The organism is Serratia quinivorans, from assembly GCF_946227985.1.
Classification (GTDB): Bacteria; Pseudomonadota; Gammaproteobacteria; order Enterobacterales; family Enterobacteriaceae; genus Serratia; species Serratia quinivorans_A.
Map to the genome: position 1 here is coordinate 1 of NZ_CAMKGL010000013.1, position 57,671 is coordinate 57,671.

General features: G+C 56.7%; 51 protein-coding genes (1 of these 51 running past the window's edge). 16 read left to right on the plus strand and 35 right to left on the minus strand.

What is annotated here, in order from left to right; genetic code table 11:
* The coding region (locus tag OCH02_RS22410; protein WP_315899241.1) for a transketolase at nucleotides 1–1,163 on the minus strand (1,163 nt) is incomplete at its 3' end.
* A 238-nt stretch (nucleotides 1,164–1,401) separates the two neighbouring features.
* Here OCH02_RS22410 and OCH02_RS22415 point away from each other — a divergent pair.
* Both OCH02_RS22415 and OCH02_RS22420 read left to right on the plus strand, forming a co-directional pair.
* A complete protein-coding gene (locus OCH02_RS22415; protein WP_174354645.1) occupies nucleotides 1,402–2,154 on the plus strand; it encodes a M48 family metallopeptidase in 753 nt (250 codons plus the stop codon).
* Between the two features lie 290 nt (nucleotides 2,155–2,444).
* Complete coding sequence (locus OCH02_RS22420; protein WP_261433045.1) at nucleotides 2,445–2,789, plus strand: hypothetical protein; 345 nt, start codon at nucleotides 2,445–2,447, stop codon at nucleotides 2,787–2,789.
* A gap of 302 nt (nucleotides 2,790–3,091) precedes the next feature.
* Here the strand turns inward: OCH02_RS22420 and OCH02_RS22425 are convergent, their stop codons facing one another.
* The 14 genes from OCH02_RS22425 to OCH02_RS22490 all read right to left on the minus strand — a co-directional run bounded on the left by OCH02_RS22425 (nucleotide 3,092) and on the right by OCH02_RS22490 (nucleotide 16,344).
* On the minus strand, nucleotides 3,092–4,732 hold the full coding sequence (locus OCH02_RS22425) for a thiamine pyrophosphate-binding protein (protein ID WP_261433046.1): 1,641 nt from the start codon (nucleotides 4,730–4,732) through the stop codon (nucleotides 3,092–3,094).
* 50 nt (nucleotides 4,733–4,782) lie between these two features.
* On the minus strand, nucleotides 4,783–6,252 hold the full coding sequence (locus OCH02_RS22430) for an aldehyde dehydrogenase (RefSeq protein WP_261433048.1): 1,470 nt from the start codon (nucleotides 6,250–6,252) through the stop codon (nucleotides 4,783–4,785).
* Between the two features lie 15 nt (nucleotides 6,253–6,267).
* The gene (locus OCH02_RS22435) at nucleotides 6,268–7,062 is read right to left on the minus strand and encodes an aspartate dehydrogenase (protein WP_261433049.1); all 795 of its coding nucleotides are present in this window, start codon (nucleotides 7,060–7,062) and stop codon (nucleotides 6,268–6,270) included.
* Between the two features lie 17 nt (nucleotides 7,063–7,079).
* Complete coding sequence (locus tag OCH02_RS22440; RefSeq protein WP_261433050.1) at nucleotides 7,080–7,874, minus strand: SDR family oxidoreductase; 795 nt, start codon at nucleotides 7,872–7,874, stop codon at nucleotides 7,080–7,082.
* Entirely contained in the window at nucleotides 7,871–8,689 is an 819-nt protein-coding gene (locus OCH02_RS22445) for an alpha/beta fold hydrolase (protein ID WP_261433051.1), read from the minus strand. The genes OCH02_RS22440 and OCH02_RS22445 overlap by 4 nt, the downstream gene beginning before the upstream one ends.
* Nucleotides 8,689–9,213 carry a cupin domain-containing protein gene (locus tag OCH02_RS22450; protein ID WP_085119009.1) on the minus strand — a complete coding sequence of 175 codons (525 nt, stop codon included), beginning with the start codon at nucleotides 9,211–9,213 and terminating at the stop codon, nucleotides 8,689–8,691. Before OCH02_RS22450 ends, OCH02_RS22445 begins: the two co-directional genes overlap by 1 nt.
* 30 nt (nucleotides 9,214–9,243) lie before the next feature.
* Entirely contained in the window at nucleotides 9,244–10,506 is a 1,263-nt protein-coding gene (locus OCH02_RS22455; protein WP_261433052.1) for an MFS transporter, read from the minus strand.
* Nucleotides 10,507–10,646: 140 nt separating this feature from the next.
* On the minus strand, nucleotides 10,647–11,858 hold the full coding sequence (locus tag OCH02_RS22460; RefSeq protein ID WP_261433053.1) for an NAD(P)/FAD-dependent oxidoreductase: 1,212 nt from the start codon (nucleotides 11,856–11,858) through the stop codon (nucleotides 10,647–10,649).
* On the minus strand, nucleotides 11,855–12,796 hold the full coding sequence (locus OCH02_RS22465) for a VOC family protein (protein ID WP_261433054.1): 942 nt from the start codon (nucleotides 12,794–12,796) through the stop codon (nucleotides 11,855–11,857). Before OCH02_RS22465 ends, OCH02_RS22460 begins: the two co-directional genes overlap by 4 nt.
* A gap of 160 nt (nucleotides 12,797–12,956) precedes the next feature.
* Nucleotides 12,957–13,751 carry an IclR family transcriptional regulator gene (locus OCH02_RS22470; RefSeq protein WP_261433056.1) on the minus strand — a complete coding sequence of 265 codons (795 nt, stop codon included), beginning with the start codon at nucleotides 13,749–13,751 and terminating at the stop codon, nucleotides 12,957–12,959.
* A gap of 148 nt (nucleotides 13,752–13,899) precedes the next feature.
* Nucleotides 13,900–14,655: an SDR family oxidoreductase gene (locus OCH02_RS22475; RefSeq protein ID WP_261433061.1), complete on the minus strand. Its 756-nt coding sequence runs from the start codon at nucleotides 14,653–14,655 to the stop codon at nucleotides 13,900–13,902.
* Complete coding sequence (locus OCH02_RS22480) at nucleotides 14,652–15,695, minus strand: aromatic ring-hydroxylating oxygenase subunit alpha (protein WP_012146669.1); 1,044 nt, start codon at nucleotides 15,693–15,695, stop codon at nucleotides 14,652–14,654. The genes OCH02_RS22475 and OCH02_RS22480 overlap by 4 nt, the downstream gene beginning before the upstream one ends.
* 20 nt (nucleotides 15,696–15,715) lie before the next feature.
* Nucleotides 15,716–16,024: a recombinase-like helix-turn-helix domain-containing protein gene (locus OCH02_RS22485; protein ID WP_012146670.1), complete on the minus strand. Its 309-nt coding sequence runs from the start codon at nucleotides 16,022–16,024 to the stop codon at nucleotides 15,716–15,718.
* Nucleotides 16,025–16,026: 2 nt separating this feature from the next.
* Nucleotides 16,027–16,344 carry a non-heme iron oxygenase ferredoxin subunit gene (locus tag OCH02_RS22490; RefSeq protein WP_012146671.1) on the minus strand — a complete coding sequence of 106 codons (318 nt, stop codon included), beginning with the start codon at nucleotides 16,342–16,344 and terminating at the stop codon, nucleotides 16,027–16,029.
* Between the two features lie 394 nt (nucleotides 16,345–16,738).
* Between OCH02_RS22490 and OCH02_RS22495 the strand changes: the two genes are divergently transcribed.
* Nucleotides 16,739–17,986, plus strand: coding sequence for an MFS transporter (locus OCH02_RS22495; protein WP_261433062.1), 1,248 nt, complete (start codon nucleotides 16,739–16,741; stop codon nucleotides 17,984–17,986).
* A gap of 50 nt (nucleotides 17,987–18,036) precedes the next feature.
* Here the strand turns inward: OCH02_RS22495 and rluF are convergent, their stop codons facing one another.
* The 5 genes from rluF to speA form a co-directional block, all read right to left on the minus strand.
* Nucleotides 18,037–18,897: a 23S rRNA pseudouridine(2604) synthase RluF gene (gene rluF / locus OCH02_RS22500; protein ID WP_261433063.1), complete on the minus strand. Its 861-nt coding sequence runs from the start codon at nucleotides 18,895–18,897 to the stop codon at nucleotides 18,037–18,039.
* A gap of 252 nt (nucleotides 18,898–19,149) precedes the next feature.
* Nucleotides 19,150–20,070 carry an agmatinase gene (gene speB / locus OCH02_RS22505; RefSeq protein WP_261433064.1) on the minus strand — a complete coding sequence of 307 codons (921 nt, stop codon included), beginning with the start codon at nucleotides 20,068–20,070 and terminating at the stop codon, nucleotides 19,150–19,152.
* A gap of 979 nt (nucleotides 20,071–21,049) precedes the next feature.
* On the minus strand, nucleotides 21,050–21,649 hold the full coding sequence (gene msrA, locus OCH02_RS22510; protein WP_315899242.1) for a peptide-methionine (S)-S-oxide reductase MsrA: 600 nt from the start codon (nucleotides 21,647–21,649) through the stop codon (nucleotides 21,050–21,052).
* Between the two features lie 218 nt (nucleotides 21,650–21,867).
* Complete coding sequence (gene msrB / locus OCH02_RS22515) at nucleotides 21,868–22,365, minus strand: peptide-methionine (R)-S-oxide reductase MsrB (RefSeq protein WP_261433140.1); 498 nt, start codon at nucleotides 22,363–22,365, stop codon at nucleotides 21,868–21,870.
* Between the two features lie 188 nt (nucleotides 22,366–22,553).
* Nucleotides 22,554–24,530, minus strand: a complete 1,977-nt coding sequence (gene speA / locus OCH02_RS22520; protein ID WP_261433068.1) for a biosynthetic arginine decarboxylase — start codon at nucleotides 24,528–24,530, stop codon at nucleotides 22,554–22,556.
* Nucleotides 24,531–25,551: 1,021 nt separating this feature from the next.
* Here speA and metK point away from each other — a divergent pair.
* Nucleotides 25,552–26,706, plus strand: a complete 1,155-nt coding sequence (gene metK, locus OCH02_RS22525; RefSeq protein ID WP_085119028.1) for a methionine adenosyltransferase — start codon at nucleotides 25,552–25,554, stop codon at nucleotides 26,704–26,706.
* Nucleotides 26,707–27,001: 295 nt separating this feature from the next.
* Here metK and OCH02_RS22530 read toward each other — a convergent pair whose 3' ends face one another.
* The 8 genes from OCH02_RS22530 to hrpB form a co-directional block, all read right to left on the minus strand.
* A complete protein-coding gene (locus OCH02_RS22530) occupies nucleotides 27,002–27,154 on the minus strand; it encodes a Hok/Gef family protein (protein WP_129936160.1) in 153 nt (50 codons plus the stop codon).
* A gap of 315 nt (nucleotides 27,155–27,469) precedes the next feature.
* The gene (fhuB, locus tag OCH02_RS22535) at nucleotides 27,470–29,458 is read right to left on the minus strand and encodes a Fe(3+)-hydroxamate ABC transporter permease FhuB (protein WP_261433070.1); all 1,989 of its coding nucleotides are present in this window, start codon (nucleotides 29,456–29,458) and stop codon (nucleotides 27,470–27,472) included.
* Nucleotides 29,455–30,363 carry a Fe(3+)-hydroxamate ABC transporter substrate-binding protein FhuD gene (gene fhuD, locus OCH02_RS22540; RefSeq protein WP_261433072.1) on the minus strand — a complete coding sequence of 303 codons (909 nt, stop codon included), beginning with the start codon at nucleotides 30,361–30,363 and terminating at the stop codon, nucleotides 29,455–29,457. The genes fhuB and fhuD overlap by 4 nt, the downstream gene beginning before the upstream one ends.
* The gene (gene fhuC, locus OCH02_RS22545) at nucleotides 30,363–31,160 is read right to left on the minus strand and encodes a Fe3+-hydroxamate ABC transporter ATP-binding protein FhuC (protein WP_261433073.1); all 798 of its coding nucleotides are present in this window, start codon (nucleotides 31,158–31,160) and stop codon (nucleotides 30,363–30,365) included. Before fhuC ends, fhuD begins: the two co-directional genes overlap by 1 nt.
* A 47-nt stretch (nucleotides 31,161–31,207) precedes the next feature.
* Nucleotides 31,208–33,397, minus strand: a complete 2,190-nt coding sequence (fhuA, locus tag OCH02_RS22550) for a ferrichrome porin FhuA (RefSeq protein WP_261433074.1) — start codon at nucleotides 33,395–33,397, stop codon at nucleotides 31,208–31,210.
* Between the two features lie 167 nt (nucleotides 33,398–33,564).
* Nucleotides 33,565–34,983 carry a DUF1996 domain-containing protein gene (locus tag OCH02_RS22555; RefSeq protein ID WP_261433075.1) on the minus strand — a complete coding sequence of 473 codons (1,419 nt, stop codon included), beginning with the start codon at nucleotides 34,981–34,983 and terminating at the stop codon, nucleotides 33,565–33,567.
* Nucleotides 34,984–35,221: 238 nt separating this feature from the next.
* A complete protein-coding gene (gene mrcB / locus OCH02_RS22560) occupies nucleotides 35,222–37,729 on the minus strand; it encodes a bifunctional glycosyl transferase/transpeptidase (RefSeq protein ID WP_261433076.1) in 2,508 nt (835 codons plus the stop codon).
* Nucleotides 37,730–37,828: 99 nt separating this feature from the next.
* Nucleotides 37,829–40,267 carry an ATP-dependent helicase HrpB gene (gene hrpB / locus OCH02_RS22565; protein WP_261433077.1) on the minus strand — a complete coding sequence of 813 codons (2,439 nt, stop codon included), beginning with the start codon at nucleotides 40,265–40,267 and terminating at the stop codon, nucleotides 37,829–37,831.
* 79 nt (nucleotides 40,268–40,346) lie between these two features.
* On the opposite strand from hrpB, the gene thpR reads away from it, so the two are divergent.
* The 6 genes from thpR to folK all read left to right on the plus strand — a co-directional run bounded on the left by thpR (nucleotide 40,347) and on the right by folK (nucleotide 45,452).
* On the plus strand, nucleotides 40,347–40,889 hold the full coding sequence (gene thpR / locus OCH02_RS22570) for an RNA 2',3'-cyclic phosphodiesterase (RefSeq protein WP_261433079.1): 543 nt from the start codon (nucleotides 40,347–40,349) through the stop codon (nucleotides 40,887–40,889).
* Complete coding sequence (sfsA, locus tag OCH02_RS22575) at nucleotides 40,886–41,593, plus strand: DNA/RNA nuclease SfsA (RefSeq protein WP_261433081.1); 708 nt, start codon at nucleotides 40,886–40,888, stop codon at nucleotides 41,591–41,593. Before thpR ends, sfsA begins: the two co-directional genes overlap by 4 nt.
* Before the next feature lie 183 nt (nucleotides 41,594–41,776).
* Nucleotides 41,777–42,232, plus strand: a complete 456-nt coding sequence (gene dksA / locus OCH02_RS22580; RefSeq protein WP_012146687.1) for an RNA polymerase-binding protein DksA — start codon at nucleotides 41,777–41,779, stop codon at nucleotides 42,230–42,232.
* Nucleotides 42,233–42,428: 196 nt separating this feature from the next.
* On the plus strand, nucleotides 42,429–43,340 hold the full coding sequence (gene gluQRS, locus OCH02_RS22585; protein WP_261433082.1) for a tRNA glutamyl-Q(34) synthetase GluQRS: 912 nt from the start codon (nucleotides 42,429–42,431) through the stop codon (nucleotides 43,338–43,340).
* A 61-nt stretch (nucleotides 43,341–43,401) separates the two neighbouring features.
* Nucleotides 43,402–44,952, plus strand: a complete 1,551-nt coding sequence (gene pcnB / locus OCH02_RS22590; RefSeq protein ID WP_174354656.1) for a polynucleotide adenylyltransferase PcnB — start codon at nucleotides 43,402–43,404, stop codon at nucleotides 44,950–44,952.
* Nucleotides 44,952–45,452, plus strand: a complete 501-nt coding sequence (gene folK / locus OCH02_RS22595) for a 2-amino-4-hydroxy-6-hydroxymethyldihydropteridine diphosphokinase (RefSeq protein WP_261433083.1) — start codon at nucleotides 44,952–44,954, stop codon at nucleotides 45,450–45,452. The genes pcnB and folK overlap by 1 nt, the downstream gene beginning before the upstream one ends.
* A 25-nt stretch (nucleotides 45,453–45,477) precedes the next feature.
* On the opposite strand, the gene qseC is transcribed toward folK, so the two are convergent.
* Nucleotides 45,478–46,836, minus strand: a complete 1,359-nt coding sequence (qseC, locus tag OCH02_RS22600; protein ID WP_261433084.1) for a quorum sensing histidine kinase QseC — start codon at nucleotides 46,834–46,836, stop codon at nucleotides 45,478–45,480.
* A complete protein-coding gene (gene qseB, locus OCH02_RS22605; protein ID WP_012146692.1) occupies nucleotides 46,833–47,495 on the minus strand; it encodes a quorum sensing response regulator transcription factor QseB in 663 nt (220 codons plus the stop codon). Before qseB ends, qseC begins: the two co-directional genes overlap by 4 nt.
* A 169-nt stretch (nucleotides 47,496–47,664) precedes the next feature.
* On the opposite strand from qseB, the gene panB reads away from it, so the two are divergent.
* From panB to panD, 3 genes are all read left to right on the plus strand, one after another.
* The gene (panB, locus tag OCH02_RS22610) at nucleotides 47,665–48,459 is read left to right on the plus strand and encodes a 3-methyl-2-oxobutanoate hydroxymethyltransferase (RefSeq protein WP_261092546.1); all 795 of its coding nucleotides are present in this window, start codon (nucleotides 47,665–47,667) and stop codon (nucleotides 48,457–48,459) included.
* Between the two features lie 24 nt (nucleotides 48,460–48,483).
* Nucleotides 48,484–49,338: a pantoate--beta-alanine ligase gene (panC, locus tag OCH02_RS22615; RefSeq protein ID WP_261433085.1), complete on the plus strand. Its 855-nt coding sequence runs from the start codon at nucleotides 48,484–48,486 to the stop codon at nucleotides 49,336–49,338.
* Nucleotides 49,339–49,479: 141 nt separating this feature from the next.
* Nucleotides 49,480–49,860, plus strand: a complete 381-nt coding sequence (gene panD / locus OCH02_RS22620) for an aspartate 1-decarboxylase (protein ID WP_012146695.1) — start codon at nucleotides 49,480–49,482, stop codon at nucleotides 49,858–49,860.
* Between the two features lie 39 nt (nucleotides 49,861–49,899).
* On the opposite strand, the gene OCH02_RS22625 is transcribed toward panD, so the two are convergent.
* From OCH02_RS22625 to OCH02_RS22635, 3 genes are all read right to left on the minus strand, one after another.
* Complete coding sequence (locus OCH02_RS22625) at nucleotides 49,900–51,180, minus strand: polysaccharide deacetylase family protein (RefSeq protein ID WP_261433086.1); 1,281 nt, start codon at nucleotides 51,178–51,180, stop codon at nucleotides 49,900–49,902.
* Nucleotides 51,181–51,471: 291 nt separating this feature from the next.
* On the minus strand, nucleotides 51,472–52,242 hold the full coding sequence (locus OCH02_RS22630) for an ABC transporter permease (RefSeq protein WP_012146697.1): 771 nt from the start codon (nucleotides 52,240–52,242) through the stop codon (nucleotides 51,472–51,474).
* Complete coding sequence (locus OCH02_RS22635) at nucleotides 52,239–53,162, minus strand: ABC transporter ATP-binding protein (RefSeq protein ID WP_044553396.1); 924 nt, start codon at nucleotides 53,160–53,162, stop codon at nucleotides 52,239–52,241. The genes OCH02_RS22630 and OCH02_RS22635 overlap by 4 nt, the downstream gene beginning before the upstream one ends.
* 236 nt (nucleotides 53,163–53,398) lie before the next feature.
* Between OCH02_RS22635 and can the strand changes: the two genes are divergently transcribed.
* Entirely contained in the window at nucleotides 53,399–54,055 is a 657-nt protein-coding gene (gene can, locus OCH02_RS22640) for a carbonate dehydratase (RefSeq protein WP_061807929.1), read from the plus strand.
* Nucleotides 54,056–54,092: 37 nt separating this feature from the next.
* Here the strand turns inward: can and hpt are convergent, their stop codons facing one another.
* Together hpt and cueO are read right to left on the minus strand one after the other, a co-directional pair.
* Nucleotides 54,093–54,629 carry a hypoxanthine phosphoribosyltransferase gene (gene hpt / locus OCH02_RS22645; protein WP_261433087.1) on the minus strand — a complete coding sequence of 179 codons (537 nt, stop codon included), beginning with the start codon at nucleotides 54,627–54,629 and terminating at the stop codon, nucleotides 54,093–54,095.
* A 99-nt stretch (nucleotides 54,630–54,728) separates the two neighbouring features.
* Entirely contained in the window at nucleotides 54,729–56,324 is a 1,596-nt protein-coding gene (cueO, locus tag OCH02_RS22650) for a multicopper oxidase CueO (RefSeq protein ID WP_261433088.1), read from the minus strand.
* 221 nt (nucleotides 56,325–56,545) lie between these two features.
* Here cueO and OCH02_RS22655 point away from each other — a divergent pair, with 221 nt between their 5' ends.
* Nucleotides 56,546–56,893 (plus strand): YacC family pilotin-like protein, encoded by a 348-nt coding sequence (locus OCH02_RS22655; RefSeq protein WP_037410781.1) that lies wholly within the window; start codon nucleotides 56,546–56,548, stop codon nucleotides 56,891–56,893.
* 110 nt (nucleotides 56,894–57,003) lie between these two features.
* Nucleotides 57,004–57,671, plus strand: the 5' portion of a protein-coding gene (speE, locus tag OCH02_RS22660) for a polyamine aminopropyltransferase (RefSeq protein WP_261433089.1). The gene runs 196 nt beyond the window's last position; 668 of the gene's 864 nt are visible here — the first part of the coding sequence; it begins with the start codon at nucleotides 57,004–57,006; its stop codon lies off the right edge, out of view.

Genomic DNA, 57,671 nt, shown 5'->3' on the forward strand with positions numbered 1-57,671 from the left:
GTCAGGTTGCTCGGTGCCAGGTCAGCGGAGCCGCCGAGGAATTCCGGCAGCACCTTGCCGAAGGTTTCCAGCGCGTTCTGCGAGGCCTTGCGGCTGGCGATGTTGGCCGGGTTGGCCTGCAGTTTTTCCACGAAGGCTTTGGCTTCGGCTTTCCAGTTGGCCGGCAGCTCACCGTTCACACGGCGTTTGAACTCGGCAGCCAGTTCCGGGAAGGCCTTGGCGTAGGCGGCGAACTTGTCGTTCCAGGCCGCTTCTTTGGCCTTGCCGGCTTCCTTGGCGTCCCACTGGGCATAGATGTCCTGCGGGATGTCGAAAGCGGCGTATTTCCAGCCCAGGGCTTCGCGGGTGGCGGCCACTTCGGCGGCGCCCAGCGCGGCACCGTGCACGTCGTGGGTGCCGGCCTTGTTCGGGGAACCAAAACCAATCACGGTTTTGCACATCAGCAGGGACGGCTTGTCGGTGACCTTGCGGGCTTCTTCAATGGCGGCCTTGATGGCGTCCGGGTTGTGGCCGTCAACGTGACGCACCACGTGCCAGCCGTAGGCTTCAAAGCGCTCGGCGGTGTTGTCGGTGAACCAGCCTTCCACGTGACCGTCGATGGAGATGCCGTTGTCATCGTAGAACGCGGTCAGTTTGCCGAGCTTGAGGGTACCGGCCAGCGAACAGACTTCGTGGGAGATGCCTTCCATCATGCAGCCGTCGCCCATAAAGGCGTAGGTGTGGTGGTCGACGATGTCATGGCCAGGGCGGTTGAACTGCGCGCCCAGGGTGCGTTCGGCAATGGCGAAACCGACGGCGTTGGCGATGCCCTGCCCCAGTGGGCCGGTGGTGGTTTCCACGCCCGGGGTGTAGCCGTATTCCGGGTGGCCCGGGGTTTTGGAGTGCAGCTGGCGGAAGTTTTCCAGCTCGCTCATCGGCAGGTCGTAGCCGGTGAGGTGCAACAGGCTGTAAATCAGCATGGAGCCATGGCCGTTGGAGAGGACGAAGCGGTCACGGTCAGCCCAGTGCGGGTTGGTCGGGTTGTGGTTCAGGTAGTCACGCCACAGAACTTCGGCGATGTCCGCCATGCCCATAGGTGCACCCGGGTGGCCGGAATTTGCTTTTTGTACGGCGTCCATGCTGAGTGCGCGGATGGCGTTGGCAAGCTCTTTACGAGAGGACATGTTTTACTCCAGGTCGGATTAAAAAATCAGTCAAGTTTTCTATTTTCTCAGACTCAGCATTAAAACGGCAATCCCTAATGCCAAATGAGAGCGAGTTCACAACTTATTAGCACAATTGGTCGGTTTTTCGGAATAACACTATTTTCCTGATTGCCAGCGTACACTAGTCTCAGGCGGCAAGATTACCCTAAATTAAAATGGCACTCCCCCCTTGTTACTATCACAGGAAGATGGCGTTATGAAAATCCGTACCTCTTTGATTGCATTAAGCATTGCCACTTTGGTAAGCGGCTGTCAAAACCTGAATACCGATACCCTGATGCAGTCAGGCGCACAGGCGTTCCAGGCGGCGACGTTGAGCAATGACGACGTAAGAACCCTGAGTGATAAATCCTGCGCAGAGATGGACAGCAAGGCACAAATCGCGCCGGCGGACAGCACCTATGCCAAACGTTTGAACAAAATCGCCGCGGCGCTGGGCGATAACATCAACGGCACACCGGCCAACTACAAGGTTTACGTCACCAAGGACGTGAATGCCTGGGCGATGGCCAACGGCTGTATCCGCGTTTACAGCGGCCTGATGGACATGATGACCGACAATGAAGTGGAAGGCGTGCTGGGTCATGAAATGGGCCACGTGGCGCTGGGCCATACGCGTAAAGCCATGCAGGTGGCTTACGGTACCGTGGCGTTGCGTACCGCAGCGGCATCGACCGGTGGCATCATAGGTTCGCTGTCGCAGTCACAGCTGGCGGACATGGGCGAAAAACTGGTGAATGCCCAGTTCTCGCAGAAACAGGAAAGCGAAGCGGATGACTACTCGTTCGATCTGATGAAACAACGCGGTATCGATCCGAACGGTCTGGTCACCAGCTTTGAAAAACTGGCGAAAATGGAAGCCGGCCGTCAGAGCAGCATGTTCGACGATCACCCAGCCTCCGAAGCGCGTGCGCAGCACATTCGCGACCGCATCGCGGCAGGCAAATAACCTTCATTATCCTACAAAGCAACGGCACCCTAAAGTGGGCTATCCACTAATTAAGGTGCCATTTTCAGAAAATAAAAAAAGCATTCCTATTAACTTCATTATTAAAAAAAACACTCAACTCCACTTATTGAATCATATAAATAAAACAACTTACAACAACACATAATAACCATTTATTTTTTGTGATCTTTAGCGAAAATTCACCCATGTGGTATTGAACGTTGCCTGGAAACAATATAATACTAAGTTTCCTTATGGACATAAAACAACACTATGGAATGGAATTATTTATGAAAACTATTGACTCATCTTTACTCGAACAAATCTCTGGTGGTCGTGGAAATAATGGCGGTGACCGTAGCGATAATGGCGGAGGAAGCCGAAATAATGGCCGTAACGGAGGCGGAGCCCCAAAAACATGTGCAAATGATGTTGGCGTTGGCATCATCACTGGCGCGCTAACAGGCATGGCTGGTGGGCCATGGACGATGATTGGCCTTGCCGTTGCGGGGGGTGCGACGGCAAGCCTCAGTTGCCCTGATAAAAGCCCATATAAAAATAACAACAATAATAACAGAGATGCACTCGCGGGTAACCGCTCCCCAAATAGCGTAAATGGTCAATGCCGCTGGTAATACTCTTCTGTATATATCCCCCCACTCAGCGGGGGGATTAAGGCGACAATTTATGAATAAAGCAAGATACTCGTTAATTTCCATTATCTGGATGCCAGGCTGTTACTTTATTGGCATTAAGTCATCATTGAAAATATTACAACCGGCGACCAGTTATGTGGACTTGGTCACACTGGTTCTGGCTATTATTGGGCTACGAGTATCCATTTCACTGATAGTCGACGCCCTGGGAATATTTAATAAAAATTAACTTCATTTGAACGACACCTTACTGATTAAGGTGTCGTTCAATCTGTCACGGCTCAGTACAGGGTTTTCTGCGGTGGCCCGGCGAAGGTCAGCGGCCCGATGCTGTTCATGTCCACTTCCACCACCGACGGCCCCGGATAGTTAATCGCCTCCGCCAAGACGCCGCTGAACTGCGCCGCGCTGTCGACCTTCCAGGCTTTCAGCCCCATAGCTTCGGCCACCAGCGTAAAGGACGGAGTGTGCAGTTCGTTATAGTACTGACGACCGGCAAAGTATTTATCCTGAATGCCGCGCATCACGCCGTAGCCACCGTCGTTCATAATCAGCAAAGTGATATTGGCCTGCTCCTGCGCCATGGTCGCCAGCTCGCCCAAGCCTAACGCCAACCCGCCGTCGCCCACCAACCCGACCACCTTGCGCTGCGGGTTAGCGATCGCGGTACCAATCGCCATCGGCAGGCCCATGCCAATCGCCCCGGCCAGCGAGTGAATGTTACACAGCGGCGAAATCGCGCGGAACAAACGGCTGCCCCAAACGCTGCCGGAGACGGTGATATCACGCACCAGCAGCCCATCCTGCGGCAGCGCGGCGGCAATGGCGTCGTTTAATTTGGCATATTCCCCCGACTGTTGGCGCAGCGCGCTTTCCGCCTGCTGCACCGCGCGGGCGATTTCGCTATCCCACTCGGCATTGACCTTCTCACCTGGGTTCAGTCGGGCAGCCAGTGCGTTAAGCAAAGCACCACAGTCGCCGTTGATTTGTTCGTCAGCCAGGTAGTTGCGATTGGCCGCCGCCGGATCAATATCAATCTGCACCAATGGGCGCGGCAACGGCAGCGTCCAGGTACGGGTTTCATTGCTGCGCAGGCGTGAACCGGCCACCAGCGTCAGATCGCACTGCGTCAGGATCGCCTCAATGCTCGGCGAATTATGGAACGCGCGCAGGCTGCGCGGATGGCTATCCGGCAGAATGCCACGCCCGTGGGTGCTGGAGATCACCGCTATACCGGCATCCGCCAGTTTGCGCACCGCATCGCCGCAGGCCAGCGCACCGCCGCCCAACCATAATAGTGGGCGTTTGGCCTGTTTCAGCCGCTGATACAGCCGTTCAACCGCATCGTCACTGGCTGGCGGCAGCGGCGCAGGCATCACCGGCTGGCTCAGCACCGCACTGGAGACCAGGCTGCTTTGAATATCGATCGGGATCTCTACCGCCACCGGGCCGCAAGGCACCGTCTGCGCGTCGAGAATGGCCCGCTGGATCACTGCCACCGCCTGTTCCGCAGAGTTAACCCGATACGCGCGTTTGGAGCAGGCGCGCAGGAAACCCAATTGATCGCGGGTTTCATGAATGAACCCGGCGTCGGCATCCAGCCAGGCTTTTTCCACCTGACCGGTAATGTGCAGCAGCGGCGTGTTGGCGTTCATCGCCTCGATCATTGCACCGACCGCATTGCCGGCGCCGGCGCCGGTACTGGTCAAGGCCACGCCCAGACCGGAGAAACGGCCGTGGGCATCGGCCATGGTCACGGCTCCAGCTTCACCACGTGCCGGCACAAAGCGAATGTTGCCGCGCTGCCCCACCGCATCGGCAATCGGCAGATTATGAATCGAAATGATGCCGTACATCGCCGACACCTCGTACTGTTCCAGAGTCCGGGCTATCGCCTCGCCAACCGTTATTTTCTCGCTCATCATCAGCCTTCTTATATGTTCGTTGTAGGGGTACGCACCGTCGCTCAAAACTAATCGCTCCAGCGATTCGCCTGATGGCTAAGCGCCAGATACAGGCTTTTTTGCTGCATGTAGGCTTTGATGCCGTGCAGGCCCTTTTCGCGGCCCAGACCGCTCTCTTTAAAACCGCCGAAAGGCGTAGAAATGGAGAATGTTTTGTAGGTATTGATCCACACCGTGCCGGTTTCCAATTGCTCCGCCAGCGCCATAGCCCGCGGGAAATCACGGCTCCAGATGCCGGCCGCCAGCCCGTAGACCGAATCATTGGCTTGTTCAATCAACTGCCGCTCGTCGTCGAACGGCAGCACCACCAACACCGGGCCAAAAATCTCTTCCTGACAGGCACGGGCGCTATTGCTCAGCCCTTCAATAATCGTCGGCAGGTAATAGCTGCCACCGGCCAGTTGCGGATCCGCCGGGGCTTCACCGCCAATCACTATCCGCCCGCCTTCCTGCTGCGCCAGCGCCACATAATCCGCCACGCTTTGGCGATGCTTTTGGTTAATCAGCGGGCCGAGATGCACACCCGACGTCAGTGGATTACCCACCCGCAATCCGGCCGCCAGTTCACTCAGGCGCGCCAGCAGTGGCTGGTACAAAGAACGGTGCACAAACAACCGCGAACCGGCGATGCAGGCCTGGCCGGCGGAGCTGAAAATGCCATAGCAGATACCGCGCGCCGCCTGTTCCAAATCCGCATCTTCCAGCACGATAGTCGGTGACTTGCCACCCAGTTCGAGCGAGGTAGGGATCAGTTTTTCAGCGGCAATGTGTGCCAAATGGCGGCCGGTATTGGTGCCGCCGGTAAAGGAAATCTTTTTCACCAACGGGTGGCGGGCCAGCGCTTCGCCAATCACCGAGCCTTTGCCCGGCAGCACGCTGAGCAGTCCGGCAGGCAGCCCTGCCTGTTCAAACAGTTCCGCCAGTTTTAGCGCCATCAGCGGCGTGGCTTCGGCCGGTTTGAGGATCACCGCGTTGCCCGCCGCCAGCGCCGGGGCCACCTTTTGCATTTCACTGGCAATCGGCGAGTTCCACGGCGTAATCGCCGCGATCACCCCCAGCGGTTGATACTGGCTCAGCGTCATCACCTCGGCGCTGCGTTGGGTCGGCAGCTCACCCTCCAGCACCTCGCAGGCGGCAGCAAAGTAGCGGGCCGTCGCCGCCGCACTGGCCACCAGCCCACGGGTTTCCGCCAGCGGTTTACCGTTGTCGCGGGTCTGCAACTGCGCCAACTCTTCCTGCTGCGCCATAATCAGATTACTGACGCGATACAGAATATTGGCGCGCTGATGCGGCACCAGCCCACGCCACTCGGGCGCACGCCAGGCGCGTTCCGCCGCGGCTACCGCATCATTGACGTCTTCAACGCTGGCGGCACGCAGCTGCGCATTGACGCTGCCGTCGGCCGGAAACACCGAGGTCATCTCGTCGCCACGCCCTTCACACCAGCGCCCAGCTACAAAAATCTTTAACTTTTCCATGCTCGCTCCTGCCGTTCAGGCAATAAAGCCACCGTCAACCAGACGGCGGCAGGCTTGTACCGCGCTCAGCGCCGCCAGGGTTGATGTTTTGGGATTACTCGCCAGCGGGTTGCCGCTCAGCTCAATCTGAAATTCACCGAAATTGCCGCACACCTGCAGCCGGTGGGTATTGCGTCGGGTGGCGGGATCAACCAGTAGCCGCACCCGGGTGGCGTCCATCCCCAATCCGTTAAGCGCAATGGTCGCGGCCACGTTGGCATTGGCCGGGAACAGCCGCGCCGCCTCACGCGCCGAGCCTTCAAAAAACACCTGCGCCTCGCTCACGGCATCAAGATCAATCAATTGTTCTGCCATGCTGCCGCGCCAGCTCGCCGGGCTTTTACAGGCCTGATAGGTGACGCTGTCCAGCCCGCCTTCACGCGCCGACGCCAGCCCATCCATTCCTGCCACCGCACCGGACAGGACGATCAACTGGCCCCGATGCTGAAGGCAAGCCTGCTGCAACCGCTGCTGCAGCACCGCATCCGCCAGCGCCCCGGTGGAGATCACCGCCAATGGCCAGCCACGCGTCACCACGGCCTCACCAAATTCCGCCACCGCCTGCTGGCTGGCACACTCCAGCACCAGGTCCGGTTGTTCAGTACACTGATCCGGATGGGTTAGCGCCTGCACCTGCCCCCCGAAGGCACTGTCGATTGCCGCATGATGCGCCGCACGCGCCAGGATCCAGCCCACGCTCACCCCATCCGGCAGACGAGAAAGCACTTCTCTGGCCATTGCGCCGTAGCCAATCATCATGATCTTCTTCATCTGTTCGGCCTCTGCGGTTAAAGATGGCGGTTAAAGCCACCGGAGACGTCAAGCGCCGCACCGGTAGTAAAGGACGCCAGGGGGGAAGCCAGGAACAACAGCGCCCGCGCCGGCTCCTGTGGCTTACCGAGGCGTTTCATCGGGATACCGCGACGTTCGGCAATCGCCGCCGTCCACTGCTCCCAGCTTTGATCCTTATCGCTGCGCTCGTCGAAGCGGCGTCGCCATTGGCCGGATTCCACCATGCCCAGCAGGATCGAGTTGACGCGAATACCTTTGTCCACCAGCTCTTTCGACAGCGTCAGCGTCATGTTTAGCAGTGCGGCGCGCGCCGCCGAGGTGGCGATCATGTGTTCTTCCGGCTGCAAAGCCAGCAGTGAGTTCACGCAGGTAATTGAAGCGATATCCGACCGCTCCAGCGCCGGCAAAAACGCCTGTACCGGGTTAATCACGCCGAACAGTTTTAGCTCCGCCTCATGCAGCCAGGCCGCACGTGGGGTGTGCTCAAAATGTGCCACAAATCCCTGACCGGCGTTATTAATCAACAGATCCACCCCGCCGAAGTGCGCCGTCACCTGAGCGGCAAACTGCGTCACCTGCGCCTCGTCCAGCACGTCGCAGCACAGCGCCAGGATCTGCCCCTGTGGAAACTCATTACGCAGGCTGGCTTCGGCACCGGCCAGTTTGTCCGGGTTGCGGCCGCAAAAGGCCACCTTCGCCCCTTCCGCCAATAGCAGGCGCAGGGTCTCAAAACCGATGCCCGACGAACCGCCAGTGACCACTGCGACCCGTTGCTCAAGCTGAAAATTCATGGTTGGATTGCTCCCGTAAAGTCCTGCAGATAACGGTTAAATTGCTCCGGCGCATCGAGATAGCTGGCGTGCCCTGCGCCCTCAATCAGCCGCAGAGGCGCGTCCTGCTGCTGCGCCAGTATTGCCGCCGCTTCCGGCGGTGTGATCCGGTCGCCGTCGCCGCACCACACCTGTAACGGGCCACGGTAACGCGCCAGATGGCGGCTGATATCGTCGTTGGCCAGCATCCAGGCGGCGCTGAGAAAACCGTCCGGATCCAGCTGCTGCATGCCATTACGTACCCAGGCGATATCCTGCGGATCCGCGTCATCACGCAACAGCGCAGCCGCCCGTTGTTCGCCGTAGCCCTGCGGCCCCAGCGTTTCAATCATCTGTTTGCGCTGGTCGTAAACCTGCCGGCGTTTTTCTTCCGGTGCCGTGGCATAACCCTGAGCCGGATCCGCCAGCACCAGTCCGCATAGCCCGTCGGGATGATCGGCAGCATAGGCGCTGCCGATCAACGCACCGAGCGAATGGCCGATAATCAGCGGTTGCTCCAGCCCAAGCTCTGCCACCAGCGCCGCCAGCGCGGCGGCGTAAGCGGTGGCATCCGGCTGGTTCACCGTCAGCGGCAGGCTGCCGCCGTAGCCCGGAGCATCCCAGGCCAGCAGGCGGTGACCGTCGGCCAGGCCAGGATCGTTAAACTGCTTGACCCACGAGGCCGAACCAGAGCTGATGCCGTGCAGCAACACCACCGGGCGGCCGTGCCCCGCTTCGCGCCAGCTCAGGGTGTAACCCCCGCAGCGCGCCTGCTGACGTTGCGCCAGACCGTTCATCAGTTGCGTTTCACTTTGGATAAGGGGTGATCTGCCGGGTAGGTCGGCGTTTCCGGTTTGGCGGTGCCGAGCATCACGCACATCAACGCCTCTTCCTCGCCGTGGTTGAACAACCCACGATAAACACCGGCCGGAACCGAGATCAGATCGCGCTCTTTCAACTTGGTTTCGTAGTACTCCGTGCCGTCCTGGATCATCAGCGTAATGCTGCCCTTGAGCATAAAGAACACCTCTTCCACATCGTCGTGCAGGTGCAACGGGCCTTCGCATTTCGACGGCAGCACCATGGTGGAGAAGGTAAAGTTGCCCGCCGGAATGGTGTTGGTGTCGTTCACCACCCCGGTGGCACCGGTGCCGATATAGCGCATCTGCGCACGGCGGTATTTCGGGTCGTAGTCAGCCTGGAATTTCAACGCATTCCAGTCATATTTACGGCCTTCAAAGCGGGCGATACGTGATTCCACCCAATTTTCTATCGACTGATCCTGCGGCTTGACGGCAGCTTGTTTCTCAACCTGAGACATGTTGGTACTCCTCTGTGAATCAATGGGATATCAATATTTCTTCAGCAACGGCAGCAGAATGATGCAGCCGATAAAGGCCATCACCACCAGGAACAGCAAGCCGTTATCCATGTTGCCGGTGGCGGCGATCAGCGCCCCCATCAGCACCGGTGCCAACGCACCGGCAAAATTGCCCAATCCGTTAAAAATACCGCCGGCGGTGGCGCTAACCTTGCTGCTGGTGGCCTTCGCCAGCAGGGCAAAGATGTTCGGCGCACCGGCTCCCCACATAAAGGTGCTGAAAGCCATGGCGGCGATCACGCTGTAGGTCCCCTGCATATGCAGCACCACGGCCAACCCCAGCCCGGCACCGCACAGCGAGATAAAGCAGGCCAGCGCACGGCGATCCAGTTTGTCCGACAGCCAGGCACCGAGCACTTCGCCGAGCAGCATGGCAATAAACGGCAGCGATGACAGATAACCGGCGTGTTCCAGGTGAATGCCTTTGCCCTTGATCAGGTAGCTGGGCAGCCAGCCGTTCATGCCCCACAGGTAGGTCAGGAAGGCGATGTTAAACAGGCAAATCATCCAGAAATGCGGGTTACGTAACAGCTCAAGGCGATGCTGTTTGCGTTCGGCCACCGCCGGGGGAGAAACGGTAGCGGCAGCCGGGCGCGACACATTCAGATGACGCATGCCGAACAGCACCAACAGCATTACCGGCAGCGTCAGGAACGCCATAAAGAAGAAGGTGGTCTGCCAGTCAAAGGTGTTGAGGATATACAGCGTGACCGGGAAGCCGAGCGCCGCCCCCAGCGGGGTGCCGAGTAGCCACAGCATGGTGGCTCGCGCCTGCAGCCGCTGCGGGAAGGCCTGGCGAATAATGGCGTAGGCCATCGGCAGCAGCGGGCCTTCGGCAATGCCGAGTAAAATGCGCAGCGTCATCATGGTGTGATAAGAACGGGCCAGGCCCATCAGCACCATCAATACGCCCCATACCACCATCATGCCGATCAGCACTTTTACCGGGTTCAAGCGATCGCCAATGCCGCTGAGCAGCATCGAAGAAATGCCGTACGAGAACAAAAATGCGCTCATCAGCAAGCCCAGTCGCGCCGGGTCAAAACTGATGCCCAGCGCCTGCTGGAATTCGCTATCGGAAAACAGTGCCGCGATGCTGATCTTGTCGAAAAATGCCAACAGCACGCAGGCAAACAGCGCAATCGGCACCGACCAGCGCACCCGCTGCTGCGGATTTTCGGCAACGGCTTCCCCCACCCGTCCAGCGCGGGCGTCAATTTCTTGCGTAGTCATGAAACGCTCCCGGTTTCCCCTTCGTGTTTCACGCTGCAGCGTTGTTGGCTGCGGACATTCACCCAGTCACTTACTTGAGTAAGCTCCCGGGATTCATGTCCTTGCCGCCTAGCCGTAACATGAAAATCCTTGGGGAGTTATTATTTCAACGCCATCAAAGAAAACTCTGCGTCCGCCAACTGCTGCGGTTCCAACACTCGCCCACTGGCCAGCCAGCGCTTGCCCAGCTTGATGGTGCGTGCGTCGTTGAACGCCACCATCTGTACCAACTGCCGGTCGGCATTCAGCGTGAAGAACACCTGTGACTGTGGCGTGCGTCGCACCACGTGATGCACACCGCCGGTGGGTATGCCGAGGATCTGGATATTGGCATCGTATTGATCCGACCACAGCCAGGCCACGTCATCGTAAGGTGAGGCGAAGGCATCCAACATCGCGCAGGCGGTGCTGATCGCCTGATTCTGCGCATAGGCCCAGGATTGCAGGCACAGACCCAGCGTCGGATGGCGCGCTACGTCGCCGGCGGCGAAAATCGCCGGGTGGCTGGTGCGCCCCTGGCCGTCAACCACGATACCGGCGTCAACCTTCAGCCCGGCGCTATGCGCCAGTTCCAGATTCAACTCCACGCCGATCCCCACCACCACCAGATCAAACTCCTGAGGATCGCTGCTGTCGCTGCCGATCCAGGCGCTGCCGTTACGATCTTCCAGTTGGATGTCACCGCAGCCGCAATGCACCGTCACGCCCTGCTGCTGATGCAGTTCGAGCAGCGCCTGGGAAACGTCTGCCCCCACGCTGCGCATGCACAGCGCGGGCTGACGCTCGAATACCGTGACCTCTGCCCCAATACGCCGTGCCGAAGCGGCGATTTCCAGGCCGATCCAACCGCCGCCGACGATGGCCAGATTACGGCAGCCCTGCAGCGCCTGGCGCAGTCGGCTGGCATCGTCCCAGGAGCGCAGCGTCATAACGCGCGGATGACTGGCCCAACGGGCGTCCGGCAGACGCGGTCGCCCACCGGTGGCGATCAGCAGTTGATCAAACTGCAGCTGTCGGCCGTCGCTGAGAGTGACCATTTGTTGTTGTGCATCAATAGTTTCGGCACGCAGTGGGCGGCACCAGTTGATATTCAACCCGGCCACCACCTGCTCACTGAACAGTCGGCTGAGCGGCGCATTGCCGTCCAGCAGCGCCGCCTTGGAAAGTGGCGGACGTTCATAAAAGTCATAGGGTTCGTCGCTAACCACCGTCAGCTTGCCGCTGTAGCCGCGGTCACGCAGCGTTTTCGCTGCCCAGCCCCCGGCCTGACCGCCACCGATGATCAGGATGCCCGCCGCTTCTGGCTGGCTCATAACGCCTCCGGCTTTTTATGTTGGCGACGTGTATCGTGGTCAATACCGCCTTCTACTGCCCACTCGGTGAACGACACCAGTGAGTGCTCCAGCTCGCGTGGCTGCCAGTTTTCGGTCAGGTAATCGTCGTTGGTGTAGTACTCAAACGCCCCGCCGGTCGGGCTGTTGACGTACCAGAAATAGGCCGAGGATATCGGGTGGCGGCCGGGGCCGATAAAGGTGCTCCAGTTCTCTTTGTTCATGGCGATACCGCCGCCGATCACCTCGTGGATGTCGCGTACGGTAAAGGCCACATGGTTCAGGCCGCGCGGACGATTAGGCAATTTCAGCAGGAACAGGTTGTGATGGCCGCCGCGCGCCTGAGTACGCAGGAATACCGCGCGGTCGATATAGCGGTCCGAGACCTGGAACCCCAGTACTTCACGGTAGAAACGTTCGGTCGCGGCCAGATCCTCGACGAAAAACACCACGTGGCCGATATTGATTGGCTGTGCCTGGGCATACACCGGGCTCGGCTGATCGATACGGCGCACGTCGCCCCACTGGTTGATCGGCGACACCGGTAAATCAACGTCCCGCTGCCGGCTAACGCAAAAGCGCACTGTCATACCGTTCGGATCAAGGCACTCAAGTTCTTCCCCGACCAGGCGGAAACCCGGCATCTGCGCCAACACTGGCTGCAACGCCGCCAATTCGGCCGGGCTGCCAACGCCCCAGGTCATGCGACGCAGGGTCGAACCGCCCTCAAATGCCGGAGGTAATGCTTCGCTCTGCAACGGATGCAACACCACGCGCGCCCCGCTCAGGGTAGTGAATTCACGCTGGGTTTCGCCCCAATGCTGTTGCGCCGCCTGCAGGCCGAAGTCCTGCATGAATTTTTCGCAGGTTGGCAGATCTTCGACGCCAAATTCCAGTTTTTCGATTCCGATTACGCTCATTAATTGTGCCTCACGTTCTCGCTGAATGCGTTTTTCAGGCATGACAAACCCCACCCCATGATTGTCATGGGTCTTATCCCTGCCTGAGTCATTGGTAGGGGACGACGCTATTCGTCCCGATTAATGCGGACGCAGCTTGCAGCGCCCCGACGAAAATCAGTTAACCGGCGTTAGCCTGCGGCGGTGCGCCCAGGAAGCCGGAGATTTTCACTGCGGCGTCCCGCACCTCCATGCGTAACCGCTCGCGATCCGCTTTTGGGATCTCATCGGACGGCACCATAATGCTGATCACGGCCTCAACCCGCTGCTCGCGGTTGAAGATCGGGTAGACGATGGAAGAGATACCGTGGCGGAAAAACGACTCGCCGATCACATAGCCGCGCGCCTTGTCCTGCTGCACCATTTGCCACAGCATTTCGCGATCTGCCGGGGTACCCGGGCCACTCCCCGGCAGTTGTTCCTGCGGATACAGCAGTTCGAATTCTTCGCGGGTGGCGCTGGTCAGCAACATGCGGCCAAGCGAAGTTTGGTGCACCGGCAGACGGGTGCCGACGCTGACCTGGTTGATTTGCGAACCGGCGGCGCTGACACGGGCAATGTAGATCACATCGCGTCCATCACGGATCGCCAGATGACTGCTGCACTGGCTGCGATCGCGCAGTTGTTCTATTACTGGCTGACCGGCCTGCGCCACGTCCAGCGAGGCAATATATTCAAAGCCCAGGCGCAGCACCTTGATGCCCAGCGAGAAAGTGTTGGTGCGTGGGTTGCGCTCCAGAAAACCCAGATGCTCCAGCGTTTGCACCACGCGATAGGCGGTAGCTTTTGGCATATCGACCAGGCGATGCAATTGGGCAAAGGTCATTTCCTTATGTTGCTCGCCAAACGCCAGCAACAGTTGCAATCCGCGATCCAGTCCTGGGATCAGATATTTACACCCTTGGTCGTCTGCCATGTCCGTTTCCTTATAGGGTCATGCCTTAAATAATTGCAGTTGCATCCAGGCGGCAAGCGAGTAAATCCCGATGAGCTTACATTAAGTAAGTGATTCGGGTGCGCGAACGCAGCCAACACAGATGCAACTTCAAGTATGACAGGCATAATTAGTTAAAGACGAAACCGCCGTTGACCGGCAACAGCTGACCGGTCACGAAGTTCGCCAGCGGTGACAGCAGGTAAAGCACCGTACCGTTGACGTCGTCAGGATGCTGCGCCCCGGCCAACGCCCGGCCCTGCTCGTACAGCTGATGACGCTCGGCAGGCACGTATTCCGTGGCCTCCACCCGCGTCAGGCCCGGGGCGATGGCATTAACGCAAATCCCCTGCGGGCCCAGCTCACGCGCCATCGAGCGGGTCATCGAGATAATCGCCCCTTTGCTGGCCACATAGGCCATTAAGCGCGGTGCGCCCCACAGCGCGGTATCCGAAGCCACGTTAACGATCTTGGCATGCGGGTTTTGTGCCAGCAGCGGTACTGCCGCCTGGCTCACCAGCCAGGTGCCGCGTACGTTGACCTGCATCACCCGATCCCACAGATCGATATCGTATTCCATCATGGTTTTGCCGCCGACACCGGTGGCCAGGGCCGCATTGTTCACCAACCCGTCAACGGCCCCGCCTTCGGCAATGGCGTTAAATGCGGCGCTGATCGAGGCGGGATCCGCCAGATCTATCACCTGGCTTTCGACCTGTGCCCCCTGCTCACGCAGGCTGGCGGCGCCGTCTGCCAGTTCATCCGCCAGAATATCGCACATCACCACTTTGGCACCGGCGGCGGCAATCGCGGCAGCGAAACTACGCCCCAGCCCGCGTGCTGCGCCGGTTACCACAATACGTTTTCCCGTCAGCAGGCCGTTCACTGCGCCGCCTCCAGTTCACTGAGGCGCGCCAGCTGTTTCTGCGCTTCCTTTTGCATCATACGGCGCAGGCGAGATAGCCCGACGTCATGCTGATACAGATATTCACGGCCACGCGCGTTCGGTGCCATGTTTTCCAGCACGATGCGATCCTGTTCCAATACATCCCAGTGCAAGGATTCCAGGCGGTTGCGGTACATAAAGCGCCACATGTCACGCTGCCAGTCTTTCACCTTGCGGATCCGCCAGAAGAACACCCGGCAATGATCCTTGTCTTCCGGAACCACCATGCCGATGATCCAGAAGTGGCCGCCCGGTCCAAAGCGCTTTTTGTACGGGATCGACAGGCGCATCCAGTAGGCTCCGCTGCTGCCGAACTCTACCCAGTCAAAGTTGACGCCAATCTGGCCATTCTTCTTAAAGATGAAACCGCTGTCGGTCGGCTCCAGCGCCATGTCTGCCTTGCGATCCCCTTCCGCCATTGAGTGCGACGAGGAATGCAGGTAGGTGCCGTGCATCGGGTCCATCACGTTTTCCAACGCGTACTGGTAATTACAGTCCCAGCTGGCGGTGCACAGGAAGTTGCTGTAGGCGGCTTCGTCCGCCAACTCAGGCGGGAAGGTCAGTTCGGCCGGTTCTTCATCTGCGGTCACGCCGAAATAGAGGAACACCGCGCCGTAGGCCTCTTTGGCCGGATAAGAACGCAGGCATTTCTGCCCCACCAACGGGCAACGATCGACCGCCGGCACGTCTTTAACCGTACCGTCACCGCCCACTTCAACGCCGTGATACCAGCAGGCGATACGATCGCCCAGGTTCCAGCCCATGGAAAGCCGTGCTCCGCGATGCGGACAACGATCTTCCAGCGCGTGGATCGCGCCTTCGCCGTCACGCCACACCACGATTTGCTGCTCCAGACGCGTAATACCAACCGGATTATTGCCAATTTCCCAACTGGCCAGCACCGGATACCACATGCCGCGCAGCCCCTGGTCGAGATAGTCCTGCAAGGCTTGTGCTGAGGACGTTGTGTTTGCTGTCATTGTCTTCTCCCGGGTGTGGATCAGAAACCGTTAACGTGAAGGAATTCGCGGAACGCCGTCTCATTCCACGGCTGGCCGTTGCGATCAAACAGGCGGCGCTGATTAAGCGCGCTGACGATCTGCTCCAGCTCTTCCGCACCCTGATCGAAGATCTCTTCCAACGCCGTCACCAGCGCAGTTTCAAAACCGTCCGGCACCCGGGCACGGTTCTGCCAGATGACGTTTTGGAATTGGCCTGGCTGGTGAATTTGACCGTTGCCGCCTTCGCGCGCCGGGATCACCTGTTGGGTGTCCGGCAGCCAGGGATTGAAATCGGTGATGTGCTGCATGATTACTCCTCCGCAATAAAGGTGATTTGGATTTGATTGTCGATCACCCGGGTGGCATAGGTTTGCAGATCGCGGCCGCCTGGCTCACGCAGGCACTGGCCGGTACGCACGTCGAACAATGCTTCGTGCAACGGACACTCGACCTTACCGTCATCAACAAACCCCTGGCTGAGCAAGGCATAGGCATGTGGGCAAACGTCTTCCAGCGCGTAATAGTTGCCGTCGATCAGATACACCCCGACTTCTTTCCCTTCCACGTTGGCGGAGAAAGGAAAATCTTCTTTCACCTGAGACACTTCACACACTTTCTTCCAGCTCATTGCTTCTGTCCTCTATCTGATTGTTTCATATATGAAACTCAGTTTCTTATTTAATACGCTCACTATAAGTCTGGTGAAACTTTCGTCAAGAGAGCAACGCGGCAATTGTTAATGGAAAGTTGTTTAAACATGACAAATGCGGAGAGGATCACGAAAAAATGCACGGATATGAAAAACTGATGAACATTGTGCTTTTCATCACAAATTCATGGCTAAAAACAGGTTGATCTGGCTAAGGCAATGAGAGTAAAAGTTTTCTCTCACTGGCTAACCACCCTTTTAAATAACAATAAATTTACATTTAGATGACTCAATCCTGCTTTTCAGCACTGTGAAATCAGCGGGTTAGTTCTCTGCTGCCTGAATTCGTTAACCACCCGCCAAAGGAGCGCAGATGGAACGCATTGTGCAACAACGTCAACGCTGGTTCGGGGTCATGGCCCTGCTGTTTTTGATCGTCATCGCCTATGCCGATCGGGTCAATATCGCCGTGATGCTGGTTAACCCCGACTTCCTGCAACACTTCCAGCTCGGGGGTAACCGCGCGCATCAGGGCATGCTGATGACGGTGTTTTTACTCGGCTACGGGCTTTCCGCCATGCTGTTGACGCCGTTCCTGGAAACGCTGATGGGTTATCGCCGTGCGCTGACGCTGAGCATTGTGCTATGGGCGTTGCTCACCGCCGCCTCGCCGCTGGCGGGGTCGCTGCTGCTGTTATTTGCGGTGCGCGCATTGTTGGGTGTCAGTGAGGGGCCGTTGTTCTCGCTGAAAACCATGTATATCGGCGATCACTTCGCTGCCGATGAACGCGGCAAGCCCAATGCGATCAGCACTCTGGGCGTCTCGCTGGGGCTGGTGATCGGTTTTCCGCTGGTGAGCTTCCTGATGGCGCACTTCGGCTGGGCGGTTTCTTTCTATCTGCTGGCACTGATCAACCTGTTGCTGGGGCTGGCGTTGGTACGGCTGTTTATCCACCCCGCCGCATTGCCGTCGCGCGCCGTTGACTCAAGGCCGATCCTGCAACGCGTCTGGGATACTTTTGCCCTCGCCTGGCGCACCCCGATGCTCGGCTGGATCATGCTTATCGAGATCGCCACCCTCAGCTACCTGTGGGGATCCAGCTCCTGGCTCCCGGCCTACCTGACCGACGAGAAAGGTTTTTCCATCAAACAGATGGGGTGGATGGCCTCCTTACCGTTTATCGTCAGCATCGGCTCAAAATATCTCGGCGGCGTACTGCTCGATCGCATCCGCCCTTATCAGGCACCGCTGATTTTCGCCTTTGGCGGTGCGGCGACGGCGCTGTGCATCTATGGCGTGATGCATAGCGAACAGCTCGGCTGGCTCGCCTTTTTCCTGCTGGCGGCCAATGCCTGTTGGGGCGCTCAGGGAGCCGCGATCCCGACGCTGTTGCAGCATTATGCACAGCCGCAGGCCGTGGGCAGCGCCTATGGGCTGATTAACGGCATCGGCAATATGTTCTCGGCGTTTGTACCTATGATTATGGGCATGGTGATGGCCAGCCAGGGCAAGGTGTCTTCGGGATTTGCGGTGCTGATCGTGTCACAGGGGGTGACATTGCTGGCCGGTGGCGTGTTATTCAGCAGAATGCTGATGACGCGTGAGGTAAAGCGGGCGTAAAAGGGTCGGGGCAGATAACGCGCCCCGACTCATATTCATGTTACTGCGGCTTAACGCCCTTTCTTTTTACGACCAGGCTGAGCGAAGCGCTTACGCGCAGGAGCACCTCCGGCTGGCTTTTCGGCGCTTTTCGATGCACTGGCAGGCTTTTTCACCGCCGGTTTGGCTTTCTTCGCCGGCTTGGCTTCTGAGGAAGAGCCTTCAATCGATTTGAACAGCTCGACCAGCTCATCGTCGGTTAAGTCGCGCCATTCACCCGGAGGCAACCCGGCCATGCTCACATTCATAATGCGAGTACGCTCCAGCTTGGTCACCTCATAGCCGAAATGCTCGCACATGCGGCGGATCTGGCGGTTAAGCCCCTGCACCAGCACGATACGAAACACAAAAGGCGCTTCTTTCTTCACCTTGCACTTTTTGGTCACCGTACCCAGCATCGGCACGCCGGCCCCCAGGCCACGAATGAAGTCGTCGGTTACCGGTTTGTTGACCGTGACCAGATACTCTTTCTCGTGGTCATTACCCGCCCGCAGGATCTTGTTCACCAGATCGCCATGGTTGGTGAGGAAGATCAGGCCCTGTGAATCTTTATCCAATCGCCCGATCGGGAAGATACGGGTGCTGTGATTGACGAAATCGACAATGTTGTCTTTCTCGCCTTCTTCCGTGGTACTGACAATACCGACTGGCTTGTTCAACGCAATAAAGATCAGATTGTCTTCATTGCGTGGCTCAATCAGCTGACCGTTGACCTTGACGACGTCGCCTGGGAACACCTGATCGCCAAGCGTCACGCGCTTGCCATTGATAAAAACATTGCCTTGTTCGATGTAACGATCGGCATCGCGGCGCGAGCAGATACCGCTCTCGCTTATATATTTGTTAAGACGTGTGGATTGTTTGGTCAACATATTCTCTCCGTAAGCCCGGATTATAGACCTTCAAGGCAACAGATACAGGCATTTTCATAGTGCGGTAACGAACGGTGAATAGAGTGTTTTAGACTATATTTTCCATTCTAAATTCATCACCCGCTATACCCTATGGATTTCAAGTTGCAGCTAGGCGCCCAGCTCATTCATCCTCAGGAGCTTACTCAAGTAAGTGACTGAGGTGAATGAGTGCAGGTAACAACGCTGCAGCTTGAAAGACGACGGGTATATTTAGGCCTGTTTTTTTGCTGCCTGCAGATACAGCATCTCCAGGCCCAGGGTCGCTGCGGCCAGCGCGGTGATCTCGGACTGGTCATAGGCCGGAGCCACTTCCACTACGTCCATACCCACGATGTTCAGCGACTGCATGCCGCGTACCAGTTTCAGCGCGCGATCGGAGGTCAGGCCGCCGATCACCGGCGTGCCGGTGCCCGGTGCGAATGCCGGATCCAGACAGTCGATGTCGAAGGTCAGGTATACCGGCATATCACCGACGATCTGTTTGATCTGGGCCAGCAGGTCGTCCGCGCTGCGATCGTTAACCTGCGCAGCGTCCAATACCGTGAAGCCGTTGTCGTGATCGTATTCGGTACGAATGCCGATCTGCACAGAGTGTTTTGGATCGATCAGGCCTTCGTTCGGCGCATGGAAAAACATGGTGCCGTGGTCATATTGGCTGCCGTTGGCGTAGGTGTCGGTATGGGCATCAAAGTGCACCAGCGCCAGCTTGCCGAAATGTTTGGCGTGCGCACGCAGCAGCGGCAAGGTAACGAAGTGGTCACCGCCGAATGAGAGCATGCGTTTACCGGCCGCCAGCAGTTTTTCCGCGTGCGCCTGCAGCTTGTCACTCATGTCCTGAGCGTCGCCAAAGTTGAACACCACGTCGCCGCAGTCGACCACGTTCAGACGATCGCGCAGGTCAAAGTTCCACGGCCAGCGGTTGCCTTCCCAGGCCAGGTTGGTAGAAACCTGACGGATCGCCGCAGGGCCATGACGGCCACCGGCGCGGCCGGAAGTTGCCATGTCAAATGGAATGCCGGTGATGACCCACTCTGCATCGCTGTCGTAAGGCATAAAGTTCAGCGGAAAGCGCAGGAAACCAAAGGCGTTGGACACTAAAGAATTATCGGGCTGGTGGCCTAAGGTACTCATAGTAAACCCTCATATTTCAACGTTTCGCCTGTTGAAAAATCACACAGGCGCTGGCAAAAAAAAATCCCTCCCGCGTCGTTAGCCCGACGAGAAAGGGATCCATTCGAAATCTGTTTCAGTACTGCTGATGCAGCAGATTATCGCCGCATTTCGTTCGCGCTTCAAGAGCGCGCATCATCATCTCGGCAGCTCGTCGTCACCCAGTATAGACCCTGGATCCTTCAGCTATATGATCGTTGCCGCTTGCCGTGACTAAATTTTGTGATTTTGGTCCCTTAACCTGGCCTATAAACTCTATAAGTTGTTTACTAATTAATTTATAAAATACGAAATAATTAAAATCACGATAATTAATAATTAAACATTGCGCTAATGAGTAGATCTTATACGTTCAGATAAATGCGAGATAAGTAAATATATGTTAAAAATAATGCCAAGACACCAAAAGCGGATTATCAAACACAAAAAAAACTTATTTGGCACTGGAAGCTATAACCTTCCTGTTAAGTTTTCCTTTGGGTTACCTGTGTTCTCAAATTGATTCACTGAATGATATTGCCTTAGAAATCATTCTCTTCTATGTTCCGGTGTCTATGCTCTTGGTGGATTACCTTTACCAACGGCTTGAAAGAGAATAGGCTCTGCACCAGATATAAACGGATCTTTTCAGAACAAATCCAAGAGGTTCATTATGATAATTAAAAAATTTTCTAAAGTTTTTGCGCTCTTTTTTATCTGCTATTTGATTGCTTACCTCTTTCAAGGAATAACCATTACCGGCCCTACCGTTTTCAAATCTATAGGCTACGCTGTGCTGATTGCTTTGGCATACTTATTTGTCACCAGTGCATGGTGGAAAAAACACGTGTTAAAATTAAAAAGTGACGACTAGGTTATAGAATAAGATCCCGCCCCCCAACGGGATCAACCGAGATTGAAAGCATAGGCCAACATCAGCCTAGAGAGTCATATTACACCGCTACTGCTTCACCAATACCGGCTGCTGGCTATAACGCGTTGGGAATATATGCTCCAGCTGTTTTATTTTCGGTTGGTCGTTAATCATGATGTACATGGAATCAGAGTGGTCGGTCAAAAAGTTCTGGTGGTAACTCTCTGCCGGATAAAAATGCCCATTGCTCTCGACGCGAGTCACCAGCGGCTGAGCATAACTGTGGCTGGCCTGTAACTGGGCGATGTAAGCGTTGGCGATCCGTTGTTGTGAATCACTCTGCGGGAAAATCGCCGAACGATACTGGGTACCACTGTCCGGCCCTTGTCGATTAAGCTCGGTGGGATTATGCGCCACCGAGAAAAAGATCTGCAGCAAGTCACCGTAAGAAACCTGAGTCGGGTCAAAGGTCACTTTCACCGACTCCGCATGGCCGGTATCGCCGCCGCTGACCTGCTGATAATCGGCAGTTTGCGCGGTTCCCCCGGTATAACCGGAGACGGCGTCGGTTACGCCCTTCACATGCTGAAAGACGCCCTGCACACCCCAGAAACAGCCGCCGGCAAAAATAGCGGTCTCGCTGTGTGACGTCCCTGCCGGCTCATCAACCGCGGGTGCAGGGATCATCACCGCCGTTTCCGCACCACCAAATGACCATGCGCTTCCCTGCCAGAGTCCCACACCGACCAAGGCGACCACGCCAGTGATGGCATACGATCTTAACCACGTACCTAGCCTGTTTGAACGTTTCATCATATTCACCACTGGGTTAGCCAAAAGTGAAGGCGGTAGTCAGAATGCCGCCGAGATAAGCCAGTATCAGGATCAACATTTCTCTCTCCCCATTATGCCTTCTGCGGCGCAAACAGCAGCGCCAACCCATTCATGCAGTAACGCAATCCGGTAGGCTGTGGGCCGTCGTCAAACACGTGCCCCAAATGTCCGCCACAGCGCCGACAGTGCACCTCGTCCCGCACCATGCCAAATGATCGGTCCTGCCGCTGTGCGACCGCCTGTTCCAGCGGCTGGTAAAAGCTTGGCCAGCCGGTGTGGCTGTCAAACTTGGTGTGAGAGGAAAACAGCGGCAACTGGCAACCCGCGCAGGAAAACAGACCGTCGCGATGTTCATCATTCAGCGGGCTGGTATAGGGCGCTTCCGTGCCTTCCTCGCGCAAAATATGATATTGCGCGTCGGACAGCCGCTGATGCCACTGTTGATCGGTGTAGTTGACTTCAAATTGTCCGGAGGCCGCCGCATGGGCTGTCCGTCTCGGCAATAGCCCTAACGCGAGCGCTGCGGACAGGCCGCCGCCAGCCAGAATAAACCGCCGTCTGTTGATCATCATTGTCACCCCGCAAACCGATCAAACCGATAGTGACAACCTACAGAGAAAACCCTGTCCGAATCCTCACGGAGAGTTAACAAATTTGTGATAACTGATGTGGGGGAAAGAAATATCGAGGGGGATTGCGGGGAAAAACCATTAAAAAAGGCCGGACATCAGGGAGATGCCCGGCCTTTCACGGCTACTTACTCATCTTCTAAGTAAGTATAACCGTATAAACCGGCTTCAAACTCTTCCAGGAACTGCGCCTGCAGTTCGCTGTCCAGATCGGTTTCTTTCACCTGATCGCGGAATTTGGCCAGCAACGCGGTAGGATCGAGCTGCACGTATTCCAGCATGTCGGCAACGGTATCGCCTTCATCGGACAGTTCGGTTTCTACCGTGCCGTCAGGGAAGACAAACACGTCAACCGAGGCAGTATCACCGAACAGGTTGTGCATGTTGCCCAGAATTTCCTGATAGGCACCGACCATAAAGAAGCCCAGCGCCGGCGGGTTTTCCGGATCGTACGGTGGCATTGGCATGGTGGTTGCCACGCCGTCACCGTCGATGTAGTGATCGATGGTGCCGTCAGAGTCACAGGTGATGTCCAACAGCACTGCGCGGCCTTCCGGCGGCTTGTCCAACCCTTCCAGCGGCAGCACCGGGAACAGTTGATCGATACCCCAGGCGTCCGGCATTGACTGGAACAGCGAGAAGTTGACGTAAAACTTGTCCGCCATACGCTCCTGCAATTCGTCGATGATAGGACGGTGGGCGCGGTTGCTTGGATCCAACTGCTGCTGGATTTTGTTGCAGATGTTCAGATACAGCTGCTCGGCCCAGGCGCGCTTGGTCAAATCCAGCATGCCGTGAGCGTACTGAGTGTGAACGTCATGCAGGTCCATCTGGCTGTCGTGCAGCCATTCGCGCAGCGAGCGACGGTTTTCCGGCTCGTTCAATTCCTGCCAGGTTTCCCACATGCTTTCCAACGCGCGTGGCGCGTCTTCTGCCGGAGGTAATGGCTCACTGAATTCATTGCGCTCAACGCCGATCACGTTGGACACCAGCACCGTATGATGTGCGGTAACCGCACGGCCGGATTCGGTGATCACCGTCGGGTGCGGCAAGCCGTGTTCATTACAGGCGTCGCCGATACCCCAGATTACGTTGTTGGCGTATTCGTTCAGGCCATAGTTCACCGAGCAGTCAGACTGCGAACGGGTGCCTTCATAATCCACGCCCAGACCACCGCCCACGTCAAAGCACTGGATGTTAACGCCCAGCTTGTGCAGTTCAACGTAGAAACGCGCAGACTCACGCACGCCGGTAGCGATATCGCGGATATTGGCCAGTTGCGAACCCAGGTGGAAGTGCAGCAGTTGCAGGCTGTCGAGACGACCCGCTTCGCGCAGAGTTTCCACCAGCTTCAGCACCTGTATGGCCGCCAAACCGAACTTGGATTTTTCGCCACCGCTCGACTGCCATTTACCGGAACCTTGTGACGCCAGACGCGCACGCACACCCAGACGCGGTACCACGTTCAGACGTTCGGCTTCTTCCAGCACCATGTTGATCTCGGACATCTTCTCGATCACCAGGTACACCTTGTGCCCCAGTTTTTCGCCGATCAGCGCCAGACGGATGTATTCACGGTCTTTATAACCATTACAGACGATCACTGAACGGGTCATGCCGGCATGTGCCAGCACCGCCATCAGCTCGGCTTTGGAGCCGGCTTCCAGCCCCAGCGGTTCGCCGGAGTTGACCAGCGATTCAATCACGCGACGGTGCTGATTCACTTTGATCGGATAAACCAGGAAATAACCGCCTTCATAGCCGAACGACTCGCGCGCGCGTTTGAACGCGGCATTGATCGAACGCAGGCGATGCTGCAGGATCTGCGGGAAACAGAACAGTGCCGGTAAACGCAGGCCATCTTTTTGGCGTTGTTTTACCAAATCGGCCAGATCGACACGTGCCTGCGGGACGTCCGGATCCGGGCACACGCTGATGTGGCCCAGTTCATTGACGTCATAATAATTGTTGCCCCAGTAGGCGACGTTATAAGTGCGCAGCATCTTGCTGGCATCACGGTCATTCATAGCAACCTCCTGCATGGAGCGCAAAGATATGGATTCGCCCGTTGCTGACGGACGGTGAATCAATAGATCATCAGACATTACTCGCCTCACATCCCGTACTGACGATACAGTCAGCCACTATCGCAGCTACAACCCGCGAGAACAACCCAACAAACCGCCCTTGCGGCAGCGAATAAAACTGCCGTTCGCGGTTAGCGATCGGTTTATGCCCAAAAGATTTCATGTTGCGGCTAGGCGACAAGCGCGTAAATCCCCAGAAACTCAGAACAGCTGAGTGACTGGGATGAGCGCGCGCAGGCAACAACGCTGCAGCTTGAAAGCTGAAGGGGATATTACTCATATAATTGTAAGACACCCTGTTCAAACCTCGTGAATCGGGTCAAGAAACATCCCACAGGAAGGCTGCAGGCTACCCTTGTTCAGTTCTTCAGACGACCGTTAACCGGCCCGAGAATCCTGAGTAGCGCCCAGGTGTTTATCACACCTGAAAGGTGGTGTAGAGACAAGATGGGAGATAGCAAAAGAATGTGCGCCAGAACGGCACTGTTGCTGAGAACCAACAATCGGTAGACAACGGATCATTAATCCAACCACCTCCACGCACGCCGCCCACAATGAACGACCGAGCCTCTATTAATAGTGTAAGAACGTGACCATTCTATGAAGCGGCGACGCCAAAGGTCGGCATCTGCGGCTGACCATTCGGCCACTAACGGGAGCGTCACAGAAATTTACAACTTCTTGCCCCACGCTGTGCATCAAATGAGCCGCGCGCGCAGTTTATACCGATAACACGGGGAAAATGCAAAATGAAAATTTGCCGGAAACTGTTTCAAGCGATGAAAATGGCGTCGCCGGCTTTGCGCAAAAGAGCGAAATGGCAAAAAAACACTGGCAATCCGGCTAAGCCCTGACCTAAAATAGACGTCCAGATGTTAATCCATCTATACTGATTAACGAAGAAACTGCTTAACGGCTTTGCCTGAGGGGCGTTGCAGGATGCATCTCGCGCCATCAGCGGAAGACCCTTCGCTTTGATGCCGGATCTCCAGCGCTGTGCAGTAATTTCTAACCCGTCTTATGCAAGGTAAAGAACACAATGGCTAAACACCTTTTCACGTCTGAATCCGTCTCTGAAGGACATCCTGACAAAATCGCCGATCAGATCTCCGATGCCGTTCTCGACGCCATCCTGGAACAGGATCCTAAAGCACGCGTAGCCTGCGAAACCTACGTGAAAACCGGCATGGTACTGGTCGGCGGTGAAATCACCACCAGCGCCTGGGTTGATATCGAAGAAATCACCCGTAAAACCGTGCGTGAAATTGGTTATGTTCATTCGGATATGGGTTTCGACGCCAACTCTTGTGCCGTACTGAGCGCCATCGGTAAGCAATCCCCGGATATCAATCAGGGTGTTGACCGTACCGATCCGCTGGAACAGGGTGCTGGCGATCAGGGCCTGATGTTTGGCTATGCCACCAACGAAACCGAAGTGCTGATGCCTGCACCGGTGACCTACGCACACCGTCTGGTACAGCGCCAGGCCGAAGTACGCAAGAACGGCACTCTGCCGTGGTTGCGTCCGGATGCAAAAAGCCAGGTCACCTTCCAGTACGACGACGGTAAAATCGTTGGTATCGACGCGGTAGTGCTGTCCACTCAACATTCCGAAGATATTTCTCTGAAAGACCTGCAGGAAGCAGTGATGGAAGAGATCATCAAACCGGTTCTGCCTACCGAATGGTTGAGCGCCAGCACCAAATACCACATTAACCCAACCGGCCGTTTCGTTATCGGTGGCCCAATGGGCGACTGCGGTCTGACCGGGCGTAAAATCATCGTTGATACCTACGGCGGCATGGCTCGCCACGGCGGCGGTGCATTCTCCGGTAAGGATCCGTCCAAGGTTGACCGTTCAGCAGCCTACGCTGCGCGCTACGTAGCAAAAAACATCGTTGCTGCCGGCCTGGCTGACCGCTGTGAGATCCAGGTTTCCTACGCTATCGGCGTAGCAGAACCGACCTCAATCATGGTGGAAACCTTCGGTACCGAGAAGATCCCTACCGAACAGCTGACTCTGCTGGTGCGCGAGTTCTTCGATCTGCGCCCATACGGCCTGATCCAGATGATGGATCTGCTGCAGCCGATCTACCGCGAAACTGCTGCCTATGGCCACTTCGGCCGTGAGCACTTCCCTTGGGAAGCAACCGACAAAGCAGCCCTGCTGCGCGATGCCGCCGGCCTGAAATAGGCCCGGGTATCGGAAGTGAAAACGGCGAGCCTGGTGCTCGCCGTTTTTGTTACTGACAACACAGGAAAAAACGTGGTTTTTCCTGTGTTGTGATGAACAGCCGAAAATCAATCAATTGATTTTCCAGATTTTTATTTATCGACCTTTACTCGCTCTATGCAGGAAAGGGGTTTGTTATCAGTCTGAACGGCAAGCCGAGGCCTGCCGTTTTGTTTTTATCGGATGGGTGCTCATGGATCAACGCACAAACAACCAACAGGCGGGAGCAACGCCCCCGCCGTTGGGTTGGGTTGCCTTACCCTTTGGATCCGTAAGCCAGAATGGCTGCAACTTCCGTGTCGCCCAGCTTGATGCGCAATTCGCATAGCGAACCGCGGGTGATCCACATAAGCGCAATCAGCGTCATGCAGATAATCATCAGCCTTGGAACTATCCGTCCCTGCTGCATTTTTGACCTCCTTTTCCTTGCCTCTCGGCAGGTAAGAAGCTAACCTAACGTTCTCTGGCGTTAGAGTTGGCCTCGGGTTGATGTATATCGACACGGGGCTTTTCTCTTTCTATCCCTTGCGTATGCTCAGGACGAAAGATCCAGAGCACCCGCACGCAGTATATTCACCCATACCTTGGTTTCGGCGTCCCTTTCCGCACTAAATTCCGTTTCTGCGCAGCGTTGCGCAAAGCGCTGCAACAGTCTGTAAATACAAAAAAATAAGGCCCAGCAATGCTGAGCCTTTGAGAGCAAAAACCGGAGTCGCCAGGTCGTTTACGAGGTTTGCTTGCGCAACAGGTAAACGAAATACGGTGCGCCGATAAAGGTCGCCAACAGCCCAGCGGGAATTTGGTACGGGAACATCACCATGCGTCCGCACCAGTCGGCAAACACCATCAACAACCCGCCTAGCAGCGCGGCAATCACCATCTGCGGTAACGCACGGCGGAATCCCAACATCCGTGCCATATGCGGCGCCATCAAACCGATAAAGCTCAGCGGCCCTACGGTCAGCGTTGCCATGGCGGTCAGCGTGGCGGCCAGCAGCAGAATACTCAAGCGCACCGGCGTCAGGGCAATGCCCACCGAACGGGCAGTGGCACTGCCGAGCGGCAGGATGCTGAGCCAACGACGACACAGCGGCGCCAACGCAATCAGCGCAGCCGCAATGACCGCCGTTCGCACCGCCTGCTCAGGCGTCACCGAATAAGTGGAGCCGGAAATCCAGGTCAGCAGGCCGCCGGTGCGCGGATCGCCACTGGCCAGCAGCAGGAAAATGGTGGTGGTAAACGCCGTGCTGAGTGCGATACCGGCCAGCAGCATACGCTCGGTGGAGAACCCTCCGCGCCCGGCCGCAATCATGATCACCAGCAGGGTCCCGGCGGCCCCCAGACTCCCGGCCGGCAGCAGCCAGACAAAGGCATCACCCGGTACTATCAGCAGCATCATCACCACGCCAAAGGCGGCCCCCGAGCTGATACCCAGGACTTCCGGGCTGGCCATTGGGTTACCGGTCAGCTTTTGGATTAAGGTCCCCGCCACCGCCAGCATCATGCCCGCAGCCAATGCCGACAACACCCGAGGCCAGCGCCACGGCAGCAATGACTCCAGCTGGACACCCTGGCTCCAGTGCCAGCCGGCAGCGTTTTGGCCGAACATCAGCGCAACGGCAATACCGGCCAACAGCACCGCACCGGCCAGCGTCACCCACACCACCAAGTGGCCACGTTCGGCCGGTACCTTATCGCCCAGATCCATCGGCGGCGGTGTTGAAGCACTGCGCAGACGCGGTAGCAACCATAACAACAGTGGTGCACCAAACAGTGCGGTAGCCGCACCGGTCGGGACTTCTCGCCATACCTGCGTCAGCCAGATCATCACCTGATCGGTTAACCACAACAGCAGAGCACCCAGCAACGGTGCCAACATCATGCGGTGCGCCAACCGACGCGCCCCCAGCATTTTCGCCATCAGCGGAGCAAACAGGCCGATAAAACCAATCACCCCAACGGCATTCACCAACATGGCGCTGAAGATAATTGCCACTGCCAGCGCGCAGAAACGCGCCATCGACAGCCCGAGCCCAAGGTTGCGTGCCACGCCATCGTCCAGGCCCAGCAGCGTCAGTGGGCGCAGCAGCAGCACAGCCAACAGCCCGGCCACCAGCAGGCGCGGCAGAATAAATTGTACGTTGCTCCAGTCTTGCTGATTCAGCGCTCCGGTACTCCACAGAAACACCCCCTGCAGCTGATCGTAATTGAACAACGCCAGCAGACTGTTGACCGCACCGCAGTACAACCCCAGCACCAGCCCGGCCAGGATCAGCGTCACCGGCGACATGCGTTTGCCCCAGGCCACGCCGAACACCAGCCCACCGACCACTACCGCCCCCACCATGGCGGCCAATTGGCGAGTCAACTCGCCGCCCGGTAACATCCACAACGTAGCGACAGTCAACCCAAGCTGGGCCCCGGCGGAAACGCCAAGCGTTGCCGGCTCCGCCAGCGGATTGCGCAAAACCTGCTGGAACAGCACGCCGACCAATCCCAGCCCGGCACCGGCCAGCAGGGAGACGGACAGCCGCGGCAACAGGCTATAGTGGAACAGCATTTGCTGCACATCGTCGATGTTCGGCGCCATCAACGCCTGCCCCCATAATGCCCAGGGCAGTTGTTGCAACAGGTTGTAGAGCGTCAGGCCGCCAGCCGCAGCCAACAGCAACAGCACCAGCGTCAGCGGGAATGCCCGGATGCGCGCGCTCATGAATAACTCTCCTGCGCCTGCTCCAGCAGATGGCAGAAGCGCATCGCCGACAGCGTTGCCCCGTAGAACCACACCGCGGGCACCTGGCGCAGTTGATTCTGCCGCACGAAGGGTAATGCCTGCCACAGCGGGGTGGAACTGACTTTCTTCAACATTTCCTGATTACCGTGGTCGAGATAAATCGCCCGCGCACTTTTCACCATCGCCAGACGTTCAATCCCTACCACTGCCGTACCCCAAAAGTTGGTTTCCCCTTCCCAGGCATTGATTATTCCAAGCTGATCCATCACTTCCTGGAACAGGCTTTTCTGGCCAATAACCAGCGCATGGCGAGTGTCGATCAGTGAAAACATCAGCAATGGCTGTGTCGTGTATGAATGCAGACGCTGACGCGCATCCTGCATAAAGCGGTCAAACAGAGCCAAATGCTGCACCGCCCGGGTTTCCAACCCCAACCGCTGCGCCAAGGCTTGCAGTGACTGTTTGGCCACCGTCAACGGCTTGCCACTGCCGTCGTTAAAGCTAAAGCTCATTGAGGGAGCTATCGGCTCCAGCTTTTGCGGCGTGGGGCCATAGCCTTTCGACAGCAATATCAGCGATGGCTGAAGCTGCTGTAACAGCTCGAGGTTAGGTTCGGTGCGCTGGCCGACATCAATCACCGAGGCAGGCAACTTTGGCTCTTCCACCCACAGGTTGTAGTTATGGATATCAGCGACGGCCAGGGGGGTGATCCCCAGCGCCAACAGCAACTCAATCGGCAGCCATTCCAGCGCCACAATGCGCGCAAGATCGGGCGGCGTGGCTGCGGCTTGCCCTGGTAAAGAAAACAACAAGGGCGACAGCGTCATGGCCGCCAACAGGCGCCGGCGAACGGCATCGTGGTGAAAATCAGAGGAATCAGGCATCAGTAGACAAAACTCACCGGCGCACCGCCGCTTGGATGTGGCAGCGTTCCCATAGGAATACCGTAAATTTGCTCCAGCACCTCACCCTGCATCAGATCCAGCGGGCTACCCTGTGCAATCATCTCACCGCCGCGCAAGGCCACCAGATGGTCGCAGTAGCGCGCCGCCATATTGATATCATGCAGCACCGCAATCACCGTCAGGCCACGTTGATGACTCAGCTGCTGGATCAGCGCCAACACCTCAACCTGATGAGCGATATCCAGTGCCGAGGTGGGTTCATCCAGCAGCAGACAGCGGCTGTCTTGCGCCACCATCATCGCCAGCCAGGCGCGTTGGCGCTCCCCGCCGGACAGGCTGTCCACCAAACGGTTGGCAAATGGCTTCAGGCCCACCAGCGCAATCGCCTCTTCCACCTGCTGACGATCGTTAGCGCCAAAACGGCCCAGCGCGCCATGCCATGGATAGCGGCCAATCGCCACCAGTTCACGCACCGTCATGCCTTCTGCAGCGGGCAGTTGCTGGGGCAGATAGGCAACCTGACGCGCAAAGGCCTTGCTGTCCCACTGGCTCAGCGGCTGCTGGTTAAGCAGCGCGTTGCCGGTGGAGGGGCTTTGATGGCGACCAAGGATTTTTAGCAGCGTGGACTTGCCGGAGCCGTTATGGCCGATCAGCCCACAAACTTTCCCCACGGGAAAGGTCAGCGACAAGGGTTGCAGCAGCACGCGGCCGGGAACGGCAAAGCTGGCGCTGTCCAGGGTAAAAATGGCGTCGTGATTGGGGTGTTTATCCTGCATAGGTCCTACTTTTTCCGGGGCGACATCACGCCGCCCCGGTGATCCGGTTAGAAGCGGAAGGTTGCGGTGGCGACCACCTGGCGTTCTGCGCCCCAATAGCAGCCGTAGGTGGCGAAGCAGCTGGAGACGTATTCTTTATCAAACAGGTTATTCACGTTGATGCCAATCGAGGACCCCGGCAGATTGAAACGCGCCAGGTCGTATTTTATCGCGGCATCAACCACCGTGTAGTCTTTCACTTTAAAGGTATTGGCTTCATCCCCATAGCTGGAGCCGACATAGCGGACGCCAGACCCCAGGGTCAGGCCACTGATGGCTGTTTCGTGGAAGGTGTAATCCGCCCACAGTGAAGCCATATGTTTTGGGATCGCAGCCGGGGTATTGCCCTGAAGCGTGGTGTCTTTGGAGTACTCGGCATCCGTGTAGGTATAAGAACCCAGCAGGTTAAGGTTGGCCGACAGCGCGGCTTTGGCTTCAAATTCAACACCACGAGAGCGAATCTCACCGCCCTGCACGCTGGCGAATGGATGATCTGGATTAGGGTCAGCCACCTTGTTGTTGGTTTTAGTCAGCTGATAGATCGCCATGCTGGCAGTGATAGGTCGATCTTTCGGCGCATACTTCACGCCGGCTTCATACTGCTTCCCTTTGGAGGCGGCGAAGGTGTTGCCGCTGACATCCGTGCCTGAAGTCGGCTCAAAGGATTCACTGTAGCTGACATAAGGCGCAATACCGTTTTCAAAGACATAGTTCAAGCCAGCCCGACCGGTGAATTCGTTGTCTTTTTGCTTGGATACCGAGTTCTGAGCCAAACGGTTGGTGCTGTTGGTGTCGCTCCAGTCATAGCGTCCTCCCATGGTCAGCACCCATTGATTCCACTCGGCCTGATCCTGTACGTAAAGCCCGGTTTGCTCCTGACGATTGACCTGACTTGCACCACCAGTAATGGTGTAACTTTGGTTGCCGTACTGGGGTGCCACGACATTCAGCGGGGAAGCGGTGCCGTACTGATAGACGACGTCGTTACGCATGCGCATGTAGTCTACCCCCATCAGCAAGGTATGATTAACCTGTCCGGTGGCGAATTTTGCCTGGGCCTGAGTGTCCACCGCAAAGCTCGACAAATGCTCTTTCGAGTTCATCACTCCACGCGTCAGCTCTGCCGGGTTAGTCGGGCTGATGCCCTGACCATAAATGGAACGGTAATCAAGGTCCATTTTTGAGTAACGCAGGTTTTGGCGCACCGTCCACACGTCATCAAAACCATGCTCGAAGGCATAACCCACCATCTGTTGCTTGCGCGAGATGTTGTTATAACCCGGCTCACCGTCGTTGAAACTGGTTGGCAACTTGCCGTTGATGCCATTTTGCACCGTGCCCTCTTTCGGCAGCCAGCCATAGAAGCCCAGGTCAGGATCATCCTGGAAACTGCTGAGGAAAGTCAGAGAAGTACGATCGTCCGGCCGCCAACTGAAAGAAGGTGCGATAGCATAGCGCTTGCTCTTTTCGCCCACCTGCTGCTGATCTTCATCACGTGCCAGGCCGGTCAAACGGTAAGAATAAACACCCTCATCATCCACTGCGCCGCCAAAGTCGAAACCGGTCTGGAACAGGTTGTCGGTACCCATCTTGAACTGAACTTCACGCAGGCTTTCGGTGGTTGGGCGTTTGCTGACCAGGGCGACGACGCCACCCGGATTGCTCTTGCCATAGAGTACCGAAGAAGGACCACGCAGCACTTCGGCACGCTCAAGGAAGTAAGGATCGATCTGGTAAATGGAGTAGTTGTCGTCCTGCAGTTTCAGGCCGTCGAGGTACATATTGGTACCTACCGAACTGAATCCGCGAATGTTCACGGCATCGTAGGCGGTGGAGGCGCCACGGTTGTCCACCATCACCCCCGGCGAATAAGCCAGCGCACCTTTCACCGTCTCCGGCTGGCGCATATCCATCTCTTCACGCGTTACCACGGAAACCGACTGCGGGGTCTTTTCGATCGGCGTATCGGTTTTGGTACCGGTGGCGCTGTGCTTGGCCACATAGGTGCCGACCGGCCCCCAGGCGCTTTCCTGTTGCGGTTGGCTACTGCCCACCACGGTAAGGGTCTCTTCCTTGGTGTCGGCGGAAAATGCCGGCATCGCCAGCGTACCAAGTGCGGCAGCGATAGTTATCGCTAACCCACTGACATGAATGCGGCCCTGCTTGGCCCCGGAAGATGAAAGACGCTTGGTCGACATAGGTGGTTTCTCTGGTAAATTATTTGATGACGAATGTAAACGATAATAATTATTATAAGCGCTGCATTTTATGCGCAAGATAAGCGGAACTGCAAGTAGTGCGGAGGATCTTACTATACGAATACAGGCGGCAGAGATACCGCCTGTTATTGCAGACTATGGCGTGATTATGGGTAAACGCTGCGCAACATCAGGATTGGCGGATTGCGACTCTCCGATGAATCCATGACATATTTACGACCCGTGTCATTGCCAATGATACAGAAAGAAATTTCGGTTTGGTTGTCTTTGATAGCATGTCGTACCGCCTTGTCCACATCGGTGTAACGGAACTTGAGTTCGTTATCCAGATAAAGTTGCCCGGCCTTCGTACCACCGCATTCAGGCGCATTATTCCAGGTCACTGAATCTCCACGCCAGCTATTGCTAACTGGCATGTAATACATCATGCCAGCGGTCTGATCGCTGCCGTTGATCGTGGCATTACGCAGGAAATACTTTACGTCAGTCGCGCTTTCAATGTCTTTTCCCTCAGCCCATTCAGGAAGCTTAAACTTAATCAACCCGATCTGGCGCTTGCTTTGCGTAGACCGATCGTCCGGCCCCTGCGCCCGCACCGTCTTATCATCAGCAAAGTTTTTATCGGCGTCGTCAAGATTAGCGATGGTGGTATCTTCCAGCGCGGTTGAATAGCTGAACGGGATGTTTTTATTACAGGAACCAGGACGGTTCATACAGTGTTCGGTCATATACTGGGCCGATTGCGCGGACCAACCATTCATAAAATCACCATGGGCAGTATAGATCGAGCCCCATTTCTCCACCAACTTGCCATTTTCCATTACCGGATCCAAAGACAACTGAATCTTGGTCATATCAATGGGGTTATCGGTATTAACCTCATAGGCCACATTCATATTTGCTCTGGGGATCTTCACCGGATAATTTACCGAGCAAACGCCGCCTGTTGAATAAACCGCGTTTTTTATCCCTTGCTTCGGTTTCGCTTTCAGGGTCACGCCATCCCAACAGTCTGGAAAACGCAGGCCGATGTTGAACTGCACTATCCCAGGCTTATAGGGGGCGCACGACGAAAATGGCGTCTGCGAATAGCCCGAGGACTTACAGTAATAGTTGAGTACCCAAGGTGTTGGCCCCGTACCACGGTGATTACCGGCCAACAATTCCAACCCTTGAGGTAACGGGCTCAGTGGGTATTCCTCCACATTCTCGCTTTGATAATAGGTTTTCTGGTATGACGGTTTGACAATCGTACCATCCTCCAATCGCAGTGCAGGCACCCAATAAGCGGAACTATCAGCCTGATTATCGCAGGTATTCTCCGGCTGATTTTGCAGGTCAGTGGTTTTAGTAAAGGCATCGGTATGAATATTCCCAAAGAAATCATGCAGCATTGCCATACCAGGCATATCCAGCATCATGATGGCATCATCCGGCTTGGTATGGCTGTAGTTACATATCACATTGGTCTCGGGGGAGCCTGGCCCAACTGACGTAGCCAGAGCATTCTGCGAAAATAGCGAGGTAGTAACCGCCAGCGCCAGAAAGGAAAAAACAAATTTCATTAGAGTGTCCTCTATTTAGAGTCAACAGATACGGCCTTCTCACCGCTGCCGTATCTCCCCCTTTACCTGCTAAAAAATAACTTGGCAGCAAGGTCAGTGAACCAACTCTGTTTTAGGCTTCATCACCGTTAGAGAACATAAAATGCAGGATTAAATTTTATTAAATTACTTAACTCCAGAATAAATAAAATTAAAGGCACAGCAAAAATGCTGTGCCTTTAATAACTATATCAGTTACTTACTTGCCAAACATGTCCTTGATCCAGCCGGCAACACCGTCAGCATCTTTTTGCTCACCCGCAGCCTGCTGTTGCTGCTGCTCTTGTTGCTGTTGCTGAGCCGCCTGGCTTGCCTGACACAGCCCTTGCGGATTGTCGGTCCACACCGGAATGGTGCGCCCGCCACCGCCACAGACAAAGTTACCGCCTGAGTCGATGCCCATCTGGTTGATGCCTTCCGGCGGCTGCAGCATCAGCGGCAGCGGCGTCTGGTTTTCCAGATAGCGGCGATACAGGGTCAGCGCACCGTTGGCACCGGTCAGCTTGGCCGGGCCGTTGTTATCACGACCCACCCAGGCGATAGCCACTTCTTTGCCATCAATACCGGCAAACCAGCTGTCGCGCAGATCGTTGGTGGTACCGGTTTTCGCCGCCAGATTATAGTTGGGGAATTTCACCGACAACGAGCGAGAGGTCCCGCGCGCGACACCCTGCTGCATGGCGTACAACGTCAGGTAAGCCGCCTGCGCCGGCACCACGCGTTCCGCCTGCGGGAAGCTCTGGTACAGCACTGAACCGTCTTCGGCGATCACCGAGCGCACCGCTGACAATGTCGCACGATTACCGCCACCGGCGATGGTCTGGTATTCCTGAGCCACTTCCATCGGCGTCAAGCCAATGGCACCGAGCAGCATGGAAGGTACCGGATTGATTTCCGCTTTCGGAATGCCCAGACGTTGCAGTGTGGCACTGATTTGATCCAGCCCAACCGCCATACCCAGGTTCACCGTCGGGACGTTGAGCGAGAAGGCCAACCCGTCCACCAGCATCACCTGCCCACGGAATTTGCGATCGTAGTTGTTTGGCTGCCAGACGGTGCCGTTCGACAATTTCAGCGTCAATGGCTGATCCGCCAGCCAGGTGTTGAGGCGGTATTTATCCGGCTCGGAAAGCGCGGTCAGGTAAGTGGGTGGCTTGGCCAGTGAACCGACCAAACGGCGCGCCTGCATCGCGCGGTTAAACCCGGCGAACTGCGGGTTGGCACCGCCGACCATGGCGCGGACTTCGCCGCTGAAACGGTCGACAATCACCATCGCCGCTTCCAGATCCTGAACGTGACGAGCCGCCCTCAATGCCGGAATACCGTCTTCGACCGCTTTTTCCGCCGCATCCTGTGAAACCGGATCCAGCGTGGTGAAGATTTTCACACCGGACAGATCGTTAACCTTGTCGCCCAGCTTGGCTTGCAGTTCCTGACGCACCATCTGCATAAACGCCGGCTGTGGTGTGATCACCCCACCTTTCGGCTGCACGCCCAACGGCCTGGCACTGAGCATGTTATACAGTTCGGCATCGATAACCCCCTGGTTCTGCAACAGTTTCAGTACCAGGTTACGGCGCTCCAGCGCCAGTTTCGGGTTACGCCAAGGGTTATACAACGACGCCCCTTTGACCATGCCAACCAGCAGCGCCTGCTGATCCAGACTCAGTTCATCTACCGGGCGACCGAAGTAATACAGGCTGGCCAGCGGGAAACCGCGGATCTGGTCGTTGCCGCTCTGACCGAGGTAAACCTCGTTCAGATACAGCTCAAGGATACGATCCTTGCTGTAACGGTAATCCACCAGCAACGCCATGTAAGCTTCGTTGGCCTTACGCCACAGCGAACGCTCGTTGGTCAGGAACAGGTTTTTCACCAATTGCTGTGTCAGGGTACTGCCGCCCTGCACCGCACGCCCGGCGGTCAGGTTAGCCAGCACGGCACGGCCGATGGAGTATGGGCTGATGCCGTCATGTTCATAGAAGTGACGGTCTTCGGTGGCGATCAACGTATCCACCAGCAGGTCCGGGAAACCGGCGCGCGGGACAAACAGACGTTGTTCACCGTTAGGCGACTGCAACATGGTGATCAGGCGCGGATCGAGGCGGAAGAACCCGAAACTGCGCTGGTTTTCCATGTTCTCGATTTTCGCCAGGCGGTTGTTCTGGAAATCCAGGCGGGCATGGATCTGGCCCTCTTTACCGTCCGGGAAATCAAAGGGACGACGCAGCATCTCAATGCTGTTGGCCTGTACGGTAAATTCCCCCGGACGCGTCATGCGGCTGACCTGGCGGTATTGCATGCCCTCCAGCAGATCGACCATTTCCTTTTTGCTGTACGGCATACCCGGTTCCAGGTTGACCATGCGACCATACACCGCCGCCGGTAACTGCCAGACCTTGCCGTCAATGCGGCTGCGGATCTGCGAATCCAGATAAACGCCGTAGATTGCCAACAGCACGGCAACCACCAGAATCAGTTTGATCAGCAAGCCGAGCCAGCGGCGTTTTTTACGCTGCGGAGTCGCTTTTACCTTACGCGGCATGCGTTCTTCCTCGTCTTCATAATCATCATCTTCATCCTGGTACTCGTCTTCCTCGTAATCATCGTAATCGTCATCTCGACGACGGCGCGGCGGCTTGCGCGACGCGGTGCGTTTTGGTTGTTTCCCTTTGCGCCCGATGGGCTCGCGGTCATCCCCAGCCATTGCTGTTAATCTCCAGACTTGGCGGCACTGCCGGCCATTATAAGTCGCTTAATCTGTCGTGCCGTCAGGCCGCTGAACAGAAGAAACATCTGAATTCATTTACTGATATTTTTTCGTGCGCCGCGTGGGGGCGGTATTCGCCGGGTCGTCCGGCCACACGTGCTTCGGGTAACGCCCTTTCATCTCTTTTTGCACTTCCCGATAAGCGCCCTGCCAGAACGCCGCCAGATCGCCGGTGATTTGCAACGGCCGGTGCGCCGGTGAGAGTAACTCAAGCACCACCGGGATGCGACCTTCGGCCAGCATCGGACTACGTTGTTCACCAAACACTTCCTGTAAACGCACCGCCAGCGCCGGGGGTTTGCCGGCATCATAGCGGATCGGCAGTCTGCTGCCGGTTGGCACAGTGTAATGAGTGGGTAACGCATTATCCAGTCGCTGCTTTTGCTGCCAATTCAGTAACCGCGCCAGCGCCTCGGCGATATTCACCTGTTTCAGCCCGCGCATGTCGCGTATACCACTCAGCGACGGCAGCAGCCACTGCTCCAGTGATGTCAACAACGACTCATCGTCGACCGGTGGCCAGTCAGCCTCCGGCAGCCAGTTCTGCGCGCACTGCAGGCGCAGACGCAACTGTTCGGCGGCGGTGTCCCAGTTAAGCACCGCTACCCCCTGGGTACGCACCCAATTGAGCAGCGCCAGTTGCAGCTCTTCGGCAGCCGGTTTGGCCAACGGCTGCGCACGTAGCGTCAGGCGACCAATCTGCTGACGTTTCCAGGCGCGCAGCGTGCCTTTTTCCTCATCCCACTCCACGGCAGTTTGCTGGGAAACCATTGCCGGCAACTGTGCCGCCAGCACCTCAATCTCCACCGGCAGCGCCAGCAGGATACGTGCATCGGGGCTGTTATGCCCCTGGAGCAAACTGGGAACAATCAACCATGGCGCACGCGATAACGCCTCGTCCTGATTCATCGCCGCGCCCATGCCGTTGGCCAGCAGATAACGGCCATCCTGACCGCGCCGTTGAGCGATGCGGTCAGTGAAGGCTAACGCCAACAGGCGCGGTGCCATCTCGACATCAACCTGTCCGTTTTTTCCTGGCAAACGTCGAGCAAGCTGGGTGGCACGGCGTTGCCAGTTCGGCTGCGGGCGGCTCAGCCAGTAGCCGATATCCATTTGTCCGCTACGCGGAGGCTCTTCCAGTAACGCCGCCAGCGCGGCGGCCGTTGCCAGCCCATCGGCTCCAAGATCCGCGCCGTGGGTCAGCATCGCCGCCAACCGTGGCTCACAGCCCAGTTTGGCCATCTGTCGACCGCGCGAGGTGAGTTTATCGCCGTCATCGATGGCTCCCAGCCGCTGCAATAGCCTTCGGGCTGCCGCGAGCGCCGTTTCCGGTGGCCTGTCGAGCCAGGTCAGTTGCCCAACGTCATGACAGCCCCATTGCAGTAACTCCAGCCAAAAACCGGCGAGATCGCTTTGCAGAATTTCCGGTTCGGCATGCTCTGCCGCCCGTTCTGCCTGCTCTTTGGCAAACAGATGCCAGCAGATACCCGGCTCCAGACGCCCGGCACGGCCTGCGCGCTGGATCATTGACGCCTGGCTGATACGCTGTGTCACCAGCCGCGTGAGCCCGTTACGCACGTCATAACGCGCCACTCGCTCCAGGCCGCTGTCTACCACCAGCCGGATACCTTCGATGGTCAGGCTGGTTTCGGCAATGTTGGTCGCCAACACCACTTTACGTCGCCCGGCGGGGGCCGGTTGAATCGCTTTTTGCTGCTGTGCCAACGGCAAGGCACCGTACAGCGGGCATAGCTCGGTATCGGCCGCCACCTCACCGTTCAACCGCTCCAGCACCCGGTTGATTTCCGCTACGCCCGGCAGGAACAGCAACAGCGATCCTGTCTGTTCCGACAGCAGGCGTTTTACCGCCGCGGCCACGCCGTCCTCCAGCCGCTGATGACTGGCCAACGGCTGATACTGGCGATCAACCGGGAAACTGCGGCCTTCAGAGACCACAACAGGGGCCTGCGGCAGCAACTGTGACAGGCGGGCATTATCCAGCGTCGCCGACATGATCAGCAGTTTTAAATCGTCGCGCAGCCCCTGCTGCACGTCCAATAGCAGTGCCAGCGCCAGATCGGCCTGCAGGCTACGTTCATGGAATTCGTCGAGGATCACCAGCGAGACGCCCTGCAGCTCGGCGTCCTGCTGCAGCATGCGGGTAAGAATGCCTTCGGTAACCACCTCTAACCGGGTATTGGGCCCGCTTTTGCTTTCGGCGCGCATGCGGTAACCCACCGTCTGGCCAGGCTCTTCTCCCAGTTGCTGTGCCAACCGGTAAGCCACGTTTTTCGCCGCCAATCGCCGCGGTTCGAGCATGATAATTCGCCCCGGCAGCCCGGCTTTGGCCAGGATCTGCAATGGCAGCCAGGTGGATTTACCGGCACCGGTCGGCGCATGCAGCAAGACCTGCGGGGCGGATTGCAGCGCAGTGAGTAATTCATCAAGAACCGCGCTGACGGGCAGTGAAGACACAGAACTCTCCGTAGTGGTTAACATTGGACGGCGCACATTGTAGCATTAGACTCCGCCTTTCATTACTTGCCGGGAACCTATGTCCAGCTCGCGCCGCCTGTTTTTCGCCCTGACCTTGCCTGATGCACTGCAGCAACAGGTGATCCGCTGGCGCGCCGAAGCCTTCGCGCCGGACGTCGGCAGACCGGTCGCGGCAGCCAATTTGCATCTGACGCTGGCCTTTCTTGGCGACGTTTCGGCGCAAAAAGAATCCGCGTTGAAAAAGCTGGCCGCCCGTATTAGCCAGCCCGGTTTCAGCATGGTGCTCGATGACCTCGGCCACTGGCCGCGCCCCGGCGTGGTCTGGCTCGGCACCCGCCGTGCGCCGCGCGGCCTGTTGCAGTTGGCGGAGCTGTTGCGATCGCAAGCGGCCCGCAGTGGCTGCTATCAAAGCCCCATGCCGTTTCATCCGCATATCACCTTGCTGCGCAGTGCGACGCAGCCGGTCGCTGTACCGCCCGCTACGCCGGGCTGGGACTTCAGCGCTAACGAATTCGCCCTGTACCAGTCAGTGTTTGAAAACGGCCGCACGCGTTATCAGATGCTTGATCAATGGTCTTTAGCCCACCAGGATACGCCATGATTTTTTCGCCACCATTGCGCCACGCCACGCTGATTAAACGTTACAAACGCTTTCTGGCGGACGTCGTCAGCCCGGAAGGGGAAACCTTCACCCTGCACTGCGCCAATACCGGTGCCATGACCGGCTGTGCCACGCCCGGCGATACCGTCTGGTATTCCACCTCGGATAACCCCAAGCGTAAATATGCCCACAGCTGGGAGCTGACGCATACCCAACAGGGGGACTGGATCTGCGTGAACACCCTGCGTGCCAACACCCTGGTACGTGAGGCGATCGAACAGAATCTAATCAATGAATTATCCGGTTACAGTAAAATAAGCAGCGAAGTAAAATATGGCAGCGAAAGCAGTCGTATCGATTTGTTATTACAGGCAGAAGATCGCGCTAACTGCTATATTGAAGTTAAGTCAGTCACATTATTGCAACAACAACGTGGTTACTTCCCTGATGCGGTAACGCTCAGAGGACAGAAGCACTTACGTGAGTTGCTAAGCGTGGTTGAAAGCGGGCAACGGGCGGTATTGTTCTTTGCTGTGTTACATAGCGGTATTGAGCAGGTCGCACCGGCACATCATATAGATGAGCGTTATGCGACACTGTTGGCACAGGTTCAGCAGTTGGGTGTAGAAGTGGTTTGTTATGGGGCTAAATTATCACCTGACGGTATATCTCTCTGCGATAAGTTACCGTTTTTTATCGATTAGCACTGACCGGGCACCAATAATTCGACAACCGGTTAACGCGTCGCCAAATACGCCTTCCTTCACACCATTGTCAAGCAGGCGACAGGAATAATTGCCAACCTACCTCCCATCTGTTATTTATAGCGGCCTGTTTTTCCCCCACATTGGGGATTCGATAGTGCGTGTGTATGTAGGAGAAGCAACATGCAAGAAGGGCAAACCCGTAAAACCTCGTCCTTGAGCATTCTCGCCATCGCTGGGGTGGAGCCGTACCAAGAGAAGCCGGGCGAAGAGTACATGAACGACGCCCAGTTGTCGCATTTCAAGCGCATTCTTGAAGCATGGCGCAACCAGCTCAGGGATGAAGTGGATCGTACTGTATCTCATATGCAGGAAGAGGCAGCTAACTTCCCTGATCCGGCCGACCGTGCCACTCAGGAAGAAGAGTTCAGCCTTGAACTGCGTAACCGCGACCGCGAGCGCAAACTGATCAAAAAGATCGAGAAAACGCTGAAGAAAGTAGAAGACGAAGATTTCGGCTACTGCGAATCCTGCGGCGTGGAGATCGGCATTCGTCGCCTTGAAGCGCGTCCGACTGCTGATTTGTGCATCGACTGCAAGACTCTGGCCGAAATCCGCGAAAAGCAGATGGCCGGCTAATATACCCAAAATAGTTGGAGTTGCATCAAGGCGGCAAGGGAGCTTTTCCCGATGAGCTTACTCAAGTAAGTGATTAGGGTAAGTGAATGCCGCCAACACAGAGGCAACTTCAAATATGACGGGTATACAGTTGTTACCGCTGCGGCGTGCGCTCTGCGTGCGCCGCACAGAGAAAAGGGAAAGTTTCCCCTCTGATATGCAAGAAAGACAATATGTGGGGCGCTTTGCCCCATCGCCTTCCGGAGATCTGCATTTCGGCTCGCTGATTGCCGCTCTGGGAAGCTATCTCCAGGCTCGTGCCCAACGCGGGCAGTGGCTGGTTCGCATTGAAGATATCGATCCCCCGCGCGAAGTCGCCGGTGCGGCCGATCGTATCTTATCCGCTCTGGAACACTATGGTCTCCTCTGGGACGGCCAGGTCATCTATCAATCCCAACGTCATGAAGCCTACCGCGCTACTCTGGATCAACTGCATCAGCAGGGGCTCAGCTATTGCTGCAACTGCACCCGCAGCCGTATCCAGCAGCTTGGGGGTCTGTATGACGGCCACTGTCGTCATTTGAATCTTGGCCCGCAGGGTGCCGCCATTCGCTTACGTCAGTCCGCCCCGGTTTACGCCTTCCATGACCGCCTGCAGGGCGAGTTGCAGGCCGACCCGGCGCTGGCACGGGAAGACTTTATCATCCGCCGGCGCGATGGGCTGTTCGCCTATAATCTGGCGGTGGTGGTGGACGACCATTTTCAGGGCGTTACCGAAATCGTGCGGGGTGCCGATCTGATCGAACCCACGGTGCGCCAGATAGCGCTGTATCACCAATTACAGGCGCCGGTGCCCGCCTATGTGCATCTGCCGCTGGCGCTGGGCGCTAACGGTATCAAACTGTCAAAGCAAAACCATGCGCCCGCTCTCCCCGACGGCGATCCACGCCCAACATTGGTGGCCGCGCTGAAATTTCTGCGTCAACCACTGCCGGAAAGCTGGCAAGATCTTGACCTGTCGTTATTATTGAGCTGGGCAGTCGCTCACTGGAAGCTCGACGATGTGCCGCGCCGGGAGGCCATTTCCCTGGACGAAAACACATCGGCATTCTCAAAAGAGCCATGGTGAGCTATGATTAGCCGCTATTTTTTGTTAGCGCCATTTTTATCAGACACTATCGAGGTGTACCATTTTTACCCGAGTAGCCAATTTCTGCCGTAAGGTGCTAATCCGCGATGACAAGCAGCCGCGCGATGATGCGCCGGTCAGCGATAAAAACGTAGTCCGCGAAGAAAGCGTGGTGGCGGAACAGCCGGCAGCGCCGCAGCGACGTTCCGTCGATCGCGGCAGAGAAAGCCCTGCCCGCCGGCCGGCACCGCGTAAACGCCCACCTTTTCCTGCCGCCGAGGGAACCGGCTCAATGACCGTGATCCCCCGCGACCAGCATTCCATCTCACGCAAAGACATCAGTGAGAATGCGCTTAAGGTGCTGTATCGCCTGAACAAATCCGGCTTCGAAGCCTATCTGGTCGGTGGCGGCGTACGCGACCTGCTGCTGGGCAAAAAACCGAAAGATTTCGACATCACCACCAACGCGACGCCGGAGCAAGTGCGCAAGCTGTTCCGCAACTGCCGTCTGGTTGGCCGCCGCTTCCGCCTGGCACACGTGATGTTCGGGCCGGAAATCATTGAGGTTGCCACCTTCCGTGGTCACCACGAGCAGCAAACGCCGGAATCTGACAAAAATTCTTCCCAGCAGGCCCAAAACGGCATGCTGCTGCGCGACAACATCTTTGGTTCGATCGAAGAAGACGCCCAGCGCCGCGACTTCACCATCAACAGCCTGTATTACGGCGTCGCGGACTTCACCCTGCGCGATTACGTCGATGGCCTGCGCGATCTCAAACAGGGCGTGATCCGCCTGATTGGCGATCCGGAAACCCGCTACCGTGAAGACCCGGTGCGTATGCTGCGCGCGGTGCGCTTTGCCGCCAAGCTGGACATGACCATCAGCGATGAAACCGCCGAGCCAATCCCGCGCCTGGCGTCCTTGCTGCATGAGATCCCGCCTGCACGTCTGTTTGAGGAATCACTCAAGCTGCTGCAGGCAGGCTACGGTTATCCGACCTATCTGAAACTCTGTGAATACCAGCTGTTCCAACCGCTGTTCCCGCAGATTGCACGTCACTTCACGCCGAGCCAGGACACGCCAATGGAGCGTATTCTGGCGCAGGTGCTGAAGAACACCGACTACCGTCTGCAAAACGACATGCGCGTCAATCCGGCGTTCCTGTTTGCTGCTATGCTTTGGTATCCGCTGCTGGAACATGCGCAGAAACTGGCGCAGGAAAGTGGGCTGGCGTACTACGACGCCTTCGCGCTGGCGATGAATGATGTGTTGGACGAGCAGTGTCGTTCGCTGGCCATCCCAAAACGCATCACTACGCTGGTTCGCGATATCTGGCAGTTGCAGCTGCGTCTGTCCCGTCGTCAGGGCAAGCGCGCGCACAAGCTGATGGAACATCCGAAATTCCGCGCCGCTTACGATTTGCTGGCGCTGCGTGCCGAAGTAGAAGAAAACCAGGAGATGCTGCGTCTGACCGAATGGTGGGGCGAGTTCCAGGAAGCTACACCAGCACGACAGAAAACCATGTTGAGTACTTTGGGTGACGATCCGGCACCGCGCCGTGCGCGTCAGCGCCGCCCTCGCCGTCGGACGCCGCGTAAAGAAGGAGAATAATGATCCGCGTTTATATCGCGCTGGGCAGCAACCTGGCGCACCCGCTACAGCAGGTGAAAGCCGCACTGGAAGCGCTGGAGCATCTCCCGCGCACCCGGTTGATCGTCTGTTCTTCGTTTTACCGCACCAAGCCGCTGGGGCCGCAGAACCAGCCGGACTTTCTCAATGCGGTGGTGGCCCTGGATACCTTGCTGCCCGCCGAACAGTTACTCGATCACACCCAGGCGATAGAACGCAATCAGGGCCGCGTGCGCAAAGATGAGCGCTGGGGCCCACGCACCCTCGATCTGGATATCATGCTGTATGGCGAACAGGTGATCCATACCGATCGCCTGACGGTACCGCACTACGGCCTGAAAGAGCGTGAGTTCATGCTCTATCCATTGGCAGAAATCGCCCCCGAGTTAATCTTCCCGGATGGCGAATCGCTGGCCAGCTGCCTGAAGCATGTACCGCAAAACGGTATGGAGCTCTGGCACCAACCCAGCCAAAAAGCCTGAGTCGGCGCAGGATCTACAGAGCATCTTACAGCAATACCTGAGCAACAAAGCCCCCTTCAGGCCGATTGGCGAAGCTGACCCGCAGTCCGTGCAAGCCGGCAATGCGTTGCACAATTGACAATCCCAACCCGCTACCGGTCTGTTCCTGACCCGGTGGACGATAAAAGCGCTCCCCCAATCGCGCCAGATGTTCCGTCGTCACGCCCGGACCATCGTCTACCACCGTCAACAGACGCTCTGTCAGCCTCACCGTGACCGTACCGCCCGTCGGGGTGTAACGCACCGCATTATCCACCAGATTGCGCACCAGCAGCGACAGCAGCAACGCTTGCCCCTGTAATGGCGCTGGGGTGCCCTTCTGTTCGTAACGCAGCGTGACGCCGGCAGCATGGGCATGGCGATCCTGCTCGGCCAACGTCATCGGCACCAGTTGGCTCCAGTCGACAGCTTCCAGCTCGGCGAGATCTGACAGGGAGTCCAACCGCGACAGCGTCAGCAGTTGATCCACCAGCCGGGTGGCGCGATCGATACCCACCGTCAGATTACCCAACGCATGCTCGCGCATTTGCTCATCATCACCAGCCAGTTGCACCACTTCCGTTTGCACCCGCAGCGCTGCCAACGGGCTGCGCAGTTCATGGGCGGCATCAGAAGTAAAACGTCGCTCACGTATCAACAGCGCATTGATTCGGGTAAACAGAGCATTAAGCGCGTCGACTAATGGCCGGACTTCGGTCGGTACCTGACCGGCATCCAGCGGCGTGGCATCGTCCGGTGCCCGTTTACGCAACCCGGCAGCGACAGCGCGCAATGGCCGCAACTCGCGCCCGACCATCAACGCAATCAGCAGCATCAGCATCGGCAGCGTCACCAGCCATGGCACCAGTTGCCCGGTCACCATGCCCAGTGCCATATCCCGGCGATAATCCAACTCCTGCCCCACCACGATGCGATAACGGCCATCCGGACTGGTCAGCCACAGCAGCCGCCAACTGTCGTCATCGCCCTTACGTTCTCCGTCGGTAAAACCTTCGCGGTCGCCGTCAAAACGGAAATCCACACCGTTCTCCCCGTCGTTGAGCAGCATCTTGCCGTTGCGGTCGAAAATGGCAAACGCCAGCGCATCATCATCCTGCTCGCCACGCTTGCCGTGGTGCACCAGTTTTTTGGTTTTCGGCAGGCTACGCACGCTCTCATCTGCCAACAGATCGCCCAGGTTGGCGGTTGCCAGCCGTTTGGCAAACAGCATCTGCTGGGTATCGAAGACTTCGTTGATGGTATTACGGCTCATCTTCCAAGCCACCAGGCTGGCCGCGCACCAGGTCAATAACGCCAGCAGGCTGAAAATCAGGATCAATCTCAACCGCAGACTAAGATGTTTCACGCGTTGTCCCCCAGCGTATAACCCACGCCGTGTATGGTGCGGATAAACCCGTTACCCAGCTTGCGCCGCAGATGATGGATATGGACCTCCACCGCGTTGCTGCTGACTTCGTCGTCCCAGTTGTACAGTTTTTCCTGGATCAGCGGCCGCGCCAATACCCGTCCCTTGTTATGCAAAAACAGCTCCAGCACCGCCAATTCACGCGGGGTCAGCGTGACTGGCTCACCGTTGCAGCTCACGCTACGGGTTGCGGTATCGAACACCACATTGCCATGGACCAGTTGCGGCATCAGTTGACCGTGACGACGGCGGATCAATGCCTGCAGGCGCGCGGCAACCTCCGTCAGGGCAAAAGGCTTGCACAGGTAATCATCGGCACCGCTTTGCAGGCCGCTGACCCGCTGCTCCAGTGCATCACGCGCGGTCAGGATCAGCACCGGTACGTCATGGCCGGCCTGCCGCCACTGACGCAACAGATCCAGGCCATCAAGGCCCGGCAGGCTCAGATCGAGGATCACCGCATCATAGGGCGCGCTTTCCAGCGCATTTTTACCGACCAGTCCATCGGTAAACCAGTCCAGATTAAAGCCCAACCTGGTCAGCCCGGCCTTGATACCGTCGCCGATTAACTTGTCATCTTCTATCAGCAGAATTCGCATGTGCGTCCTTTTTTAGCCATTGCCGCCCATTACACCATAAGGTTCTTAAGAACCGCTTAAGCATTATGATCTGCGCTACCCACCCCGTTAGGGTTACAGTAGAATGACAGCACTTTTTTGCAGCCAGGGCCCTGCGTATGTCGCGCGGCTCTATTCAGGAGACGTAGTGATGAAACCCACCACCGTGACCCATTTGCGCCAGTGGAAGCAGGAACAGCGCAAGTTTGCCTCCCTCACCGCCTACGATGCCAGCTTTGCCAAACTGTTTGAAGAGCAAGGCGTTAAAGTGCTGCTGGTGGGCGATTCACTGGGCATGACGCTGCAGGGCCACGACTCCACCCTACCGGTCACCGTCGCCGATATCGCCTATCATACCCGTGCCGTGCGCCGGGGTGCTCCGGCTTGTCTGCTGTTGGCCGACCTGCCCTTTATGAGCTATGCCACCCCACAGTTGGCCTGCGCCAATGCCGCCGAGCTGATGCAGGCCGGTGCCAATATGGTGAAGCTGGAAGGCGGCAGTTGGCTGTGTGAAACGGTGAAAACACTCACCGAACGCGCGGTGCCGGTCTGCGGCCACCTCGGCCTGACGCCACAGTCAGTCAACGTCTTCGGTGGTTACAAGGTGCAAGGCCGCGATGAACTCGCCGCCAAGCAACTGCTGGAAGATGCAAAAAATCTGGAACTGGCCGGTATCCAACTACTGGTGCTGGAGTGCGTACCGACCGAACTGGCACGCAAGGTCACCGAAGCCCTGACCATTCCGGTGATCGGCATTGGGGCCGGTAACGTCACCGATGGTCAGATCCTGGTGATGCACGACGCATTCGGCATTACCGGTGGCCACACGCCGAAATTCGCTAAAAACTTTCTGGCCCAGAGCGGTGATATCCGCTCGGCGGTGCAACAATATATTCAGGACGTAGAACAAGGCATTTACCCCGCTGAAGAGCACTCTTTCAACTAAAGTGTCCGCGTTAGGAGTTATGGAATGGTAATTATCGAAACCCTGCCGCTGTTGCGTCAGCAGATCCGCCGCTGGCGTCAGGATGGGAAACGCATCGCGCTGGTGCCGACCATGGGCAACCTGCACGAAGGTCATATGCGGCTTATCGATGAAGCCCGCGCGCGCGCCGACATCGTGGTAGTCAGCATTTTCGTCAATCCGATGCAATTCGAACGCCCTGAAGATCTGGCCAGTTACCCACGCACCCTGCAGGAAGACAGCGAGAAACTAACCCGCCGCGGCGTCGAACTGGTGTTCGCACCCGCGCCGGCCGATGTTTATCCGCAGGGGCTGGAACAGCAGACCTATGTCGACGTACCGGGCATTTCCACCATGCTGGAAGGCGCCAGCCGCCCGGGTCACTTCCGCGGCGTCGCCACCATTGTCAGCAAGCTGTTCAACCTGGTGCAACCGGATCTGGCCTGTTTTGGCGAGAAGGACTACCAGCAGCTGGCGCTGATCCGCAAGATGGTGGCGGATATGGGCTACGACATCGACATTGTTGGCGTACCGACAGTACGCGCCAAAGATGGCCTGGCGCTCAGTTCGCGCAACGGTTACCTGACCGCCGAAGAGCGGAAAATCGCGCCGCAGCTCAGCAAGATCATGAATGCGCTGGCCGAACAGCTCAGCAACGGGGAACGCCACGTCGACGAGCTGCTGGAACAAACCGCAGAGCACCTGCGCAACGCCGGTTTCACCCCGGACGAGCTGTTTATCCGTGACGCCGACAGCCTGCAACCGCTGGGAGTGGAAAGCCAACGTGCCGTGGTGTTAATGGCCGCCTGGCTGGGTAAGGCGCGGTTGATCGACAACCAGCAGGTTGACCTGACGCTGTAGGTTTTGCATATTTGGTACCGCTGTTACCGGGAAAGTAATAAAAAATCTACCCTAATGGATTTCGAGTTGCAGCTTGAAAGACGAAGGGTTTAAACGCCACCCCAATCGCCTGTGAAGGCTGATACTCAGTTAGGTAAAGTTATGATACGTACTATGCTGCAAGGCAAGCTGCATCGGGTGAAAGTGACTCAGGCCGACTTGCACTATGAAGGCTCCTGCGCGATTGATCAGGACTTTCTGGAGGCCGCAGGCATTCTGGAATATGAAGCTATCGATATTTATAACGTTGATAACGGTCAGCGTTTCTCAACCTATGCCATCGCCGCCGAACGCGGTTCGCGCATTATTTCGGTCAATGGTGCGGCAGCACGCTGCGCCTGCGTGGGCGACAAACTGATCATCTGCTCCTACGTACAGATGAGCGATGCCGATGCCCGCCAGCACCGCCCGAAAGTTGGCTACTTCGAGGGTGACAACCACCTGCAGCGCAAGGCGAAAGCCGTGCCGGTTCAGGTCGCGTAAAAGTAAAAACGGGCGTTGTCGACGCCCGTTCCTTCCTGATTATTGCACCACCAGCGTTCCTGGTTTATTGGCTATTCTGTCCGCCATGGTCTGAATCGAGTCGGTGCGCAAAATATACAGCCGTTTCAGCGTATAGGGGTTATCCCCCGGTTTCACTTTGCCCTGCACCGTGGTCACTGCCATATGAAAACCGGCGTCTTTTGCGGCCTGTATCGCCCGCTGATTGTAGCCACCAAAGGGGTAGGAGACATACAGCACATGCGGATTAAACTGCGTTAACGCGCGGCGTGAGTGCTCAAAATCGAATTCAATATTGTGCAGCGAGCGGCTCAGCAGGATCGGTTGACGATTACCGTCGGTACGGTGCAGGAAATGGGTATGCGACTGCACGTCGAACACGTCCTGAATCTGCTTCAGCTCGGAAATGCTCATAAACTGCAGCGAGTCTGGATTCCACTTCTGCGGGTGGCGCTTGATGCGTGAAGAAATAATAAACGCCGTGGCGCGAAAGCCGTAGTTCTTCAAGACCGGGTAAGCGTAGCGATAGACCGATTTCAGCCCGTCATCAAACGTCAGCACCACCGCCCTGCCCGGCAGATTGATCTGGTTTTTCAGGTAGGCTTCCAGCTGATACAGGGAAATGGTGTCGTAGCCCGCCTGCTTTAGATAGGTCATCTGGTTGCTGAACGCCACGTCAGAGGTGGTCGTCGAGGTATGGCGGAAGCGCTTGTTCTCTTCGTTTTTCAGCAGATGATGATAGGTCAGGATCGGTATACCGGTGTCAATCTCGCAGTCCAGCTCACTGACATAACCCAGGCGATCGCCAATATTGACCTCATACCAGGTGTTGTTGAGCCGATCTTTCAGCTTGCCGATGATTGGGTAGCGCAGGTTCTGTTCAAGTACACCAAACACATCGCTGGTGTTATCCGCATCGGTATAGACGTTGATCGCCTTCTGTGTGATCAGGTTCTGGTTAGTCAGCGGTTTATTCAACTCCCCCAGGGAGTCTTTCACCTTGCGTGATTTTTTAAGCTCTCGCACGTCGTCTTTATCGATAAAACCCGTACCGTAGCCGAATTTGAACTCGTAATATTCCGCATCCGCCGGGAACACCTGGATCAGTTGCCCCTGCTTCACTTCACCGACCGGAATGACATGCTCGCCAATCAGCGAATAAACCTCACTGTCGCGTTGCGCTTCCATATATTCGGATTTAACGGCACTGTCTTCCGACAACAAATTTGCCAGGCTTGCCGGGGCGACAAGTGACATCAGGATGCCGATCAGCCCAGCCGCTACCTTGTGTTGAGAGCGCATGATTATGTTCGCGTAATAACAAAATGGAGGAAATGTGGAGCGCCAGCATAGCACGATTTGAACAGCGGGGAGAAAGGGGTTATTTGAGCAATTCTATTGATTTATACCCGTCATACTTGAAGCTGCATCTGTGTTGGCTGCGAGCGCTCACCCCAGTCACTTACTTGAGTAAGCTCCTGAAGATTCACGCTCTTGCCGCCGTGATGCAACTCCAATTATTTTGGGTATACGTGACGTATGTTTCAAATCAATAAAAGCGCCCCGTACGCAATGTCCGGGGTCGCGGGTCAATCAGGTACGCAGGCCGCGGCCGCGCTCAATCAGGTACCAGGACAGCAGGTAGAACACCGCAATGAACGCCACCAGCACCGTCATGGTCAGCGTCAACGGCACGTCGCTGATGCCAAGGAAACCATAGCGGAATCCGCTGATCATGTAGACAATCGGGTTCAGTTTGGACACCGCCTGCCAGAACGGCGGCAGCAGCGTCAGCGAGTAAAACACCCCACCCAGATAGGTCAGCGGCGTCAGCACAAAGGTCGGGATCAGGCTGATGTCGTCAAAGGTCGTGGCGAACACCGCGTTGATCAGCCCCGCCAGCGAGAACAAAATCGCCGTCAGCAGCAGCGTGGCGACAATCACCCACCAGGCATGTACCTGCAAAGGCACGAAGAACAGCGAAATCACGGTCACCAGCACGCCGACGCAAATACCGCGCGCTACGCCACCACCGACGTAACCGGCAATCACCACGTGCGTCGGTACCGGCGCCACCAGCAACTCTTCGATATTGCGCTGGAATTTGGCGCTGAAAAACGATGACGCCACGTTGGCGTATGAGTTGGTGATCACCGCCATCATAATCAGACCGGGGACGATAAACTGCATGTAATCAAAACCGTGCATCTCGCCGATACGTGAACCGATCAGGTTGCCGAAGATGATGAAATACAGCGTCATGGTGATCACCGGCGGCACCAGCGTCTGGATCCAGATGCGGGCAAAACGGTTGATCTCTTTGGCCCAGATGCTCTGCAAGGCCACCCAATACAAACGCATCATGCTTTTTCTCCATTACCGTTAACCAGGGTGACAAACAGCTCTTCCAGCCGGTTAGCCTTGTTACGCATGCTCAGTACCTGAACGCCCTGCGCACTGAGCTGGGCAAACAGGCCATTCAGGCCCTGTTCGCGCATCACTTCCACTTCCAGCGTTGAGGTGTCCGTCAGGCGATGGCGGTAACCGTCCAGCTTCGGCAACGGGCTTTTCGCCGCCAGATCGAGGATGAAGGTTTCAGACTTCAGCTTGGCCAGCAGGCCTTTCATCGAGGTGTTTTCCACCAGCTCACCGTTCTGGATAATGCCGATATTGCGGCACAGCATTTCTGCCTCTTCCAGATAGTGAGTGGTGAGAATAATGGTGGTGCCCTGAGCATTAAGCTCTTTCAGGAAGCCCCACATCGAGCGGCGCAGCTCGATATCTACCCCGGCGGTCGGTTCGTCGAGGATCAGCAATTTTGGCTGATGCATCAATGCGCGAGCGATCATCAGCCGGCGTTTCATACCGCCCGACAGCATCCGGGCACGCTCTTCACGCTTGCCCCACAGATCCAGCTGGGTCAGGTATTTTTCCGCCCGTGCCAGTGCTTCGCGACGGGTAACACCGTAGTAGCCCGCCTGATTGACCACGATCTGCATCACCGTTTCGAACGGGTTAAAGTTGAATTCCTGTGGTACCAGCCCGAGCTGACGCTTGGCATTGACGATGTCTTTGTCAATGTCGTAGCCAAACACCCGTACACTGCCGGACGTCTTATTAACCAGCGAGCTGATAATGCCAATGGTCGTGGATTTTCCGGCACCGTTTGGCCCCAGCAAGGCGTAGAAATCCCCTGCTTCGACGTTCAGGTCGATCCCGCGCAATGCCTTGACGCCACCGGCGTAAGTCTTGGTTAACTGCGCTAATTCCAGTGCATAATTCATAAGTTGAAAAGTACCTTGTGACGATGAGTATGCTGCTGCGTATTGTAATGAAGGCGATCTTATCATCAGCAGCGTTTTCACTGAGGCAAATCCGTGCGGAAAATTCAGGTTCCATCCTGCCATGCTGTATAAAAAATGGTTGAATACCCTCTTGCGTGACTGTTCCGATTTCCAAACTGTGACGCTTGTCCTATATTACCCCAACGCAATCTGTCCGTTACAGGTCTATAACCTCCATGAAAGAAATCGAAAAGCTTATCGCTAATAACCATACTTGGTCGGCTAACATCAGCAAGGAAGACCCGGACTTTTTTGAACGTTTAGCTCAGGCGCAAAAGCCTCGCTTTTTATGGATAGGTTGTTCAGACAGTCGCGTTCCCGCGGAAAGACTGACCGGGCTGGAGCCGGGTGAACTCTTTGTTCACCGTAACGTGGCCAACCTGGTAATTCACACCGATTTAAACTGCCTGTCGGTGGTGCAGTATGCCGTCGACGTTCTGGAAGTTGAACATATTATTATTTGCGGTCACTTGGGCTGTGGTGGCGTAGAAGCCGCGGTTGAGAACCCGGAGCTGGGGCTGATCAACAACTGGCTGCTGCACATCCGCGATCTCTGGTACAAACACAGTTCACTGTTGGGTGAGTTGGAACCAGAACAGCGCCTCGACGTACTCTGCGAAATCAACGTGATTGAGCAAGTCTATAACCTGGGCCATTCCACCATCATGCAGTCAGCGTGGAAACGCGGGCAGAAAGTGATGATTCACGGTTGGGTGTACGGGATCCAGGACGGACGTCTGCGGGATCTGGAAGTTGCAGCCACCAGCCGGGAAAGCCTGGAAATGGGCTATCGCAAGGCGATGGCTACACTGCAGCAAGATAAGGGTATTTAATCCTGTCAGGGGCGCGGCAAACCGCGCCCACCGCATATTACTCGTCCAGCAGTACCACTTTGCCGACGTACGGCAAATGGCGATAGCGCTGAGCGTAATCGATGCCATAACCTACCACGAACTCGTCCGGGATCGGGAAACCCACGTACTCAACCGGCACTTCGACTTCACGACGTTCAGGCTTGTCCAGCAGGGTGCAAATCGCCAGTGATTTCGGCCCGCGCAGCGCCAGAATTTCGCGCACTTTATTCAACGTATTGCCTGAATCAATGATGTCTTCGACGATCAGCACGTCTTTGCCACGGATGTCTTCATCCAAATCCTTGAGGATTTTAACGTCACGGGTAGTGGACATGCCACTGCCGTAGCTGGAAGCCGTCATAAAATCGACCTCATGCGGCACGTCGATCGTACGACACAGATCGGCCATGAACATGAAAGAGCCGCGCAGCAGCCCAACCAAGACCATATCACTGCCGCTATCGCGGTAATCTTCGGTGATCTGGCGGCCAAGTTCAGCAATACGGGTCTTAACTTCCTGCTCGGAAATCATTACTTCTACAGTGTGTTTCATAGTTTTCAGGTCAGTTGCCGGAAGAAGGGCGCAGAGTTTAGCATAGCCTGAAGCCGCTGGCGACGCGAGTGCGCCGCCAGTTTTCCAGCGTGGGTTGAATCAGTCGGTTACGGTAAAGCCCAGCATCATGCCGGTATCTTCATGTTCCAACAGGTGGCAGTGGGCCATATAGGCATGATCGCTATTGGCCGGGTGATCAAAGCGCACCAGCACTTCACTGCGCCAGCCTTCGACCCGCACCGTGTCTTTCCAGCCGCTGCGGTGAGCCGCCGGAGGTTTGCCGTTTTCCGACAGGATGCGGAACTGGGTGCCGTGAATATGGAACGGATGCAGCATCATGTCGCCCTCACCCGAAATGGTCCATTTTTCGTATTTGCCGCGCTTGGCCTCAAACATCGGCTTGGTCATGTCGAAGGCCTTGCCGTTGATCATATTGCCGTGGCTGAAGTCGAACGGCTTGGCACCATGCCCCATCCCTTTCATATTGCCGTGGTCCATGCCTTTCATGCCGGCCATATCACCACCGTCTTTAGCCATGTTGCCGTGATCCATGCTCATGCCGGCCATGGCCTGATGGCCGTAACGATCCATCAACGCCTGCATACCCAACTTATCCAACTGCGGATTCATCATCAGTTGCAACCAGCGCTCCTGGATCCCGCTCACCGCCGGTATTGCGGGCAGTTTTACCAGGCTGTCCGGCATGCTCTTGATACCCTGCGCCAGCGAAGGCTGAATATGTAATACCGGCAACGGCTGGTCGAACGGGGCCAGCGTCATGCCCATCTGTTTAACCGGCAGCGTAACAATATCAAAGGGCTTGCCGTCTGAGGCATCCACCAGCACTTCAAAGCGTTCGCCCATCAGCATCGACAGTTCGGTCAGCTTAACCGGCTCGGCCAGAAAACCACCGTCGCTGGCAATCACGTAGAGCGGACGATTATCGCTGGTTGCCAGATTCAGCGAACGCGCGTTACAACCGTTGAGGAAACGCAAGCGCAGCCAACCGCGTGGTGCCACATGCCGCGGATACTGAGCGCCGTTGGTGAACATACGGTCACCGAACCAGCCTACTGCGGCACTCATTACGTCCAGTTGGTATTCAATCTGCGCATCTTTACCCAACCGTTTGTCCTGCAGGATCACCGGAATATCATCCTGCCCCCAGGTTTTAGGCAGCGGCAACTTGCTGCTCTCGTCGTCTTCCAGCAGTACCAGCCCCGCCAGGCCCATCATCACCTGCTGGCCGGTTTTGCCGTGGGTGTGCGGATGGAACCAGCAGGTAGCTGCGGGCTGTTCGACCGTGAATTGCACCCTGCGCGTGGTGCCTGGCTGAATCAGTGCCTGCGGGCCGCCATCAACGTCACCGGGGATTTCAAGGCCGTGCCAGTGAACGGTACTGGCCTCCGGCAAGCCATTGCGAATATCCACCGTCACCGGTTTGCCGCGCTGCAATCGCACCGCAGGCCCCAATAACGCGCCATTAACCCCCCAGGTTTGAGTCACCTTGCCCGGCAGCCAGTTCATTTCGCCAGTTTGCAGCGCCAGCGCTATATTCCCTTGAGCGTCCGGCATCAGCAACGGCGGGATCGGCAACGCAGGCAGCTCGGCTGCCCACACGCCCCGGCTCCACAAGGGTAAAGCACTTGCCGCGCCCAGCGCAGCGGTCAATTTGATAAAATCACGGCGTAACATCGCTGACTCCCTTTTTCAGTGATCGGCACTTAATGCGACACAAGCTGTACTGCAGCTTGAAAGAGTATGGGTATAGATTGATCTGTTCACAGCCTAAACCCTCCCCTTAGCGGAAGGTCAAGCCTTTGCTGCCGGTTATGTTACCTGCAGGTAATAAAATTTGGTGCCTTTACAGGCAAGTGTGATAACGTCTGTGGACAATAAACAGGTCTATTTTCATGATGAAAAAAACAACGTTACTGGTGCTGTTGCTCACCATGCTGGGGTTCTCCAACGCCAGTCTGGCGCTGAATGAGTCTGAGGCGGAAGATCTGGCCGATCTGACGGCGGTCTTTATTTATTTGAAAAATGACTGCGGCTACAACGATTTGCCCAATGCACAAATCAAGCGCGCCATCGTTTATTTCGCTCAGCAAAACCGTTGGGATTTGACCAACTATAATAGTTTTAATATGAAGGCGCTGGGTGAAGACAGTTATCGCGATCTCAGCGGGATCGCCATCCCTACCCCCAACAAATGCAAATCCCTGGCACGCGACTCGCTGAGCCTGCTGGCATACGCCAACTAATCCCCCCGCCTTGCGCTACCTCTGTTTGAAATTCAGCCGTGCATCACCAGGCAGAGTTAGCTATGATGTTGCGCCAATTTTTCATGGCTGTTATTACGGAGTCCCCGCACATGACCCAGAAAGAAATTTGGTATGAAACGCTGCATGCCAACTTCGGCCAGTACTTCTCGGTAGAGAACGTGCTGTATCGTGAGAAGACCGAGCATCAGGATTTGGTGATTTTTGAAAACCCGGTTCTGGGGCGCGTGATGGCGCTCGACGGCGTGGTGCAAACCACCGAGCGCGATGAGTTCATCTATCACGAAATGATGACCCACGTACCGCTGCTGGCCCACGGCCAGGCGAAGAAGGTGCTGATCATCGGTGGTGGCGACGGCGCGATGCTGCGCGAAGTCAGCCGTCATCAGGGCGTAGAGCAGATCACAATGGTTGAGATTGACGCCGGTGTGGTCGAGTTCTGTCGCCAATATCTGCCAAACCACAATGCCGGTGCCTACGACGACCCACGCTTCAAGCTGGTGATCGACGACGGCGTCAACTTTGTTAATCAGACCGATGAAAAATTCGATGTGATTATCTCTGACTGTACCGATCCCATCGGCCCCGGCGAAAGCCTGTTCACCTCAGCATTCTACGAAGGCTGCGCACGCTGCCTGAACGAGGGCGGCATTTTTGTTGCGCAAAACGGCGTGTGCTTCCTGCAGCAAGACGAAGCGGTCAACAGCCACACCAGGCTGGGCCAATACTTCAACGACGTCAGCTTCTATCAGGCGGCAAT

What these genes read in the sequence shown, in the direction of transcription:
- hpt (WP_261433087.1), bottom strand. Translation starts at nt 54,629, where the DNA reads ATGAAACACACTGTAGAAGTAATGATTTCCGAGCAGGAAGTTAAGACC.
- OCH02_RS22425 (WP_261433046.1), bottom strand. Translation starts at nt 4,732, where the DNA reads ATGAGCGAGAAAATAACGGTTGGCGAGGCGATAGCCCGGACTCTGGAA.
- fhuA (WP_261433074.1), bottom strand. Translation starts at nt 33,397, where the DNA reads ATGTCGACCAAGCGTCTTTCATCTTCCGGGGCCAAGCAGGGCCGCATT.
- OCH02_RS22420 (WP_261433045.1), top strand. Translation starts at nt 2,445, where the DNA reads ATGAAAACTATTGACTCATCTTTACTCGAACAAATCTCTGGTGGTCGT.
- OCH02_RS22445 (WP_261433051.1), bottom strand. Translation starts at nt 8,689, where the DNA reads ATGAACGGTCTGGCGCAACGTCAGCAGGCGCGCTGCGGGGGTTACACC.
- OCH02_RS22465 (WP_261433054.1), bottom strand. Translation starts at nt 12,796, where the DNA reads ATGAGCGTAATCGGAATCGAAAAACTGGAATTTGGCGTCGAAGATCTG.
- OCH02_RS22555 (WP_261433075.1), bottom strand. Translation starts at nt 34,983, where the DNA reads ATGAAATTTGTTTTTTCCTTTCTGGCGCTGGCGGTTACTACCTCGCTA.
- fhuC (WP_261433073.1), bottom strand. Translation starts at nt 31,160, where the DNA reads ATGCAGGATAAACACCCCAATCACGACGCCATTTTTACCCTGGACAGC.
- OCH02_RS22440 (WP_261433050.1), bottom strand. Translation starts at nt 7,874, where the DNA reads ATGAATTTTCAGCTTGAGCAACGGGTCGCAGTGGTCACTGGCGGTTCG.
- dksA (WP_012146687.1), top strand. Translation starts at nt 41,777, where the DNA reads ATGCAAGAAGGGCAAACCCGTAAAACCTCGTCCTTGAGCATTCTCGCC.
- panC (WP_261433085.1), top strand. Translation starts at nt 48,484, where the DNA reads ATGGTAATTATCGAAACCCTGCCGCTGTTGCGTCAGCAGATCCGCCGC.
- OCH02_RS22490 (WP_012146671.1), bottom strand. Translation starts at nt 16,344, where the DNA reads ATGAGCTGGAAGAAAGTGTGTGAAGTGTCTCAGGTGAAAGAAGATTTT.
- rluF (WP_261433063.1), bottom strand. Translation starts at nt 18,897, where the DNA reads ATGTTGACCAAACAATCCACACGTCTTAACAAATATATAAGCGAGAGC.
- sfsA (WP_261433081.1), top strand. Translation starts at nt 40,886, where the DNA reads ATGATTTTTTCGCCACCATTGCGCCACGCCACGCTGATTAAACGTTAC.
- OCH02_RS22625 (WP_261433086.1), bottom strand. Translation starts at nt 51,180, where the DNA reads ATGCGCTCTCAACACAAGGTAGCGGCTGGGCTGATCGGCATCCTGATG.
- OCH02_RS22415 (WP_174354645.1), top strand. Translation starts at nt 1,402, where the DNA reads ATGAAAATCCGTACCTCTTTGATTGCATTAAGCATTGCCACTTTGGTA.
- OCH02_RS22630 (WP_012146697.1), bottom strand. Translation starts at nt 52,242, where the DNA reads ATGATGCGTTTGTATTGGGTGGCCTTGCAGAGCATCTGGGCCAAAGAG.
- msrA (WP_315899242.1), bottom strand. Translation starts at nt 21,649, where the DNA reads ATGATCCCTGCACCCGCGGTTGATGAGCCGGCAGGGACGTCACACAGC.
- OCH02_RS22480 (WP_012146669.1), bottom strand. Translation starts at nt 15,695, where the DNA reads ATGACAGCAAACACAACGTCCTCAGCACAAGCCTTGCAGGACTATCTC.
- OCH02_RS22470 (WP_261433056.1), bottom strand. Translation starts at nt 13,751, where the DNA reads ATGGCAGACGACCAAGGGTGTAAATATCTGATCCCAGGACTGGATCGC.
- OCH02_RS22530 (WP_129936160.1), bottom strand. Translation starts at nt 27,154, where the DNA reads ATGCAGCAGGGACGGATAGTTCCAAGGCTGATGATTATCTGCATGACG.
- OCH02_RS22655 (WP_037410781.1), top strand. Translation starts at nt 56,546, where the DNA reads ATGAAAAAAACAACGTTACTGGTGCTGTTGCTCACCATGCTGGGGTTC.
- OCH02_RS22460 (WP_261433053.1), bottom strand. Translation starts at nt 11,858, where the DNA reads ATGAGCCAGCCAGAAGCGGCGGGCATCCTGATCATCGGTGGCGGTCAG.
- gluQRS (WP_261433082.1), top strand. Translation starts at nt 42,429, where the DNA reads ATGCAAGAAAGACAATATGTGGGGCGCTTTGCCCCATCGCCTTCCGGA.
- folK (WP_261433083.1), top strand. Translation starts at nt 44,952, where the DNA reads ATGATCCGCGTTTATATCGCGCTGGGCAGCAACCTGGCGCACCCGCTA.
- OCH02_RS22485 (WP_012146670.1), bottom strand. Translation starts at nt 16,024, where the DNA reads ATGCAGCACATCACCGATTTCAATCCCTGGCTGCCGGACACCCAACAG.
- msrB (WP_261433140.1), bottom strand. Translation starts at nt 22,365, where the DNA reads ATGATCAACAGACGGCGGTTTATTCTGGCTGGCGGCGGCCTGTCCGCA.
- qseB (WP_012146692.1), bottom strand. Translation starts at nt 47,495, where the DNA reads ATGCGAATTCTGCTGATAGAAGATGACAAGTTAATCGGCGACGGTATC.
- fhuB (WP_261433070.1), bottom strand. Translation starts at nt 29,458, where the DNA reads ATGAGCGCGCGCATCCGGGCATTCCCGCTGACGCTGGTGCTGTTGCTG.
- panD (WP_012146695.1), top strand. Translation starts at nt 49,480, where the DNA reads ATGATACGTACTATGCTGCAAGGCAAGCTGCATCGGGTGAAAGTGACT.
- thpR (WP_261433079.1), top strand. Translation starts at nt 40,347, where the DNA reads ATGTCCAGCTCGCGCCGCCTGTTTTTCGCCCTGACCTTGCCTGATGCA.
- OCH02_RS22435 (WP_261433049.1), bottom strand. Translation starts at nt 7,062, where the DNA reads ATGAAGAAGATCATGATGATTGGCTACGGCGCAATGGCCAGAGAAGTG.
- cueO (WP_261433088.1), bottom strand. Translation starts at nt 56,324, where the DNA reads ATGTTACGCCGTGATTTTATCAAATTGACCGCTGCGCTGGGCGCGGCA.
- speB (WP_261433064.1), bottom strand. Translation starts at nt 20,070, where the DNA reads ATGAGTACCTTAGGCCACCAGCCCGATAATTCTTTAGTGTCCAACGCC.
- OCH02_RS22430 (WP_261433048.1), bottom strand. Translation starts at nt 6,252, where the DNA reads ATGGAAAAGTTAAAGATTTTTGTAGCTGGGCGCTGGTGTGAAGGGCGT.
- OCH02_RS22450 (WP_085119009.1), bottom strand. Translation starts at nt 9,213, where the DNA reads ATGTCTCAGGTTGAGAAACAAGCTGCCGTCAAGCCGCAGGATCAGTCG.
- fhuD (WP_261433072.1), bottom strand. Translation starts at nt 30,363, where the DNA reads ATGCCTGATTCCTCTGATTTTCACCACGATGCCGTTCGCCGGCGCCTG.
- can (WP_061807929.1), top strand. Translation starts at nt 53,399, where the DNA reads ATGAAAGAAATCGAAAAGCTTATCGCTAATAACCATACTTGGTCGGCT.
- OCH02_RS22635 (WP_044553396.1), bottom strand. Translation starts at nt 53,162, where the DNA reads ATGAATTATGCACTGGAATTAGCGCAGTTAACCAAGACTTACGCCGGT.
- OCH02_RS22455 (WP_261433052.1), bottom strand. Translation starts at nt 10,506, where the DNA reads ATGACTACGCAAGAAATTGACGCCCGCGCTGGACGGGTGGGGGAAGCC.
- OCH02_RS22495 (WP_261433062.1), top strand. Translation starts at nt 16,739, where the DNA reads ATGGAACGCATTGTGCAACAACGTCAACGCTGGTTCGGGGTCATGGCC.
- speA (WP_261433068.1), bottom strand. Translation starts at nt 24,530, where the DNA reads ATGTCTGATGATCTATTGATTCACCGTCCGTCAGCAACGGGCGAATCC.
- panB (WP_261092546.1), top strand. Translation starts at nt 47,665, where the DNA reads ATGAAACCCACCACCGTGACCCATTTGCGCCAGTGGAAGCAGGAACAG.
- mrcB (WP_261433076.1), bottom strand. Translation starts at nt 37,729, where the DNA reads ATGGCTGGGGATGACCGCGAGCCCATCGGGCGCAAAGGGAAACAACCA.
- metK (WP_085119028.1), top strand. Translation starts at nt 25,552, where the DNA reads ATGGCTAAACACCTTTTCACGTCTGAATCCGTCTCTGAAGGACATCCT.